Raw genomic sequence first — 56,445 nt, forward strand, 5'->3', positions numbered from 1 at the left:
GATTACTCCTCGTCGACGTTGAACTTGCGGTCCAGCACGTTCATGCGCCAGGCATAAACGAAGATCAGGACGATGAAGGTGTAGATCGAGCCCTGCTGGGCGAACCAGAAGCCCAGCGGATACCCGCCCAGATGGATGTTGTTCAGTGGCGCGGCGAGCAGGATGCCGAGCACGAACGACACGAAGAACCAGATGCCGAGGCAGATCGCCAGAAGGCGAAGGTTCGCCTTCCAGTACGCCTCGCGACTGAGGTCTTGCGACATGGTGTTGCTCCTCTTTTCGTAGGTATGGCGCTGTGGTGGCCTCACAGCTGGTACTGCACCGCGAGCTGCCCCTGCAGCTTGCGGGCCTGGCGGAAGGATTCCTTGAGCACCCGTCCCTCCAGGGCGCCCAGTTCTTCCGGCCGGATGCGGCTGTCGTCCTCGCGGCCCTCGCGCAGGGCCTTCTGCTGCGCGCGCAGGCGCAGCATCTGCAGATAGCGCAGGGCCGCGTGATAGTCGGCGGCATCGCCGGGGCGCATGGCCTCGGCGCTGACCGCCTGATCCATGCGCTCGTGGCTGCCGGTGGCCGGCAGTTCGGCGGCCAGTGCGATCACCCGTGCGCCGTCGACGAACGGGGTCAGGCCCTGTTTCTTCACGTCGATGCCCTCGGCCCCGGCGCGGATCTCGCCGAACAGGCCCAGCGGCGGTCGGAAGGCCTGCTGGTTGGCCGCCATCTGCCGGCGAAAGCGCGAGTTGTAAGCGGTTTTCTGCAGCAGGAAGGTGCGCAGTGCCTCCACCGGCGAGGCGTCGCCGTCCACCGCGCGCAGGTCGAAGAAGATGGTGCTCTTGAGCAGGTGTTCCGGGGTGCCCTGTTCGATCCAGCGGGTGAAACGGGCCTCCCATTCCGGGCCGCTGAGGCAGCACTCCGGGTTGCCGGCCATGATGTTGCCGGGGCACAGGGTGAAACCGCATTCCGCCAGCGCCCGGTTGACGGCCTGCGCCCAGGGCAGCAGGCGTGCGCGGACGGCGTCCTCGTCGCCCGGCTCGGCATCGAACAGGATGCCGTTGTCCTGGTCGGTGATCAGCGCCTGCTCCTCGCGGGCCTGCGAGCCGAACGCCAGCCAGGTGAAATCGATGCCCTCGATGTCGTACTGCGGGCGCAGCAGGGCCAGCACCCGGCGGGTCGCGTGTTCGTTCAGACGCGTGATCAGACGCAGGACCTGGTCGGCCTCGGCGCCCTGGGTGATCACCGCCTCCACCAGCCGCGGGACCTGGCGCAGGCGCCCGGCGATCTCGTCGACCGCGGTCGCCTGGCGGATCTCGCGCACCAGCCCGTCCAGGGTCAGCGGCTGGCGGGTGAGCAGGTCGCGTTCGCCCAGCACCCCGGTCAGGCGGCCGTCGCGGACCACGCACAGGTGGGTCATCCCGTGCTCGGTCATCGCCTCGATGCCCTCGAAGCCCGGGGCGTTCTCCTCCAGCGCGACGGGGTCCGGGGTCATCACCGCGTGCACCGGCGTATCCAGCCCGACCCCTTCCAGCGCCACGCGGTTGAGCAGGTCGTGCAGGGTGAAGATGCCCACCGGTGCATGTTCGGCATTCACCGCGACGATGGAGCCCACGCGCTGGTCGCGCATGGTGCTCAGGGCCTCGCGCAGCGAGGTCTCCGGGCGGCAGGTGACCGGTTCGCGCGCCAGGCGCAGTGCCAGCGGGGTGTTCAGCTGCCCGCCGCCGGCGGCATCCTGCGCGCTCAGGCTGTCCAGCCCCTGGTGCAGGCGGTCCAGCAGGTTGGCGAGACGCCGCGTGCAGAAGTCGTTGAACACCCGCGAGCGGGCCCGCAGGCGGTCGAAATCCTCCAGGCTCAGTTCCAGGCACAGGGTGTCTTCGGCCGCGCGATGAACGGTATGCACCGCGCGGCGGCCGAGCAGGGCCCCGATCGGGAAGCATTCGCCGGGGATCAGCTCCCAGGCGTTGCCGGAGAGCTGTTCGTCCTCGCTGGGGCTCTCCCCGCGGATACGCCCCTGGCGGATGATGTGGAAGCGCTGCGCCGGGCCCGCCTCCGGGTCGGTGATGCGCGCCCCCTGTTCGTAGAAGCGCGTCTGCAGACGCGGCAACAGGAATTCCAGCGCCTCGGCCTCGAGCTGGTCGAAGGGCGCGTGGGCGCTGAGGAACTCGCGGGTGCTGTCGAGGGCGTCGGACATCGTGTCGGCTGCGGGAATCGGCGTCCCGCGCCTGTTGCAAGTCACGGGCCAGTGATTCCGGGCCCGTAAAAACAGTGGCTTGTGAAGCAGAAGGGGCGACGGGTGTTACGTGGCGTAACACCCGTCGTTACGCCGCGTAACGGCCCGTAACGTCCCGGCGTAACACCCCGGTTGACCCCCTCGCGGGGGGTATCGATGATGGGAGCCCGTCCCACAGCCACCGGAAGGTCCCCATGCGCCGCTTCGTGCTGGACACCAGCGTCTTCACCAACCCGCACGTCTCGGCGCAGTTCGGCGAGACCCCCGAGGCGGTCCTGCAGCAATTTCTCCGGCTCGCGCGCGACTGCAGCGCGGAGTTCTACATGCCGCTGTCGGTCTACGAGGAATTCCGCACCATGCGCGACCTCGAGCCGCTGGCCGCCGATTTCGAGACCGTGGTGTGGGTCCGTTCGCCGCGGCGTTTCGCGCTGACCCTGCCCAGCGACATCCTCTACGAATTCATCGACGAGGTGCGCACCCGGATCGACCGGGGCCTGCGCATCGCCGAGGAGCACACCCGCGAGGCCGGCGCGGCCGAGTCCCTGCGCCCCGAGCTGATCACCCAGCTGCGCGAGCGTTTTCGCGAGGCGATGCGCAAGGGCCTGGTGGATTCGCGCGAGGACGTGGACGCGGTGCTTCTGGCGATGGAACTGGATGCCGAACTGGCGACCGCCGATCAGGGGATGCGCAAGCTGGGCAATCGCATGGGGGTCAAGCTGGTGACCGCCGAATACCTCGCCGGCGTGATGCAGAACCTTGCCGAGGGCGCGGGTTTCACGCGGGGCTTGTCCGCGGGGTCGTGACAGCCAATACTGGGCCCTGGTCCCCCTGCTGGATGGTCGCCGCGTCCATGAACCGCCGTACCCCTGCCCTGCTGGCAATCCTGCTGCTCGGGCTGCTCCCGGCCATTCCCGGGGGCGCGTTCGCCTCCGAGTACGAGTATCTGCCCACCCCGCTGAAATCCGCGATCGATGCGCAGGGCCTGCCACCCGGGTCCGTGGGGCTCTGGATCCAGCGCGCCGGGGACAATGCCGTGCTCGCGCAGCTTAATGCCGACCGGCTGTTCAACCCGGCTTCCACGCTCAAGCTGGCGACCTCGCTGGCGGCGCTGGACCAGCTGGGGCCGGACTACACCTGGAAGACCGAGCTGTGGGCCGTCGGCGAGCTGCGCGAGGGGGTTCTGGACGGCGACCTGGTGGTGCGCGGCACCGGCGACCCCGGCATGGTCAATGAGGAGCACTGGCGCATGCTCGGGCAGCTGCGTCAGGCGGGCGTGGAACGCATCGCCGGCGACGTGATCCTGGACGCCTCGCATTTCGACGTGGGGCCGCAGGATCCTTCCGTGTTCAACGGGAAGCCGCTGCGGGCGTATAACCAGGGCGTGTACGCCCTGCACGTGAACTCCAACGCCCACCGCATTCGTGTGCGGCCCGGGCGCAATGGCGAGGCCGTTCGGGTGAGCCTGGATCCCCCGCTTCCGGACGTGGAGATCGACAACCGGCTGCGGCCCGGGCGTGGTCGTTGCGGTGACTTTCAGCGCGGGATCGAGATCGATGCCGACCGCAGCAACGGACGCCTGACGCTCAGGGGCGAGTATCCCGTGCATTGTGGTGAATACGAATTGCTGCGTTCGGTAACCGAGCCCGAACGCAATCACGCCGGGCTGTTCCGTCTGCACTGGTCGCAATGGGGCGGGGAGCTGGACGGCGAGATCCGCCCGGGGCGCATGACGCCCCTGCAGGAGGAGCCCCTGGTGACGCACCGCTCGCGGCCGCTGGCGGACCTGATCCGGGTCTCCAACAAGTGGAGCTCCAACGTGATGACCCGGCATCTGATGCTGAGTCTGGGCGCGGAGCGCCACGGCGCCCCGGTGACCAAGGAGCGTTCGCGTCAGGCACTGCTGCAGGCTCTGCGCGAGCTGGACGTGAACCCCGGTGGCATGCGGGTGGACAATGGTTCGGGGCTGTCGCGTGACGCACGCATGTCGCCGTACCAGCTGGGGCAGATCCTCAAGGCCGGGTGGGAACATCCACTGCGGCCCGAGTTCCAGTCCTCGCTGGCCCTGGCCGGGGTCGACGGCACCCTGCGCAACCGCTTCAACAACGGGGCCGAACGCGGGCACATGCATCTGAAGACCGGACACCTGCGCGAGGTCTCCGCGGTGGCCGGCTACGTGCGTACGCAGAGCGGGGATGACGTGCGCGTGGTTCTGCTGGTGAACGACCCGCGCGCCCATATCGGGCTGGGGCGCAGCCTGCAGGAGGCCGTTCTCGGCTGGGTACGCGCGCTGTAACCGGTACGCCCGGAGCGCCCGGTCAGCAGTCCGGTGCGTCGTTGTCTTCCGTTGTGTTGCCCGGGGGCACCGGACACACCTGCCAGCGGGACAGGATCGGTGGCCGTGATACCCGAACCTCCAGTTCGGCCAGCCACAGCGCGATCATGCGGTTGGAGTTGTGGCGCAGGCTGTACCGGGTGGGGTGCTCGACGAAGGCCATGTCCCAAACCGCCATTTCGCGGCGGTCGTCCTGGCCGCGTCGCCACAGGGCTTCCAGATCCTCGCGCAGGGCGGCGGTCTCGTCGGCATCCACCGTGAGGGTGTGCACCTCGCGTACCGGAACTCGCAGGTCGCGTCGGAGGGCTGCCTGCGGGGCCTCGCCGGTCAGGACCTGGCGTCCCAGCGCGGCCCGGGTCGGCCAGGCCAGCGCGGCCAGCGCGCTGAAGGGCCCGGTACGGCGTTCGGCATAGAACCGCCAGTCCCCGTAGGAATAACGCAGCCAGTGCCGGCCGTCCGCGTCCGGCAGCAGCAGACTGCTGTGTCGTCCATGGTCGATGATCAGCACCTGTGTCGCGGGGTCCGGATCGGGAGGCGGCTGCACCTGTACCGGTGCGCAGCCGGCGAACGCCACGACCAGCAGGACCAGGAGAACGGTCCGGGGGACGCGGAGGTACGGGACAGCGGGCCGGGGCATCGATGGCTCGCGGTTTCCGTCAGTGACGTTCCAGCTTGCCCAGTTCGCTCAGGATGGACTGCACCAGGCTCTCGCCCTGCGGACCCATGCCCTGACACAGCACCTCCGGATCGCGTTCGCCATCCACCAGGCGCTTGGTGATGCCGCCCAGGCGTGCCATGTCGCCGCCCGCGCGGGTCATCTGTTCGGCCATCTGCGACAGCCAGTGCAACGACTGCGGATCGCCGCGGGATGCTCCGTGGATCATCTGGGCAAGGCCCGGCGCGGCCTGCGCGGCATCGGCGGTCTGGTTCGGGTCCGGCAGCGTGGCCGGGTCCTGCAGGCCGGTGAGAATGGACGAAAGAATGGTGTTGTCTTCCTCGTCCAGACCGTTCAAAAGAGACGGGTCGCGCTGGCCGTCCAGCACCTGACGGATGCGGGCGACCAGGTCCGTCCAGCCGCCCTGGATCGCCTGTTCCAGGACGGGCTCCAGCTCCTGTCGGCTCTGCGGGTTCTGGCAGGCCTGCACCACCAGATGGATCAGCGTGGCATGGGCCTGCCGGATCTGCTGCGCGCGCGGCGAATCCTGCATCGTGGGAATCCTTGCTTTCCGGGGGTTTGTGCGAGGGTAGCATGTGCGTTCGCACGGAGCGTGGGGCACAATGGCCCCGGGACGCCTCGGGGAAAGGCCCGGGGCTCCGGAAGCAACGCCGGCGGCGCGCCGGAGCGAAAAAAGGTGACAGCGGTGGAAGAACAGACGGCAGTCGGGCTGTGGGTGGCCCTCGGCATCCTGGCGATCGTGGTGGCGGCGCTGGTCGGCTTCTGGGTCGGTCGGGTGACCAGCGACGAACGCAAGCTGATCCGTCAGCTGGAAGAAGAGCTGGATCAGCGCATGCAGGAGCTTACGCGCTACCGCTCGCAGGTGAACGATCATTTCGACCGTACGGCCACGCTGTTCGCCAGCATGGCGGGCACCTACCGCGATCTCTATCACCATCTGGCGCAGAGCGCCGAGGAGCTGGCCGACAAGCCCACCCGCGAACGCCTGGAGGATCGGGCGGGCAAGATGCTGGCGAACACCCACCAGCGCGATTTCGATCCCGGTCAGGGCGGCGGCGAATCTTCGGAGTCGGGCGACCGGGGCCCGCAGGAGTCCGGACGCCTGTCCGATGCCTCCGATCCGGAAGAGGCCGGGCAGCGCGAGCGCCGGTCCGATCCGGAGCGCCCGCGCCCCGATTGAGCCGCTCCCGGTCCCGCCCCGGAACCGACCCGTGCGGATCCCGGGCTACCGGCGCGAGAGCTCGGCCCGGATCTGGTTGTCCAGGTTCTCGATCCAGCGGTTGTAGTTCGGGTGGATCTCGCCGTTGGTGTGGTTGAGGTTCGTGCTGTCCTTGTAGTCGATGCGGTATTGCCCGGCGGAATACGGGATCTCCACCACGGCGGTGTGATCGCGCACGCGGATTGCCCCTTCCATCACGCCCGGTTCGACCTCCTCCATGCGCCAGCCGAGCCGTGCGCCGGCATCGCGGATTGCCTGCGACATCACCTCGGCACCGGGACGTTCGCCCTGCGCATTGGTGATGGTGGTGTCGCTGACGTTATACACCGGGGCGGTGCCGCGGCAGCCGGCCACCAGGAACAGGCTGGTGACGACGACGATGAGCAGGGTCTTGTAGTGCATGGTGCGGTGTTCCCTCCAGTTCTCCGGTGTGCGACGCAACGACACCCGAGTGTAGAGTTCCGGTCAGCTGTTTTCCACGGTCGGCGCCACCTCCGGCCGGCGCAGCGAGCGCCACAGCCCGAGCGGGCGCATTCCGCGGCGCAGCAGGTGACCGGCGACCATGAAGATGATGCGCAGGGTATCGGCCGCCGGGCGGAAATGGCTGGGGCGGCGATCCTCGGGATAGATGCAGCGTACCGGTACCAGACGCGCCGGAAAGCCGTGCCGTTCGGCCGCGATCAGCGCCTCGCTCTCGAACACGAACGAGCGGCCGCGCCCGTGGGGGATGCGCATCTGCCGCAGCAGATCGGCGGGGTACAGGCGAAAGCCCGACTGCGAATCGCGCAGCGGCTGCGCCGAGGCCCAGCCGATCCAGAAATCCGCGACCCGGTTGCCGAACAGGCGCAGCGGCGGGGTACTTTCGCGCTCCTTCAGCCGGGCACCGAGGATCAGGTGTCGGGGGTGTTCCCGCCAGGCGGCGATCAGCGCCGGGATTTCCGTGGCGTCGTGCTGGCCGTCGCCGTCCAGGGTGACCACCGCGTCGGCGCCTGCGGACACCGCCTGCTGCATCCCGGCCCACAGGGCACCGGCCTTGCCGCGATTGGGTTCCAGGCGCAGGACCTCGGCATGGGTGGCTGCCAGGGTGGCGGTGTCGTCGGCGGAACCGTCGTCCACCACCAGTACCCGGTCGACCTGCGCCCGCGCGGCGGCGGCCACCGCCTCGATGGTCGCGGCCTCGTTGTGGGCCGGGATCACGGCGAAGACGACGGGCTCGGTCATGGTTGCGCGGTCCGGGGCATCAGGCCAGAGCACCGTTGATGCCGATGACCTGCCCGGAGACGTAGCCGGCGGCCTCGGAGGCGAGATAGCCCACCAGCCCGGCGACCTCGGCGGGCTCGCCGGCGCGCTGCATGGGCACCATGCGGCGGATGGTGTCGGCATCGAACGCGGATTCGCTCATCGGGCTCTCGATGATGCCGGGCGCGACCGCATTGGCGGTGATGCCGCGACTGGCGACCTCCTGGGCGAGCGACTTGATCGCCCCGTGCAGCCCGGCCTTGGCGGCGGCATAGTTGGCCTGGCCGCGGTTCCCGGTGACACCGGCCACCGAGGTCACCGCGATGACCCGGCCCCAGCGGGTGGTGATCATCGGCAGCAGCGCCGGCTGGATCACGTTGTAGAAGCCGTGCAGCGAGACCTCCAGCGGTCGGCGCCACTGTTCCGGGGTCATGCCGGCCAGCGGGGCATCGTCGTGCACCCCGGCGTTGTGCACCAGGATCTGGAACGGTCCGCGGGCGATCTCGGCCTCCAGCGCCGCGCGGGTGGCGTCGGCGTCGGTGATGTCGAAGCCCAGCACCTCGGCCCGCCCGCCGTCGGCGCGGATTTCTTCGGCAATGCTCGTGGCGGCCTCGGTATTGCGGTTGGCATGGACGAAGACCTCGCAGCCGGCGGCGGCGAGATCCCGGGCGATGGCCGCGCCGATGGCGCCGCTGCCGCCGGTGACGAGTGCGCGTCGCGTCATGGGGTTTCTCCGGATTCCAGGATGACCGTGGCGCGGGCCGCCAGCAGGCGTTCGCCGCCGGCTTCCACGGCGAGATCGTAGATCGAGCTGCGGGCGTCGGCCATCACCCGCTGCGCGTGGATGTCCAGTGCGGTTTCGACGGTGTCCAGGCGCCGCGCGTGGATCTGCAGGTCACGCACTGCAGCGAGATAGCCCGCGCGGGGTGGTGCGCTGTCCGCCGCGCCCAGGCTGCCGTGCACGGCCATCGCCTGGGCGCCGTATTCCAGTGCCGCCAGGGCGTGCAGGCCGGGTTCGCCGCGCAGCGGGTTGTCCGGATCACGGTGCGAGCGGGCGCGACAGTGGATGCGGTCGGCATCGTGGGCCACGACCTCGTCGAGCAGGCTCATCGCGCCGGCATGCGGCAGGCGCTCGCGGATGGCGGCGGCGTCCAGGATCATGGCGTGGCTTCCTCCACGTGCAGCCCGAGTACCCGCCCGGCGGGGGCTTCCAGGACCACTGCGTCGTGGTGGGCGCCGGCCAGACGTTCCAGCAGGGGCAGGGCCCGGGCCGCGGGATTGGTGGCGCGCAGGGCTTCCAGCGCCGGCGCCCGGCACGGGGTATCGGGACCGTTCCCCCCGGGGTCCAGGCGCAGCTGCCACTGCGCGCCCGCGACCGGTCCCAGGCGCAGGCCAAAGGCAAAATTCTCGGTGACCGGGCGGACCTCGCGGAACAGCTCCATGGACGGGACGTCGTAGCAGACCAGCAGGACCTCGCCGCCTTCGGACAGCTGCAGGGTGACCGCCTCCAGCAGCCCGGCGGCCACCGTACCGGTAAAGCCGGACAGGGCGGTGGCCGGTGCCGGGTTGCGGGTGGCAATGGACCAGTTGCCGGCCGCGGCGTTGTGCACCGAGTTGTGAAACTGCATGGGCGAGACCGCCGGGTCCGGGTGGGTCAGCGCCTCGCAGATGCGGTCGATGATGTCCATGTCGCCGCTGGAGGAGGCGAACACGCTGCGCATCGACGTGCGGTCACCGCCCTCGCTGGCCTCCTCTGCCGCACGCAGGGCCAGACGGATGGTCTGTGTGGTGCGACGGCGTTCGTTGGCCGGAAGCAGGCTGGTGGGCGGGATCTGCACCGGTGCGTACAGGTGCTCCTCGCGCCCGGCGAGGATCTCCCGCGCCGACGGGAAATCCGCCAGCCCGGGCCCGATCAGCCCGACCGCGTGGATGCCGACGGGATTCAGCACGGGGCCTCCAGCAGCAGCGAGCAGTTGTTGCCCCCGAAACCGAAGGCGTTGAGCAGCACCCGGCGCACCGGGCGTTCTTCGCTGGCCGCGCGCGCATCCAGACCCAGTTCGGGGTCCGGGTCGGTCAGTCCGGCAGTGCCGGGCACGAAGCCGCCGGCCAGACTGGCCAGGGCCTGGGCCGCGCCCACCGCCCCGGCCGCGCCCAGGGTGTGGCCGGTGAGGCCCTTGGTGCCGGCGCAGCGTGCCCGCGGGCCCAGGACATCGGCCAGCGCACGCGCCTCCGAGCGGTCGTTGGCGGGGGTGGCGGTGGCATGCATCAGCACGTAGTCCAGTTCGCGTCCTTCGCGCCCGGCGCGCTGCAGGGCCTCGCGCATGGCCCGTGCGGCGCCCGCACCCTCGGGGTGGGGCGCGGACATGTGATGGGCGTCGCTGGACTCGCCGTGACCGGTCAGGCGCGGGGCGTCCGCCGGGGCGTCCTCGGCGCGTTCCAGCAGGAAGAAGCCGGCGGCCTCGCCGATGGAGATGCCGCGACGCTGACGATCCAGCGGGGTGCAGGGCTCCGGCGCCACCAGCTGCAGCGCATTGAAGCCGTACAGGGTCATGCCGCACAGGGAATCGACCCCGCCGACGATGGCCGCGTCGCAGATGCCCGCGTGAATATGGCGCCAGGCATCGGCAAACACCTTGGCGCTGGAGGAGCATGCGGTGGAGACCACCATGGCCGGCCCGCTCAGGCCCAGGCGCGTGGCCACGTAGTCCGCCAGCGAATACATGTTCTGGGTGTGACGGTAGTCGTAGTCGGGGGGCAGGGCGCCGGTCGCCGGATCGCGTCGCCGGTAGGCCTCCTCCGTGGCCGCGATCCCGGAGGTGCTGGTGCCCAGCAGCACCGCGATCCGGTCGGCGCCGTGGCGACGTATCGCGGCATCCACCGCGGCGCGGAAGCCGTCCTGCTGCAGGGCGAGTTCGGCCAGGCGGTTGTTGCGGCAGTCGAACGCCGCCAGCTCGCCTTCCAGCGGGTGATCTTCCAGGCCCTGGACGCGGCCGATGAAGGTCTCCAGATCCACGTCGGGCAGGTCGCAGCGCCGCAGGCCACTGCGGCCCGCGCGCAGCGCGGCCGCGCCCGCGGTGTTGCCGGTGCCGGCGGCGCTGGTCTGGGTGTGGGCGGTAATGGCCAGGGCATTCATGGAGACGGTTTGATCCTCGAGCGCAACAACCCCGGCCCGGGGCCGGGGGCCTCGGACGTCAAGGGCGGGTTCACGGGACGGGCCAGCAACAGGGCCGCCACGTAGGAAAATACCACGCCCAGGGCCACGGTGAGACCCAGGGCGCGCAGCACCGGCAGGCTGGACAGGGCCAGGAGAGCAAAAACCAGACCGGTGGACAGGGCGCACAGGGTCACCGAGCGGCGGGTGCGCCGGGCCTCGTCCGGTTCCATGGTGCCCGGGCGGCCGAGGAATACCGCGTAGTCCAGCCCCAGCCCGATCACCAGCATCAATGCGATCAGGTGGAACAGGGTCAGCTCGATCCCGAGCAGCAGCAGGCTGGCGGTGGTCAGCAGCAGCCCGGCGGCGACCGCGGTCACGATGCGCAGGCTGCGCCCGGGATCGCGCGTCAGCAGCCACAGCAGGGCGGTGACCGCCAGCGCGGCCAGGGCCAGGCGGGTCAGGGCCGCCGTGCGGAAATCCGCGACCATGGCCTCGGTGGTGGCGCGCAGGTCGACCAGCCCGATTTCCGCCCCGCCGGCCGGGGCGTCGGCGTCGAGGCGCTGGCTCACGGCGCCGGCGTCGCTCAGCCCGCGCAGCAGCACCTGTCCGATCCAGGCCCGTTCATGGCCCGCCGCCGAATGTTCGCCCGGGGCCAGCAACAGCGGTTCCAGCGCCTGGCGCAGCGGCCCGTCGGGCAGGCTGTCAGGGGTCACCGGGTCCATCTCGCGACTGCGTTCCACGTCATCGAGAAACGGCGTGAAGGCCTCGGCCTGAAAGCCGTGGTCCCGCACGGCCCGTTCCACGTGTTCGGCCAGGGTGTCGCGCTCGGGCAGGGCCGCCTGGCGTTCGCGCTGGGTCACGATATCCGGGAGGATCCGCGCGGGATGGTCGAAACCGGTGATTGCCCCCGCGTCGCGCAGCGCCTCCAGCGGTTCGTCCAGCGCGTGCGCGGCCTGCAGCACGGCGTCGGCGGATTCCCCCCGGATCAGCACCAGATGGCGCACGTCCGGCAGCCCCAGCGCGTCGCGCAGTTCGCGGTCCAGGGCGATGGCCTCCTCGGGGACCGGATTGAGCGCGGTGAGCTGGTCGTTCCACGGGAAGGGGTCGCGGCTCAGCAGCACGGCCAGCGCCGCGATCACCGCCACCAGCAGCAGCCCGAGGCCCGCTCGCTGTCCGCGCGGCCGCAGCGAGGGCAGGGGCAGCCGCGGTTCCGGCAGGCCCCGTTCGCGTGCGCCGCGTGGCAGCAGGGCCGGCAGGACCCAGCGGGTCACCGCGGCGGCGACCAGGATCCCGGTCAGCACGAAGAGACCCAGCTGGGCCATGCCGGGGAACGAGGTCGCGGCCATCAGCGCGTAGACCAGCGCGGTGGAGCCGGCGCCCAGCACCAGCGCCGGCCACAGTTCCCCGGCGACCCGTGCGGCAGCCCGGCGGCCGGCGTGTGCGAACAGATGCAGGGGGTAGTCCAGTGCGACCCCCAGCACGGTGATGCCGAAGGCCAGCGCGATCCCGTGCAGATGGCCGAAGACCAGCGTGACCACGGCCGCGCCGGCGAGGATCCCGCTGCCCAGCGGGATCGCCGCCAGCCACACCGGATGGGGGTGGCGGAAAACCACCAGCAGCAGCACCGCCAGCGCCAGCGAGGCGGCCAGGCTGAAGGCGGTGACCTCGGCGCGGATGCGCTCGCGCGATTCCACCGCAATCGCGGGTGGCCCGGCCTGCAGCAGATTCAGGTCATCGGCGGCCAGGGCCGTGAACTCGCGGTCGACGCGCTGCAGCAGTTCCGTCTGTTCCTCCAGGCCCGCGGCCTCGGGCGCGATGCGCACGACCAGCAGGGCCCGGTCGCCCGCCGGGTCGGTCCATACGCCGTGCTGCCCGCGGGTCGCGTCGCCGAACGGGTCGCGCAGGCGTTCGCCCAGTTCCAGCAGTTCACCGGTGGGGTCGCGCGGGATCAGCTCGCGCGGCATCGCGGGTACTGCGCTGGAGAGGTCGGCGCGGCGCTCGGCGAACGCGGTGTCCAGGTGGTCCCGGGAGAAGCGCTCGGGCGTGACCGCCGGGCTCAGCAGATAGCGCAGGTCCAGGATGGCTTCCAGCGCCTCGGGGTCGAAATCGCCGCGTCCGTTGTGGACGCCGGCGACCGCCGGGTCCTCGCGCAGGGCGTCGGCGAGTCCGTCGGAGGCCGTGGCCCGCCGTGCGGCATCGCCGCCCTCGATGGCCAGCAGCAGCTGGCGGGCGCCCGGCCCGGCGTCGACGTCCAGCGGCAGCCCGGCCTCGGCTCCGGGGTCGGGCATGAAGCGTCCGAGATCGGTGGCCATCTCGCCGCGCAGGCCGAGGATCAGGGCCGCGATCAGCAGGCCGGCCAGCCACAGCGTGACCGCGGCACGCGAGGGGAGGGACGACATGCGTGGTCAGTCGCGTTCGCTGGACGGGTCGCCGGATGCCGGTGCTTCGAAATGCATGCGGCTGGTGCGGTTGCCGGATTCCCAGGTGTCCATGCGCCGGATCTCGCCTTCGCGGCCGCGAATGGTGATCTCGATGATCGCCCGGCGCAGCGCGCGGTCGCGCGGGCGCAGCTCCAGTTCCCAGGCTTCGAGATCGCCGTCCAGCTCGACCTCGAAGCCGGCTTCCAGTGCCTCGCGGTCGCCCTGCAGCAGGCTGCGGAACAGCCCGGCGAAGGCCTCCAGCCCGGGTTGGTCGTCCAGACGGATCTCGCGCACCGAATCGCCCCGGGTCAGGGTCAGCTCCCGGCCCTCGATGCGCACGTGCTCGCCGCGCCGGCCGTCGGTCTCGCGGATCAGGGTATCCGGGGGCTCGAAGGCGATGCGGCCGCTCTGGCGGTCCTCCGACTGCAGCATGGGGTCCTGGCGGACTTCGCGAAAGGCCATCTCCGCGGGGGCGTCGAGGCTCAGGGCCGCCAGGATCGCATCCAGGGTGTCCGCGGCGGCCGGCAGCGGCAGCCACAGCCAGGGCAGCAGGGCCAGCCATGCGAGCCGGGCGGGCCCGCGGGTGCGGAGGTGGTCAGTCGTCATGCCAGAAATCATAGAAGTTGAACCAGTTCCACGGGGCGTCCCGCACATGGGCCTCCAGGCGTTGGGCATAGTGGCAGGTCCACTCCTGCAGCACCGCGTCGCGGTGTGCCCGCGGCGCCTCGATCGCGTCGGCAAAGTGTTCGAAGACGATATCGTAGCGGTTGCCGCCGCGATAGAGTCCGAAACACAGGATCACCGGCACCTTCAGCACCGTCGCCAGCAGCATCGGCCCCATGGGGAAGACCGCGCGGTCGCCGAGAAATTCGCATTCCACGGTGCGGTCGTTTTCCACCACCCGATCGCCCAGCATGCCCACCATCTCGCCGCGTTCCACCGCCTCGCGGGCGCGGATCAGGGTGTCGGTGCGTCCCAGCGGGATCACGCTGTGCGCGACCTCGGGGTTGAGCGAGTCCAGCAGCCGGGTAATGACCTGGTTGTGGTCGGCGTCCATCAGTACCCGGACAGGGAAGTCGTGATGGCCGACGGCCAGGGCCCGCAGGGCCTCGAAACTGCCCAGATGGGCCCCCAGCAGGATCGCGCCGTCCCCGGAGTCCAGTGCCTGGTGGAAGATCTCGGCGCCGTGCACGCGGATGTCCAGGGCCTGCTCGCGCCCGGCGAGCAGGAACACCCGGTCGAGGATCACCGCGGCGAAGCTGTGCAGGTGGCGGGCGACATCGCGTACGCGCGGCGGATGCCCCAGCACCCGCCGCAGATACTGCCGGCTGTGGCGCCGCGCGCGCGGTGCCAGCAGCAGGAAATAGGCGGTGATGGGGTACAGCAGCAGGCGCCCGGCCGGGCGCCCCAGGCGCAGCGCGACCCACAGGATGATGCGCAGGGCGAGGGGACTGCCGCGTTCCTCCTGAGCGCGCCAGTCCCCGCTCATGACGGGTCGGCCGGCGGTTCGGGGTCCAGCTGTCCCGCGCACAGCAGGGTGGCGGACCCGTCATCGAGGACGCAGCGGAAGGCCCGAGAGCCGCGGCGCCCGGGCTCGTCGATCTCCACGCGGAACGGTGCTTCGGGGTGCAGCGGCGCCACGAACTTCACCTGCGGGAACCGGCCGGGGGCGGCCAGCCCCAGTTCTCCGGCTGCGTCCAGCACCTGTTCCAGGATGATCACGCCGGGCACCACGGGGTTCCCGGGGAAATGACCCGGAAGTGCCGGGTGGTCCTGCGGGACCCGGCGGGGCTGACTGGTCAGGGTGGGCATCTCAGACGGGCTCCCCGTGGCTGGCAAGCAGCTCCAGCAGTGCCTGACGCGGCAGCTTGCCGGTGGTCGAGCGCGGCAGGTTGTCCACCCGTACCAGCGGGCGCGGAAGAAACGCCGGGTCGAGCCGTTCGGCGAGCTGCTCCTGGATCGCGGATTCGCTCAGCTCCGGGGCCACCACCAGCGCCGCCAGCCGGGTGATCCCGTCGGCATCCGAACTGTCTGCGGGCGGAATGAACACCCCGTCCTCGACTCCGGGGAGGGTCTGCAAGTGGCGATTCAGTTCGACCAGCGAGGCCCTCTTGCCGGCGATATTGAGCATGTCGGCCAGGCGTCCGGTCATGCGGAAGCGGCCGTCCTCGGCGACCTCGATGCAGTCCGGCAGGGGAACCGGCTCGCGATGCTGCGGACCATGCGCGAGGGCCAGACCGGAGGCATCGCCGTCGGCGCGGACATGCACACCCGGGTACGGGGTCCAGTGGTGTTCCCGGACCGTGCGGCGGGAAGCGATGGCACCGGCCTCGGTGCAGCCGTAGATCTCGTTGACCGGGGCGCCAAAGTGCGCCTCGAGCTCCTTCGCGGTGCTGGCTTCCAGCGGTGCGGTGGCGGAGAGGATGCGGCGCGGCGCGGACGGGGCCGACTGGCCGGAACGCAGGCAGGTCCCCAGGTGGAAAGGCGTGGAGATCAGCACCGGACGGGTCTCGCGCTCCAGTGCCGCGTGCACGTCGGCAGGGTAGAACGGACGTTCGGCGAGCAGGGTATTGGGGCCCAGCAGGGCCGGGAGCACCGTGGACTCCAGCCCGTACATGTGCTGCGGCGGCACGGTGGCGACCAGGGTATGCCCGGGGGTGCGGTCCAGCTTCAGGCGCTGCAGCGCCTGCTTGGTGACCGCGACCAGATCCCCCCAGCGTCGTGGATGGGCGGTGGGCGTCCCGGTGGAGCCGGATGAAAAACCGAGGATCGCAGTGCGATCCCGGGGGATCATCGGGATGTCCGCGGGACGGTCTTCGTTCCCGCCCCCGGCGTCGCCACGCGCGCTGACCGCCAGGGTGTGCAGGGGGAAGTCCTCCTCGCAGGAGTCCACCAGTGCGACCGCTTCGGGATAGCCACGGGCGATCTCGCCCAGCACCGTGCGCCCGCGCGCCGGCGGCAGCAGGTTCATCTGTCCGCGCAGCAGGATGGCGCCGAACGCGACCGAGAACCGGTAACGGTCCTCGCACAGGTTGAAGGCCGCCGGCGCCTCGGGCAGGCGGGCGGCCAGTTCGCGGACGTCGGCCAGCCAGGCGGCGCGCGACACCGGGCGTCCGCCGACCCGGGCCAGAGGCGTGTCGGCGTCCGTCAGCAGCGGGCAGGCGAGGGCAGCGGCTTCGCTCATGGCTGCCTCAGGAGACGTCGATGATCGGCCCGCGCCAGCTGCATCAGATAGGCGACAAAGCCTTCGCGGGGTTCATCCGGCAGGAAACGGGCACGCAGCGGATATTCCAGCATGAACAGGACTCCCAGCAGAAGATAGTTCAGGCCGTTGGCCACGACCGCCCATACGGTCGTCGGCGCGAACAGCGACAGTCCGGCGGACACTAGCGCCAGCAGGGCGCAGGTACTCGCCCAGATGGCGGTGATGACCCGGGTATAGCGATGGACCGCGGGGCTGTCCGAGGCCCCCATTTCCAGGGCATACCGCGTGATCAGTGGCGTGGAGCCGGACCGCAGCGAGCGCGCGAACAGCGCCGCGATCAGGCCCGGGACCAGCACCGGCACCGCGTGGATCAGCCACTCGCCGGCCGGGGTCAGACCGAACAGCGCCAGCGCCGCCAGCAGCCCCGTGCCCAGCAGCATGCGTGCCCGCGGGCGCAGCGACGTGGCCACGGCGAGAAACACCAGCAGCGTCAGCAGGACCAGCGGCAGCGGCTGCAGCTCGACCCATTGCCCGGCGATCACTGACACCGGGTAGGCCAGCGCGACCGCAGCGGCCGGCCGTGCCGTCACGAGGACGTCCGGTTCGCCTCGATATGTTCGCTCAGCGCACGCAGGGATGCGAAGATCCGCAGGTTGTCCTCGTCGTCCGAACGGATCTGCACGCCATACGCGCGACCGATCGCCAGAGCCAGCTCGAGGGCATCGATGGAATCCAGCCCCAGACCCTCGCGGAACAGCGGGGCCTCCGGCTCGATGTCTTCCGGCGCCGTTTCCTCGAGGTTCAGGCTGTCCACGATCAATCGGGCGACTTCCTGCTCGAATGCCGTCTGCGCCCCCATAATTTCCCCCTGATGTCCCTGGTCGGAGGCGATGATACCGGTAAGACCCCGGGCTTGGTACCCTTCAAACGAAGGTGTTACGCCGGCGGCGGGTTGTGTCAGCCTTCGGCAAGGCCCGGATGCCGATCATTCTCATACTGATCATGGAGGTCACATTGGCGCAGCATCGCCGGGTAACCCTGGAACGCGTGGGTACGGACGGGCTGGCGATGTTCGCGCTGTCGCAGGTCGTGATCCTGGCGACCCTGGGGATCAGCCTGCTGCTAACGTGGCACGGCGTGCGCTGCACCGCGCATGCAGCCTGCCGGCCGCGGGAGGTGGGTACCGTGCTGGTGGCGGGGATGCAGCTGGAAGAGGGGCATCCGACCCCCGGATATCGCCTGCGGCTGCTACGGGCGCTGCGGCTGCTGCGCCGGCATCCGCAAGCCCGGGTGCTGCTGCTGGGCGGGCAGACCGCGGCACAGGGGCCCAGCGAGGCGGCGGCCGGGGCGGCGTTCCTGCGTGAACGGGGCGTCGCGAACGCGCGCATCCGCATCGAGGACCGCTCCACGCATACCCTGGAGAACCTGCGCCATGCGCGCGATTTGATGCGCGAGGAGAGCGCCGGCTCGGACGATCCGCCGGCGGTGCTGGTGACCAGCCGCTATCACCTGGCCCGGGCGCTGGCGATCGCGCGCGGGCTGGGTCTGCACCTGCAGCCGTGCCCCGCCGAGCCCGGCCGTCATGCTGCCCGGGGACCGGTATTGTGGCGCGAGGCCTGGCTGCTGCACTGGTACCACACCGGGCGGGTATTCGCCCGGGTGTTCCGCCGGCGCGGCATGCTCCGGCGGATCACCTGACCACGGACGCGGGTCCGGGTCAGCCGCGGGCGGCGAGGGCCTCCTCGTTGTAGGCGGCGTCGATGGTGGTGATGGTCTTCTCCACCAGGCGGAAACCCTCCACCGGGGCATCGTCGGCCATGTACTTCAGGCGCACCGGGCCGATCGACTTGACCGCCTCGGCACGCTCCAGCGTGGTGTCGGGGCCGTCGGCACCGGCCCCGTCCATCAGCGCGGTGAGGATTTCGGCCACGATCGGGTCCTTGTGTTCGCCGTTGCGGGCCTTTGCCAGGGTGCCGGCGGCATCGCCGTCCAGGAATTCCGTGTCCATGTGCCGATCCAGGTAGTTCAGCAGTTCGCTCAGGGTCATCAAAGCCTCCTCGGGTCGTTTGTTCAGCCGGTGCTGCCGGTGGCATCCATGCGGGCATAGGCCGCACGCGCCGCCGCCATCGCCCGGCCGGGTTCCACCACACCACGATCCGCCAGTACCGCCTCCAGAGCGGACAGGCAGGTCAGCACGTTGCGTTCGTTCGCGCCATAGCCCATCAGGCCGATGCGCCACACCTTGCCGGCGTACGGCCCCAGGCCGGCACCGATCTCCAGGCCGTAGCGTTCCAGCAGCTCGCCGCGCACCGCCGCCTCGTCCACGCCCTCGGGGACATATACGGAATTGAGCTGCGGCAGACGGTGTTCCTCGGCCACCAGGAATTCGAGACCCATGGCCTCGAGGCCGGCGCGCAGAGCGTCGTGGTGACGGCAGTGCCGCGCCCAGCTGTTTTCCAGGCCTTCTTCCTGCAGGATCACCAGTGACTCGTGCAGGGCGTACAGGGCGTTGATCGGGGCGGTGTGGTGATACGCGCGCTTGCTGCCGCCACCCCAGTAGCCCATGACCAGGTTCAGGTCGAGGAACCAGCTCTGCACCTTGTGGCTGCGCGCCTGGATGCGGTCCACCGCGCGCTGGCTGAAGCTGACCGGCGACAGGCCGGGGGTGCAGGACAGGCATTTCTGGGTGCCGGAATAGATCGCGTCCACGCCCCAGTCGTCGACGTACAGCGGGCTCCCGGCGAGGCCGGTCACCGAGTCGACGATGGTCAGGCAGTCGTGCTCACGGGCCAGCCGGCACAGGGTCTCGACGTCCGAGCGCGCGCCGGTGGAGGTTTCGGCGTGGACGAACGCCAGGACCTTTGCATCCGGATTGCCCTTCAGGGCGTCCGCGACCTTGTCCGGGGAGACCGGGTTGCCCCAGTCGTCTTCCACCACCACGGCGGTGCCGCCACAGCGTTCGACGTTCTCCTTCATGCGTGTGCCGAACACGCCGTTGATGCAGACGATGACCTTGTCCCCCGGTTCGACGAGGTTCACGAAGCAGGTCTCCATGCCGGCCGAGCCGGGGGCGGAGACCGGCAGGGTCAGCGCGTTTTCGGTCTGGAAGGCATACTGCAGCAGGCCCTTCATCTCTTCCATCATGCCGACGAACACCGGGTCCAGATGGCCGATGATCGGGCGACTCATCGCGCTCAGCACGCGCGGGTTCACGTCGGAGGGGCCGGGCCCCATCAGGGTGCGTTGCGGCGGAAGAAAGGAAGAAGCGGTCATCGTTTAACCTTCTGCTGTACTCAGGAAATCGGATGGCGCGAATGTAGGCCCCGCCCGGGGTGCGGGCAAGCGCCCCCACGGCGCGGCGGGAGTTCCCCGCGCCGGTTCATGGTCACCCTTCCCGGCGGTGGCGGTCCAGCAGGCTCAGCCAGTGTTCCACCCCGCGTTCGGTGCCCGACTGCAGGTGACTCAGGCAGCCGATGTTGGCCGACACGATGCGCGCCGGGGCCGCGGCCTCCAGGTTTGCCAGCTTGCGGTCGCGCAGCTGCCGCGCCATGGCCGGCTGCGTGATGGAATAGGTCCCGGCCGAGCCGCAGCACAAATGCCCCTCGGCGACCGGCAGCACCTCGCAGCCGGCCGCCCGCAGCAGCGGTTCCACGCGTCCGGCCAGGCCCTGGCCGTGCTGCAGGGTGCAGGGGGCGTGCCAGGCGATCCGGCGGTCCTCGTCGGCGACCTCGATCCCCAGCGCGGTGACGGTATCGGCGTCGAACAGCTCGGCCGGGTCGCGCACCAGGGCGGTGAGCTCGCGCGCCCGCTCCTGGTATTCGTCGTCGCCCTCCAGCAGGTGGGCGTAGTCGCGCAGCATCGCGCCACAGCCGCTGGCGGTAGAGACTACCGCGTCCACTCCCTGCTCCAGTGCCGGTGCCCAGGCGTCGAGATTGGCGTGCAGGCGGGCGCGGGTGCGTTCCGCATCACTCAGGTGATGCTCCACCGCACCGCAGCAGCGCGCCGCGGAGACCTGCACGACCTCGATGCCGCGCGCGGCCATCAGGCGCTGGAAGGCCGCGTTGATGCGCGCGTCGATGGCATCGTGCACGCAGCCGGCCAGCAGCAGCACGCGGCCGTGCTCGAAGGGTACGGCCCCGCCCTGCAGCACCGGGGCGCCGGCGGGTCGCCCGGGACGCGGCGGGGCCGGAAGGGCGGCCGGCACCTTGGCCCGCAGTTCGCCCCGCAGCAACGGGCGGGCCAGGCGCCCGGCACCCAGGGCGAGGCGGAACGGCCACCCGGCCGGGAGCGTGCGCTTGAGCATGGCGCGGAGCAGACGTTCGCGCCAGCCGCGCGGGACGTCGCGTTCCACCGCCTCGCGGCCGAATTCGACCAGATGCGCGTAGTTGACCCCGGAGGGACAGGTGGTCATGCAGTTGAGGCAGGTCAGGCAACGGTCCAGGTGGCGCCCGGTGGCGGCGTCGGCCTCGCCCTGTTCCAGTACCTGCTTGATCAGGTAGATGCGCCCGCGCGGCCCGTCCAGCTCGTCGCCCAGTTCCTGGTAGGTGGGGCAGGTCGCGTTGCAGAAACCGCAATGGACGCAGTTGCGCAGGGCCTGTGCGGCGATGCGGGCGGCCGGGTCGTCGGCGTAGCGTTCGTGGATACGGGTGTCCATGGGAGTGCTCGCTTCAGGTGCCGGTGGCGCGGGGCGGGGAGCCGGGCAGCAGCGGACTGTGGAACACGCCTTCGGGGTCCATGGCCTGCCGCACCCGGGCCTCCAGCCCCTCCAGGGCGGTGCCGCGCGGATGCAGGCGCGGTGCACCGGCCGGGTCCCCGTGCCAGATGCGGGCATGTCCGCCGGCGGCCTCCACCGCCGTGCGCACCCGCGCCGGGTCGGCCTCGCTGCGCAGCCAGCGCTCCCCGCCGCCCCAGTTCAGCAGCCACTCGCCGGGCAGTTCCGGCGGGGGCGTGGCCGGGGGCACGACGATGCGCCACAGGCGCTCGCCGGGCGCGGGTTCGCGCGTGAAGGGTTCCGCGCGATGGTCGCGCAGACCGCTCCAGAAGCCTTCGCCATCCGCGGCCGGGGCATCCCCCAGGCGCTCGGCGGCTTCCGTGACCGCCTGTTCCCCGCCGCTCAGACGCAGGTACATGCGGCCGTCGTTCCACGCCAGCCCGGAAAGGGGCAGGGCCGTACGACCGAGCTCGCGACAGGCGTCGATGAAGCCGGCGGCGTCCAGGTTCCGCTGCAGGGTGAGCTCGTGAGCGGGGCGCGGCAGGAGCTTGAAGCTGACCTCCAGCAGGACCCCGAGGCCGCCCAGGCTGCCGGCCATCAGGCGCGAGACGTCGAAGCCGGCGACGTTCTTCATGACTTCGCCGCCGAAGCGCAGGATCTCGCCGGAGCCGTTGATCACGCGGGTGCCCAGTACGGCATCGCGCAGGCTGGCGGTCCACGGCCGGCGCGGACCCGACAGTCCGGTGGCCACCATGCCCCCCACGGTGGCGCCCGGCCCGGGATCCCCCGGCTCGAACGGCAGCATCATGCCCACCGCCGCCAGCTCGGTTTGCAGTTCGGCCAGCGGGGTGCCGGCCCGCACACTGACCACCAGCTCGCTGGGGGCGAGATGGGTGATGCCGCGGTGCGCGGTCACGTCGAGGGTCTCGACGTCCGCGGGCAGGGGGTCGGGGCGGGCGATCGCCGCCCGGGTCCCGCCCCCGGCGATCCACAGCCGGCGGCCGCCATCAGCGGCCTCGCGTACCGCGCGGGCGAGTTCCTGGCTGTGGTCGGCGGTCTCGGACATCGGTCTCCCGCGGGTTTCGGGTGGCGGCGCGCGGGTGCGTTCGGCATCCGGCCGGTCGGGGGCGGCCCCGCGCGGTTCAGGCCGGGAGCGTCGGCGCCGCCGTTGCCGGGCCGGGCCCCGCAGGCGGATCGCGCCGCCGCTGGTTCCACACCACCACCAGCCCCAGGGCCAGCGCCGGCAGATAGAACCAGTACGGGCTCGGCCGGTCGGTGGGCACCAGCACCGCGGTGATCTCCCAGCCACCTTCCAAGCCTACGCGGGCGGCGGGACTGCCGAAAGCAACCGTGCGGATGCGCGTTCTTTCCTCCGGATCCACGTCCAGACCGGCCTCCGACAGGCGCTCCAGCGGGTCGTCACGGCGCTCGCTCAGGGGGAACATCACCGTGCGGGTGACCTCGCGTCCCTCCAGATCCAGGCCGGTGGCCCGCAGGCGAAGGTTCGCCCCCTCCGGGGCTGCGTCCACTACCTCGGTCAGGGTCGCCGGGTCCTCGCTGACATGGGCCGGCGCGATGCGGTCCATCAGCACGGTGGGTGCGAGCAGGGTGAAGGCCACCACCAGCAGCAGGGCGGACTCCCAGTAGCGGCTGCGGGTCAGGAACCAGCCCTGGGTGGCCGCGGTGAACGCCAGGATCCCCGCCAGCGAGCCGAAGAACACCAGCGCCAGCTGGAACACGTTGTCCACCCCGATCAGCAGCAGCTGGCTGTTGAAGATGAAGAAGAACGGCAGGGCCACGGTACGCAGGCTGTAGGCGAAGGCCTGGAGGCCGGTGCGCACCGGGTCCGCCTTCGCGACGGCCGCGCCGGCGAACGAGGCGAGGCCGACCGGCGGGGTGACATCGGCCATGATGCCGAAGTAAAAGACGAACAGATGGGCGGCGATCAGCGGGATCAGGACGTCGTTCTGGGCCCCCAGCTCGACCACGATCGGGGCCATCAGCGTGGCCACCACGATGTAGTTGGCCGTGGTCGGCAGGCCCAGGCCCAGGATCAGGCTGATCACGGCCGTCAGCAGCAGGACCAGAAGCAGGTTGCCGCCTGACAGAGTGTCGACCACGTCGGTCAGCACCAGCCCGAGCCCGGTCATCGCCACCGTGCCGACGATGATTCCGGCCGCCGCCGTGGCCACCCCGATCCCGATCATGTTGCGCGCGCCGGTGGCGAACCCGTTGAACAGTTCCCAGATTCCGGCCCAGGTGGCCTGCAGCAGGCCGCCGCTGCGGCGGAACAGGGCCACCAGCGGCCGCTGGGTCAGTACGATGAAGATCATGAAGGCCACCGCCCAGAACGCGGCCAGGCCGGGGGACAGGCGCTCCACCACCAGAGCCCAGACCAGCACCACCAGCGGCAGGATGAAATGCATGCCCGCCAGCACTGTGGGGCCGATGCGTGGCAGCGGGCGGTCGGTGTCCAGCGGCTCGGGGTCCGGCTCGCGCGCGGCGATCCACAGCAGCACCAGATAGGCCGCGAACAGCAGTCCGGCGATGATCCAGGCGGCGCGCTCGTCCGCCACGTCCTTGATCCAGCCCAGACCCCAGTACACCGCGGCGGCGAGGATGATCAGGCTGCTCAGGGTCAGGCCGAAGGCGATCAGACGCCCGCGCAGGGTCCCGCCGACCGCGCGCTGCAGGCCTTCCATGCCACCCTTGCAGGCCTCCAGGTGCACGATGTAGAGCAGCGCGATGTAGGCGATCAGGGCCGGCAGGATGGCGTGCTTGAGGACCTCCACGTAGGTGATGCCCACGTACTCCACCATCAGGAACGCGGCTGCGCCCATCACCGGCGGCATCAGCTGGCCGTTGACCGAGCTGGCGACTTCGATGGCCCCCGCCTTGTGCGCGGGGAAGCCGACGCGTTTCATCAGCGGTATGGTGAAGGTGCCGGTGGTCACGGTATTGGCGATCGAGGAACCGGAGACCAGTCCGGTCATGCCCGAGGCGATCACCGCGGCCTTGGCCGGGCCACCGCGCATATGCCCCAGCAGGGCGAAGGCCACGCGGATGAAGTAGTCGCCGGCCCCGGCGCGTTCCAGCAGCGCGCCGAACAGCACGAACAGGAACACGAAGCTGGTGGAGACCCCCAGGGCGATCCCGAACACCCCCTCGTTGGACAGCCACTGCTGGGCCATGGCGCGCGGGTAGCTGGCGCCGCGATGGGCGATGATGTCCGGCATCAGCGGCCCGGCGAAGGTGTAGAACAGAAAGATTGCCGCGATGAGGGTCAGCGCCGGCCCCAGCACCCGCCGCGCGGCCTCCAGCAGCAGGATCAGGCCGACGCCGGCGAGGATCAGATCCACCTCCGTGGGGGCCCCGGCACGCTGGCCCAGGGCCTCGTGGAACAGGTACAGGTAAAGGGCGCTGAATGCCGCCACGCCGGCGTAGATCCAGTCGGTCAGCGGAACCCGGTCCAGCGGATCGCGCCCGCGCAGCAGCGGCCAGGCCACCGCCAGCAGGGCCACGCCCAGCGCGGCATACACCTCGCCCAGGCGCTCCAGCCCGGCGAACTGCCACGCGCCCAGTGCCAGCAGGGCGAGCCCGCCAAGGCCATAGGCGAAGCCGAAGGCGCGGGTCGGCAGGGCGCGCCGCGCGGTGGGCCGGAAGGCCGGGAACAGCAGAAAGGCGAGGAACACCGCGAACGCGAGATGCACCGCCCGGGCATCGGTGTCGGACACCGTGAACCAGTCCAGCGCATCCGGCAGCGGCGAGGCGATCCACAACTGGAACAGCGACCACGCGACCGCGACCACGAAGATCAGGCTGCGCGTCGCTGTTCCGGGATGGCGCGCACCGGTCTCGATCTCCTGCGGGGCGGCGGATTGCGGGGGTGTGCGTTCGGGCTCAGTCATGGATCCATCCTGCCTCGCGGAAATAGCGCCGCGCCCCCGGATGCAGCGGCGCGGACAGGCCTTCGTCGACCATCGCCTCGCGCTCCAGTCCCGCGAACGCCGGGTGCAGACCGCGGAAGGTGTCGAAGTTCTCGAACACCGCGCGGGTTAGGGCGTAGGCGGCCTCGTTGCTGGTGCGCTCCGAGGTGACCAGGGTCGCGCCCACGCCATAGGTACGGATGGTGTCTTCCTGTCCGGGATAGGTCCGGGCCGGGATCTCGGCGGCCATGTAATACGGGGTTTCGTTTACCAGCCGGTCGATGGCTTCGCCCTCCAGCGAGACCAGCCGGGCGTTGCAGGTGGCGATGGGTTCCTGGATCGCGGCCGACGGGTGCCCGACCGAGAACACGAAGGCATCCACGCGGTTGTCGCACAGCGCCTGGGCCTGTTCGCGCGAGGGCAGTTCGGCGACCCGGGCGAAGGTGTCGTGGTCCCAGCCGAGTTCGTCCAGCAGTTCTTCCATCATCGCGCGCTGACCCGAACCGGGGTTGCCGATATTCACCCGCTGGCCGCGCAGGTCATCCAGGCTTTCGATGCCGGAATCCGGGTGCACCACCAGGGTCAGCGGTTCGGGGTGCAGGCTGAACATCGCCCGCAGGTGACGCGCCGGGCCGAAGGCCTCGAAGCGTCCGCTGCCGTGGTAGGCGTGGTGCTGCAGGTCCGACTGGGCCACGCCGAAGTCCATGTCGCCCGAACGGATCATGTTCAGGTTGAACACCGAGCCGCCGGTGCTCTCGGCGGTGCAGCGCATGCCGTGTTCGTCGCGCGCCGCATTGAACAGCCGGCACAGGTGCTGGCCGGCGGGGTAGTAGACCCCGGTGACCCCGCCGGTGCCGATGTTCACGAAGGCCTGGCCGGCCGCAGCCGGCAGGGCCAGCAGTACCCCCAGCAGGCCGAGCAGCAGGGCCGGACCGTTGCATCCGCCGTACCGGTTCATTCGCGTTTCCTCGTGACGCCTGATCGACGGGAGTCTAGGGAAACGCTGATCAATGTGCACGCTCGCGTTGACGCCTGTCACGGCGGGGCGTTCAATGAGCACCCCGCGACCGGCGTGAGGCCGGTGCGCGCCATGCGACCAGGAGTGAAGGATGTCTGAAGGAGAGCCCGCAGGGGCGGTGGCGCAGCAGCTGGTCGACGAGTGGCAGCGGCGCCTCGAACGCTGCCCCGGGCCGGTGCGCGGCCGCGTGCGCGAGCTGGCGGAGCAGCACCGTGCCTCGCTTGCGGAACGGTTCTACGCCGAGATGCTGGCGGACCCGGATGCCTGCGTGTTCCTCGACCACGAGGACGTCAATTCGCGGCTGAACGCGTCGCTGCAGGAATGGATCCGCGGCATCTTCTCGGTGGAGAGCGGCAGCGGCGTGGAAGAACAGGCCGCGCGCCAGGCCCATGTGGGCGGCATCCACGCGCGCATCTCCATCCCCATCCATCTGGTCATGCGCGGCGCGCGCTGCGTGAAGGAGCAGTTCCTGACCCTGCTGGAGCTGGATTCCGCGATGGGGCACGAAATGCGGCTGCAGGCGGCGCGTCACGTCTCCGACAGCATCGACATGGCGATGGAGCTGATGAGCCACGCCTATTCACGCTCGCATGAGCGCAACGCCCGCGCCGAGGAGGCCTACCGTCTGTTCGCGGTGTCGGAGAACCTCGCCAGCGAGAAAGACCGCCAGCGGGCCTGCCTGCTGGACTGGGAGAACGGGCTGATGTTCGATCTGGCCATGGGGGCCTCGGGTGATCAGCTTCCGCGACTGTCGGCCTCCGAGTTCGGCCTGTGGTTCCGGCACAAGGGAGTGGACGCCTTTGGCGGGGCCGCGGAAACCGAGCGGGTGCTGGAGGCCATCGCCCGCATCGACGAGTTCCTGCTGCCGTCGCTGGTCTGCGTCGAGGCCCGACAGCGGCAGGATTACCTGCGTGACGTGCGCGAGCAGGTCCGCAGCATCGACTACCATCTGGGTCAGCTGTTCGAGCGCAGCAACGAACTGGAGTCCGGGCGCGACGTCCTTACCCGGACCCTGAACCGCAAGTTCCTGCCCGTGGTGCTGGGGCGGCACATCGCCAGCGTACAGCAGACCCATGCCCCTTTCGCGGTACTGGCCCTGGATATCGACTATTTCAAGCGGGTCAATGACGAACATGGCCACGAGACCGGCGACCGCATCCTGCAGCAGTTCGCCACGCTGCTGGTCAGCAACTCGCGGGCCGGCGATTACCTCTTTCGCCTGGGCGGCGAGGAATTCCTGATGATGCTGGTGGACGTGGTCCCGCGCGATGCCGAACGCATCGCCGAGAAACTGCGCACCGCGGTCCGTGCCGAGCCGTTCCAGGGTGCCCATGGCCAGCAGCTCGGGCTGACCGTGAGCATCGGACTGGCCAGTCACGACGGCCACCCGGACTACCAGCGCCTGGTGCGCCGGGCCGACGACGCCCTCTACGCCGCCAAGAACAGCGGCCGCGATCAGGTGGCCGTCGCGGACTGAAACCGCTTCCCGACCGGCAGCGGCCGGCCGGCGGTCAGTACATCGCGGCCATCATCTTGCGGCGGTACTGGCTGACCAGCGGATTGTCGTTGCCGAGGGCGTTGAAGGCCGCCAGCAGCCCCTTCTTGCCGGCGTTGTCGCCCTCGTTGTCCTTGTAGTCCGGATGCTGTTTCATCAGTTCCAGGTACAGGCCCAGGGCCTCCTCGTAGCGGCCGTGCAGCATGGAATACGCGGCCAGGGTTTCCAGGGTCTCCGGCGCCGGATCGCCCTGCTGCATCTCCTGTGTCAGCGCCTGCGGGTCGGCGCCGGCGGCTCGGCGGGAGAACCGCAGGTGGGCGCGCAGGGTCTTCACCGCGTCGTCCTCCGCGCGGTTCAGCGGCAACTGGTTGAGCTGCGCCTCGGCGGTATCGGGGTCGCCCGCCTGGGACAGCGCGCGCGCCAGCTCGATGCGCAGATCCGGGTCCTCGGGGAAGGCCTCCAGCGCGGTTTCCAGGGTGGTGCGGGCGGCCGCGGTGTCACCGGCGCGGATCTGCGCGCGGGCCAGTTCGGAGCGCAGGTCCTTGTTGCCCGGATCGACCGCCACGGCCTCTTCCAGCGCGCGCACGGCACCTGCCGCATCCCCGGCCTGCAGGGCGGCCAGGGCCTGCTGGCGGTGGGCGTCGGAGGGGCGCTCGACGTGGCGATCGATCATCTCGCGGATGGTGGACTCCGGCTGTACCCCCATCTGCTGATCCACCACCTCGCCGTGACGAAAGCACATGATGGTGGGCAGGCTGCGCACCCCGTACTGCCCGGCCAGCTCCTGGTTCTCGTCGCTGTTGACCTTGGCCAGCCGGAACGCGCCGCCATAATCTTCGGCGATCTTCTGCAGCAGGGGCATCAGCTGTTTGCAGGGTCCGCACCAGGCGGCCCAGAAGTCGACCAGCACCGGACGCCGGTGCGATTCGTCCAGCACCGCCTGCTGGAAGCTGTCGCGGGTGACGTCGAGAATGGCATCGCCGGTGGCGTTTTCGGCTTCGGTCATCGGAAACCTCCTGGAAGATCGGAATACGGGATATGCGGTGCATTGTTGGGATCGTCCCGGCGATTGCAAGCAGCCCCGCCCCCGCGAGCTCTGGTACGCTGCGCACTGTGCGGCGCGCGGGGCCGCGGGTTTCGTCCGGGGAGTGCTGTTCAGCAGGCCGGGGCCGGCAAAGGGCACGATCAACAAAGGGGTTCCTGAGTGAGCTATTCCGCATCCGACATCGAAGTCCTCGAGGGGCTGGACCCGGTGCGCAAGCGCCCGGGGATGTATACCGACACCGCGCGGCCCAATCATCTCGCCCAGGAGGTCATCGACAACTCGGTGGACGAGGCGGTCAGCGGCTACGCCAGCCGTATCGACGTGGTCCTGCACAAGGACGACTCGGTGTCCGTCACCGATGACGGGCGCGGCATGCCGGTGGACCTGCATCCGCGCGAGAACCGCCCGGGGGTCGAGGTCATCCTGTCCACGCTGCATGCCGGTGGGAAGTTTTCCGACAAGAGCTATCAGTTCTCCGGCGGGCTGCACGGGGTCGGGGTATCGGTGGTCAACGCGCTGTCCGAACGCCTGGACGTGGACATCCGGCGCGACGGCCGGCGCTGGCAGATGGCCTTCGCCGGTGGCCACAAGCTGCAGGACCTCGAAGCGGTCGGCGAGGTCGGCAAGCGCAATACCGGCACCACGCTGCATTTCTGGCCCGATGCGCAGTACTTCGACTCGTCGAAGTTCTCGGTGCCGCGGCTCAAGCACATCCTGCGCGCCAAGGCGGTGCTGTGCCCGGGGCTGACCGTCACCTTCCGCGACGAGACCTCCGGCGAGGCCTGCGAGTGGTGCTACCAGGCCGGTCTGCGCGACTACCTGGTGGAGGCCCTGGAGGGGCTGGAACGCCTGCCGGAAGAACCGTTCATGGGTTCGGTCTCCGGCCACAGCGAGGCGGTGGACTGGGCGGTGACCTGGCTGCCGGACGGCGGCGAGGTGGTGTCCGAGAGCTACGTGAACCTGATCCCCACGACCCAGGGCGGCACCCACGTGAACGGCCTGCGCACCGGGCTGACGGACGCGGTGCGCGAGTTCTGCGAGTTCCGCAATCTCATCCCGCGCGGGATCAAGCTGGCGCCGGAGGACGTGTGGGAGCGGGTCTCCAGCGTGCTGTCGTTCAAGATGCAGGACCCGCAGTTCGCCGGGCAGACCAAGGAACGGCTGTCCTCGCGCCAGGCCGCGCCGTTCATTTCCGGGGTGGTCAAGGATGCCTTCAGCCTGTGGCTGAACCAGCACCCGCAGCAGGGCGAGCGCATCGCCGAGCTGGCGATCCACAACGCGCAGAAGCGCAGCCGCGCGGGGCGCAAGGTGGTGCGCAAGAAGGTGACCCAGGGCCCGACCCTGCCGGGCAAGCTGGCCGACTGCGCCAGCCAGGAGCTGGCGCGCACCGAACTGTTCCTGGTCGAGGGCGACTCCGCCGGTGGCTCCGCCAAGCAGGCGCGCGACCGCGATTTTCAGGCGATCATGCCGCTGCGCGGCAAGATCCTGAACGCCTGGGAAGTGGAGCCCGATCAGGTGCTGGCCTCGCAGGAGATCCACGACATCGCCGTGGCGCTGGGCGTGGATCCGGGGACGCAGAGCCTGGAGGGGCTGCGCTACGGCAAGATCTGCATCCTCGCGGACGCCGATTCCGACGGCGCCCATATCGCCACGCTGCTGTGTGCGCTGTTCCTGAAGCATTTCCGCCCGCTGGTGGAGCAGGGCCACGTGTTCATGGCCATGCCACCGCTGTACCGCATCGATGTCGGCAAGCAGACCTTCTATGCCCTGGACGAGGACGAAAAGGCCGGAGTGCTGGAGCGCATCGAGGCGGAAAAGCTGAAGGGCAAGGTCGCGGTGACCCGCTTCAAGGGGCTGGGCGAGATGAACCCGATGCAGCTGCGCGAGACCACCATGAATCCCGATACCCGCCGGCTGGTGCAACTGACCCTGGATTCGGCCGAGGAGACCGGCAGCCTGATGGACATGCTGCTGGGCAAGAAGCGCGCCGGGGAACGCCGCGCCTGGCTGGAGGGCAAGGGGCACCTGGCCGACGTGGACGTGTGAACGGAGGCCCGTATGTCGCGGCTTTCCATCGACCTGCACGAATGCTTTCGCGATGGCCGGCGCATCGATCAGGCGCTCAACGGCGCGATCGACGAGGCCTGCGAGAAACGCATCAAGACCGTGGAGATTATCCACGGCAAGGGTAGCGGCCAGTTGAAGAAGCGCGTGTTGCGGTTTTTGCAGCAGCCGGAGGTTAAGGCGCGTTACCACCGGGTGGAGAAGGACTCGAAGAACCACGGGCGGCTGTTCGTGCATTTTCGCCACTGAATCCGCGCCTCCGTGTCGGGGCATGCGGCGTCGCGGTTCGTATGCGATAGGATGCGCGCCATGCCGACCGCCCTGCGCCTGTTCGACCGCCTGCCGCTGTGGCTGTTCGCCCTGATCGTGGCGACCGTGGGTCTGTGGCCCTGGCAGCCCGAGCCGGCGATCGCCGGACTGGTGCGTGACCTGCTGGCCGGTGAACTCGCCGGGGTGGCAGGCTGGGGCGGTCTGCTGCTGCACGGGCTGCCGTGGCTGCTGATGGCGCTGCGTCTGGCCCGCCAGAGCCGGAACGGTGCCTGATCGGGTACGCTGCGGACTGCTGCAACAACAACGGGCCCGTCGGGTCCGCCAACCGGCCGCAAGGCCGACACGCGATGACACAGGAGAATCGACCATGCGCTTTATCGTTGCCGTTACCGCCGGAACCGATGACCCCACCCGCGCCACGCTGGGCATGATCGCCGCCAAGGTGGCGAAGGATCAGGGCCACGACGTGACCGTATGGCTGCAGGGCGAGGCGGCGAATATCGCCAACCGCAACGTCTACGACAAGATCGTCGGCCACAACATGCCGGCGATGAAGGACATCGTCGAGGATCTGGTCGACGCCGGCGTGCCGCTGTGGGTCTGCGAGGCCTGCGGCCGCGGTCGGGACGTGAGCCCGGACAACTTCCTGGCCACCGCCGAATACGCCGGCATGGGCCATTACGTGCAGGCGGTGGCCGAGTTTGATCGCTCGATGAGCTTCTGATTCGGGCGGGTTGAACTTCCCGCCCGAACAGTCCGGCCGGCGCCTGCGCGCCGTCCCCGGCGGGGTCCGCGTCCTGCTGACCCTGCTGCTCCTGAACGGGCTGGTCCTGGCCCTGGACATCCCGCGCCACGCGGGCCCGGGGCCGGGGTGGCTGGCCTGGGAGGCCGTGGTCCTGGCCGGACTGTTTGCCGTCCTTCCTCTGGCCACCGCGCGCGTACTGGCGCGGGTCGTGGCCGCCTTCCTCCTTGCACTGATCGTACTGGCGCTGTTCGATGCGCTGGCCCGGGTCAGCCTTGCCCGTCCGCTGAATGTCTACGTGGACATCGGCCTGCTGGATGCCGTCTTCCGGCTGCTGACCGGCAACCTCCCCACTTTCGGCGTGATCCTGGCCGTCGCGGCGCTGCTGGCCGTGATCGGACTGGCGGTGTGGTCGCTGGCGCGTCTGCTGGCGCGCCCGGTCGTGCCCCGGGGCGCGGGTTTCGTGCTGCTGGGCGCGGGCCTCGCCGGGCTCGCGGGCCACGCGACGGGTGTGGAGCCGCCGCGCACGGCGGCGCCGGCGGTGGCGCTGGTAACGGAGCAGGTCGACGGCATGCGCGAGGCGCGGCGCGAGGGCCGCGCGCTGGCGCACCGGCTGGAAGAGGATCCGCAGCTGGCCGAACCCCGGCCGCTGGAGGGCCTGGCCGGCGTCGACGTGGTGGTGGGCCTGATCGAGTCCTACGGGGTCTCGGCGCTGGAGATCCCGCGCTATGCCGAGGTCATCGAGCCGACGCTGGAGGATCTGCAGCAGGATCTCGCCGCGCGGGATCTGCACGCGGTGACCGGGGTGATGAAGGCCCCCGTCGCCGGCGGACAGTCGTGGCTGGCGCACGCCACCCTGCTGTCGGGCGTGGCCGTGCGGCACGCCGGCCAGTATCGCCGGCTGCAGGAGCGGGAGCGGGCGACCCTGGTGCAGGACTTCGCGGCCACCGGCCATCACACGGCCATGCTGGCCCCGGCCATCACCCTCGACTGGCCACAGGGGCGCTGGTTCGGCTGGGACCGTATCCTGGACCGCGACGGCATGGACTACCGCGGGCCCCCGTTCTTCTGGGTCACCATGCCCGACGAATTCAGCTGGTGGCGCTTCGAACAGGATGTGCGACCGGACCCGCAGGGCGGGGAGGCGCCGGTGTTCGCGATGCTCGCGCTGGTCAGCAGCCACGCCCCGTGGACCCCGGTGCTGGACGTGCTGGACGACCCGGATGCGATGGACGACGGGCGGGTGTTCCACGAACAGGCCGGCGCCGGGCCCGCCCCCGAGGTGCTGTGGCGGGACTTCGACCGCGTGCGCGACCATTACGCCGAGGCGGTGCGCTACTCGCTGGAGGTCAGCGGCCACTGGGCGCGCGACCACGTGGACGAGGATACCCTGTTCCTGATGCCGGGCGACCACCAGCCCGCGGCCCTGGTCACCGGCCCGGACCCCTCGTGGGCGGTGCCGGTGCACGTGATCTCCGGGGACCCGGACCTGCTGGAGCCGTTCCGGGCTCGCGGCTTCCACGACGGCTTCGAGCTGCCACCGGCCACCGGGGACAAGGACATCCCCGGGTTCGAGGACCTGCGCGACTGGCTGCACGAGGATTACACCGAGCGCCCCTGATCAACCGGTGGCTGCGTAATCGTTTTGTCGCGCTTTCTCTTTTTTGTAACAAAAATGTTTCGCCTGAATCGATTTTGTTGCAATCTGGGGCCATTGAATATCCAGGATTCGGCGTATGAGCCCATTGGGTTATCGGTGGCTGATTCGTGCGTTCGGACTGCCGTCCGCGTCCCTGCCCGTGTCTTCGAGTCTGGGCACGCGCCTGCGTGAGACATGGCAGGAGGACGGGACGGTCCAGTATGAGTACCCGCCGCAGTACGCAGCCGGTGACGCGCTCGCGAACCAGCTTGAATTCGCGCTGAAGCACGAGGGCGTGAATCTGGCGGTTCTGGCGGACCTGTTCCGTGCCTGTGGCCCCGCACCGATCGAGGCGGCGGTAAGCGAAAAACCCACCGGGCGTTATCGGCGGCTGATGGGGTTCTTCTACGAACGCCTGACCGGGGAGCGCCTCGCGGTCTCGCGGACAGCGGGCGGCAACTACGTGGACGCACTGAACCCCGACCATTATCTGACTGCGCCGGAACCGGAATTCGATCGGCGCTGGCGGGTCCGGGACAACCTTCTGGGGGATGGCGGTTTCTGTCCGGTCATTCGTCGGACGCAGCGCTTGAGAGAGGCCCTGGCCCAGCCGCTGACCGAGGAGCTGTCCGGGCTGGTCGGGGCATTTCCACCGGAACTGTTTGCCCGGGCCAACGACTATCTCTACCTCAAGGAAACGCGCTCGACCTACGGGATCGAACATGAGCCGGAACCGGTCTCCGGGCGTCTCGAGCGCTTCGTGGCATTGCTGCGTGAAGCAGGGCGGGTCCCGCTCGCGGAGCTGCTGGACGAGGCCGGCCTGACACGGCGCCAGAATCTGGTGGTGGACCCGCGCTATGCGGAAAGCGGTTTTCGCTCTGTCCAGAATTACGTGGGCGAGCAGCGGCCGGATTTCACGCAGCGTGTGCACTACGTATGCCCCCCGCCCGGATGGCTGGCCTCGATGATGGAAGGCCTGGCGACGGTGGCTACGCGGAGTCGCGGACTTTCGCCGCTGGTTCGTGCCGCCGCCGTGGGGTTCGGCTTTGTCTTCATTCACCCGTTCGAAGACGGTAACGGGCGGCTCCATCGTTTCCTGATCCACGATCTGCTGCATCGCGACGGATTCGTGGAAGGCGACCTCATGCTTCCGGTATCGGCCACCATGCTGCGTCGAATTACCGAATACGACGCGGTGCTGGAACGTTACTCGCGGCCGCTGATGGAGGAGCGGGTCGATTACCGTCTGGATCCCGAAGGACGGCTGGAGCTGCGGAATCCGGAAGAAGTGGCCAGTTACTATCGGTATCCCGATCTGACGGCCCAGACCGAATACCTCGCGGAAACGGTGGCCCGCACCGTCCGGGAAGATCTGGTGGAAGAACTGCGTTTCCTTCGTGGTCATGATGCCGCACGCCGCGCCGTCCGCGAGATCGTGGATCTGCCGGATCGGCGTCTGGATCTGCTGCTGCGTCTTCTCCACCAGAACGAGGGCCGGCTGTCACGGAACAAGCGCGGTCAGTTCGGCGAGATCGAGGATCATGAACTCGAACGGATCGAGCAGGTCTGGCAGCAGGCATTCATGCTCACGGACGGCTGACGGGAGGTAGAGGCATGCGCATCGTTGTCGCTCTGGGAGGCAACGCCCTGCTGCAGCGGGGGGAGACGCCCTCGGCCGCGAATCAGCGGCACAACGCGCGGCGCGCAGCTGCGGCCATCGCCGGCCTGGCGGCGGAGCACGAGGTGATCGTGACCCACGGCAACGGCCCGCAGGTGGGGCTGCTGGCGAACCAGGCGGAATGCGACCGCATCGCCTGGCCGCTGGACGTGGTGGGTGCGGAGAGCCACGGGATGATCGGCTACATCCTCGCGCAGGAGCTGCACAACGCACTGGGACATGATCGCGTGGCAAGCCTGCTGACGCAGACCGAGGTCGACCCGCGGGACCCGGCCTTCGACGAGCCGAGCAAGTTCATCGGACCGACCTACGCCGAGGAGGCCGCGCGGCGCCTGGCACAGGAGCGTGACTGGCGCATCGCCCGCGACGGCAAGGCCTGGCGGCGGGTGGTGGGCTCGCCCGAGCCGCGCGCGTTGCTGGGGGTGCCCGCGATCCGGACCCTGGCGGCCAGCGGGACGCTGGTGGTGTGTGCCGGCGGCGGCGGGGTGCCGGTGGCGCGCGATGCCGACGGCCGGCTCTCGGGTGTGGAGGCGGTGGTGGACAAGGATCTTGCGGCGGCCCTGCTGACCGCCGAGGTGGAGGCCGATGCCCTGCTGATGCTCACCGATGTCGATGCGGTCTATGCCGACTGGGGCACGGACCGGGCCCGGCGGCTGGACCGCCTGAAGGCCAGCGACATTGATCCGGCCGAATGGCCGCCGGGGTCCATGGGGCCCAAGCTGGATGCGGCGCGGCGGGTGGCCGCGGGCGGCCGCATGGCGGGCATCGGGGCGCTGGGGTCGGCCGCGGCCATCCTCGCCGGTACCGCCGGGACCCGGGTGACCCCGTAACGGACGTGCCCCCGGTTGCGACCCGAGTTCTTGGCGCCGCGCCCTTGCGCCGGCACGCTGATGGCGAAGCCTTCGGAGGAGATTGGAAAGACATGAACATCCGGAAGATAAGTCCGGCCCTGCTGCTGGCCGCCGGCCTGTGGCTGGCCGGTTGCGACGGCGAACCGCAGGCGGAGGACGGTCCGCCTCAGGCCCTCGGCGATCGCCAGATGGAGCCGCAGCCAACGGATAACGAGGGCGTGCGGCGCCCGCAGCAGCGGGGCATGCCGGCCGCCGACGTCAAGCGCACCGACGACGACTGACGCCGCCGGGCGTCACCACATCAGGTCGTCGGGCACCACGTAATCCGCATACGGGTCGTCGGCGGCCGGTTCGCTGTCCGCGGCCTCCTCGGCGGGGATGACCAGCGGCCACTGCGGGTCGCGCTCGCGGATGCGATCCGCGGACTCGCGGGGCACCAGGCGAAAACCGGCCTCCGGTCGGTGGTCCAGGCCGGCGATCGCGGCGCGTCCGTCGGCCAGCTGGCGCCGCAGGGCCGGCGTGACCGGCAGGCTGCGGATCCGCCCGCCCTGCTGGAAGTGATAGTCCTCGGCGTCCTCGCCGGCGGGCACCGGATACAGGTTGGAACTGACCAGCTCGCGCAGCTGGGCGGTTAGGGCCTTGCGCGCGGCGCGGGCCTGGCGTTCCTCGTTCTTGCGCCGCGAGCGTTCGGCCTGTTCCGCCTGACGCTGTTCGGCGGCCGTGGGCTCGGCCGCGGGTGGCGCCGCCTTCTTCGGCTTTTTGGCCTTTTTCTTGCCCTTGTGCTGTTCGCTGCGGGCCTTCTTGACCTGCTTTTCGTCGACCAGGCCGGTCTTGAGGAGCTGGTCGCGCATTGCGTCGGACATGTTCGGTTGCCGTCTGGCTGAGTGGAACCTGTCAGGATAGCCGGAACCGGGGGCTGCGTGCAGGGGCGGTCCGGGTGTGGTCGGTGTTTTGCCGGCGCGGCGGCTCAGGGGAGGCCCGGGACCGAGGCCGAGGCGAGTTCGGCGGCCCCTGCGGAGCGCTCGGCCGGCGGGAGCCCGGGCTCGAGGCGGGCGAGGCGCTCCTCGATGGTGGCCGCGCACGGGCGCAGGTACGGGTCCGCAGTGGCGGCCGGAGGCGGGCATTCCCGCAGCAGGTGCAGCGCCCCCAGGTGCTCCGCGCGCAATTCCAGCTCCAGCAGGGCGCGGTACAGGGCATGCCGTTCGGGGGTGTGCAGGCGTCGGCGCAGGGCCCGGATCCGGAGGGTGGTGCGGGTACTCCAGTCGCGTGCCCGGGCGTGCAGCCGATCGAGATCGTCGGCGGCCAGTGGACCGGGGTGCCAGGCGGCGAACAGCACCCGAATCACGTCAGCCCCATGGTGATCCTGCCAGGCCATCAGCCGCTCGTGCAGCGCCGGATCGTTCCAGGCGGTCTCGGCGAACGACCAGAAATCCCCGGTCGCCCGGGTGTCAGGCACTGCTGGCGGCGGATGTGCTGACGCCGGCCGTGGTCCGCAGGGCATCCAGGTCGGGGATGTGCAGGTCGCGGGTGTGCAGCTCGATCAGACCCTGGCGCCGCATCTGCGTGAACAGCCGGCTGATGGTTTCCTGGGTCAGGCCCAGGTGGTTGGCGATGTCCGCGCGCGACATCGGCAGGATGAAGCGGTCGGCCGCAAGCCCGCGTGCCTGGTGGCGCTGGGACAGCGAGAGCAGAAAGGTGGCCAGGCGCTGTTCCGCGCTGCGCTGGCCGAGCAGGGCGTGCAGGTTTTCCTCGCTGGCCAGGCCGCGGCTCATCACCCCCATCAGGTGCTGCCGGAACGTGGGCAGGCGGCCGGACAGCTCATCCACCAGCGACCACGGGACCGCACAGACACTGGTGGACTCCAGCGCGATGGCGGTGACCGGGTGGGACCCCTGGTGAATGGCGTCCAGCCCCAGGAGCTCGCCGGCCAGTGCAAAGCCGGTGATCTGTTCGGTCCCGTCGTCTCCCATCAGTACCGTCTTCATCGTGCCGGTGCGCACGGCGTACAGATATTCAAACGGCGACCCCATGGAGAACAGCGTGCTGCCTTTCTCGATCGGCCGGCGCTGCTGCACGATCTCGTCGAGCTGCCATAGCTCGGTGTCGGGCAACCCCATGGGCAGGCACAACTGGCGCAGGGTGCACTGATCGCAGGCTTGAGTCGGGCGCAAGGTCATGGCCGGAGGGTAGCCCGTTTGCCGCAATGTGGGAAGACGCTGCGGGTTTTTACGCCGGCGTTCGCGGTGGCGGTGTTCCCCGGATGCACTACGCTTGATGCGTTGGTACAACGGATGATGTGCGGACCGGCTCCACTGGACGGGCTCGGAGGTGAGAGTTAGACTCAGTATAAAAATAGCCGGACACGGAATCGTGCCGGATTTCAGGGAATCGAGGGCACTCAGTAATGATTGAACGGATGCTGGAACAGCATGTTCGCCACGGGACGCTGACCCTGCGTCGCCCGGATGGCACCGAGCAGCGTTTTGGCAGCGGCGAGCCGGAAGTGGTCATGCGGCTGCATGATGCCAGCGCCCTGAAGCGCATCGCGCGGGATCCCGGCTTCGAGCTGGGCGAGACCTACATGGACGGGCTGTGGTCGCCTGGGCCGGAGGGGCTGCGGGCCTTTCTTGATATGACCATGCGCAATTTTGCGCCGATGTTCCAGAAACGGGTCGGCTTTCTCACACGCACGCTGCGCGGGCTGATGGAGCAGGGCAATCGTGTGGCGCGCAGCTACAAGAATATCTCTCACCATTACGACGTGGACGAATGGTTGTTCCGGCGCTTCCTCGACGAGGGGATGTTCTACAGCTGCGCCTATTTCGCCGAGCCGGGGATGACCCTGGAGGAGGCGCAGCAGGCGAAGTGCGAGGTCCTGCGCCGGAAACTGTGCCTGGAGCCCGGCATGCGCGTGCTGGACATTGGCTGCGGCTGGGGCGGGCTGGCGATGTATCTGGCCGAGCACGCGGATGTTCGGGTCGACGGCATCACCCTGTCGCGCGAGCAGCTGCGGGTAGCGCAGGACGAGGCGAAGCGCCGGGGTCTGGAGCATAAAGTGCGGTTTCTCTATCAGGATTACCGCGAGCACGAGGATCAGTACGACCGGATCGTCAGTGTCGGCATGTTCGAACACGTGGGGCAGCCGAACTACGGCACCTTTTTCCACCGGGTCAACGAGCTGCTCAAGCCAGAGGGGATCGCGGTGCTCCACACCATCGGTCGCCAGGAGCCGCCGGCCACGGCCAACCCCTGGCTGAAGAAATACATCTTCCCCGGCGGTTACACCCCCGCCCTGTCCGAGGTGATGGAAGCGCTGGAGCCCACGCCGCTGTACACCACCGACATCGAATTCTGGCGGCTGCACTATGCCGAAACCCTGGCCGAATGGTACCGGCGCTTTCAGGCAGTCCGTGAAGACGCGGCGGCCAGTTTCGACGAGCGCTTCTGCCGCATGTGGGAGTTCTATCTGGCGAGCTGCGAGGGCACCTTCCGCTGGTGGAAGCAGGTGGTGTTCCATATCCAGATGGCGCGCCGGCAGGATGCCGTTCCGCTCACCCGCGACTATCTCTGCGGGCGGGAAGACCCCGGGATGCGTTCGGTGCCGCCGGCGGACGAGCTGATTTCTTCCGCGCGGTGAACCCCGGGCTCCGGCACGGGTCCAGTGTGGATTCCCGTCGTCGCTGACGGCGACGCGCAGGGCTTGCGCGCTTTACACTGACCGGGGTTTCCGGTGTTCGGGGAGTAGGGGTGTTCCGCCTTTTTCGTCAACGCAAATCCGAGGCCCCGGGCGCCCCGGAACCGCAGGAGTCGACTCAGGACCAGGTCCTGATCGAGGCTGCGGGACGCAGCCGCATCACCGAGGTGGCGACCAGTGCCCGCAAGGTCCCGTGGTCGCTGAACCTGCTGCAGCTTTTGTGGGCGGCCGGCCCCGTGACCTTCCTCGCGATGCAGGGCGGCTACTTCCTCGGGTTCGGCCATGCGGCTCCCACCCAGAATTTCGTCTTCTTCGCGGTCTATACCCTGCTGTTCGGGGTGATCGGCCTGATCGCCCGCTTCGTCGCCGATGCCACGCGGGGAAGGCGGCAGGAGCGCTCGCAGGTCCAGCTGCGCAACACGATCGATTTGCTGCCGGATCTGCTGTTCGCGACCCGCGACCTGGCCATGGGCGAGATGACGCCGGACATGCGGCGGCGGCAGTCGGCGGCGGTGCTGCTGCACGAGGTCGAGGTATCGCCGGAAGCGGTGGCGGTCGCGGTGCGCGAGATGACTGGCGACCCGACGCTGGCCTCCACCGCCGAGCAGATCGAGATCTACCGGCGCCTGGGGCTGCATGCGCGGGTAGCGGACCTGGTGGAGGCCACCGCCGATGCCCGCATGGCCGCGCTGGAGCGCCTGCATGCGGAGGATTCGGAGCTGGCGGAATTGCTGCGCGACCGGCTGCAGGGGGTTGCGCCCACCCGCGAGGAGGGAGTGCGTCGCATCGACCAGTTCCTCGAGCGCCTGTTCTCGGCGGCGGATGCCGACGATCTGTCCCGCTGCAGCCTGGACGACGTGCAGGCGATCTTTGTGCTGGCCTTCGAGTTGATGAACGGGCGTCAGATCAAGCGCCTGACCTTCGAATGGTCCGGGTCGTGGCAGTTGGGGCGGGCCCTGGATCGACTGGAATACCAGGGCAATCGCTTCCGCGTGGCTCAGGCCGGGGTCATCAGTCGTCTGCGTTCGCTGGCCATGTTGCTGGCACACAGCGAGACCAGCGGCATCACCCAGCAGCATCTGCGCGAACCGCTGCCGGTGCTGGGCCAGCAGGTGCTGGCAGGCCTGCATGCCATGCTGGCGGCCGAACCGGACGTCCGCACCGCGGACGGCCGTATCCTGGGGGTCGCGATGGCGCAGGTGGACGAGCTGCGCGAGGCGCGCAACCGGTTGATGCAGGCGCAGAGCCGCTATGGCGACGCGGCGGAGCGCTGGGGAGCCCTGCGCCGCCGCGAACGCGACCGCAAGGGGGGGCGGCGCTGGGAAATGCGTTCGGCGCGGCGCATCCGCGTGTCCGAGGAGCTGATCGAGCTGGATGACAACCAGAAGATCCGGCTGGCCGACGGGCTGTGCGAATACCTCGAGGAGCTGCAGATCCGGCGCGAGGGTGATTTCATCTATTTCGGCAAGAAACCGCTCGACAACGAGACCGCCAAGCGCATCGGGATCCAGCTGGCGCTGTTGCTGGACCCGCTGGTGGATCTGACCAACCCGAGTATCCAGCGTGCGATCTATTCCAGTCCGGCGGCCTATCTTGGCGGCCTGTATGTGGGCATGAGTGCCGACGCCAAGGCCGGGCTGGGATCGGCCATGGTGCGCATGGTGCGCCAGGACCTCGGCCGGACGGCCGAGTGGCTGGCCCTGCGCCTGACCCGGGTCTATCACCTCCCGCTGACCGAGGGCCTGCGCGAATTCCTCCAGCGTCAGTACGGGGCCAACCCGGAGCGACTGGCGATGCTGGCGCAGAACACCGGAGATGAATCCCACCATCCCGTGGCCCTGCGGGCCGAGCGCTCGCCCGAGTTCGACGCCATGCTCCAGGACAAGGAATGGGGCCGCCTGCTGCGTCGTGGCGCCCGCTATCGCCAGGCCGAGGAGGCGCGGCAGAACTGAATGCCGCGCGGTCGGCCGGAGAGCGCGGGTGGAAAATCAGGGGGCCCTCATGTACCCTGCGTCCCGTTCCTCGGTGCCCTGGCGGTTTCGCCGCCGGGTTAAACGGGAAGTCCGGTGAGCGCTCACGCGCGAGTCCGGCGCTGCCCCCGCAACGGTGATCGAGCGCGGATCCATTCCGGAGTCCTTCGGCAGTGGATCCTCGAGGCTGGCGGCCGAATGCCACTGTGTCATGGACACGGGAAGGCGCCGCCCGCCGGGAATGTCCCGCTCGTCAGCCCGGAGACCGGCCGGGGAATGGTCGTGCGGCACGCGGAGGGCGTGCGAGACGGATGACCGTTCCCGCCACGGGTCCCCGTACCCGTTTCCCGCCGGGAATGCGTTCCTCGTCTTCATCCCTCGCGCCGGCGCGATCCCCGTGAACCAGCGGCGTGCGGGCGGCTCGCCGGGAGATCCGAAGACATGAAACGCAGCATCCTTTCCGCAGCCATCGTTGCAGCCGTGTCCCCGGCCGTGGCCGACGAGGCGCCGGGCACCGACTCCGACTCCGCGACCCTGGAACCCGTTCAGGTCACTGCGACCCGTCTCAGCCATACCGTGGACGAGGCCCTGGCCTCGGTGACGGTCATCGACCGCGAAGAGATCGAACGCCTGCAGCCGCGCCAGTTCACCGATCTGGTGGAGGGACGCGCTGGGGTCTCGGTGGCGGGTAATGGCCCGTTCGGCAAGACGTCCAGTGTCTTCCTTCGGGGAACGAACTCCGATCACCACCTGATGCTGATCGACGGCGTGCGCATGGGCTCGGCCACCAGCGGCGGTGCCAGCTGGCAGTTCCTGCCGCCCGAGGAGATCGATCGCGTGGAGATCGTGCGCGGGCCGCGCACCTCCATCTACGGCTCCGATGCCATCGGCGGCGTGACCCAGGTCTTCAGCCGCGCGGGCCGCGAAGGGCCGCCGCGGGTCAATGCCTTCCTTGGCGCCGGCAGCTTCAGCACCTGGGAGGCCGGGCTCGGCGTGGCCGGCGGCACCGGGCGCACCGATTACAGCCTGTCCGTCAGCATGTTCGATACCGAGGGCATCGACGTGCAGGACGACGTGGGTGACGACGATCCGGATGGCTATGACAACACCTCGCTGGCCGGCAAGGTTGCCCACCGCCTCGACAACGGGATCGAACTTTTCGGCAATGTCCTCTATTCCGAAGGCAATACCGAGTTCGATGGTTTCGAGGATGAAACCGATTTCGTCCATGCGGCGATGCAGGCCGGTCTCCGGTTGCCCGTTCTTGATCGCTGGGATACCGAGCTTGCAGTGGCCCATAGTCGGGACGAAAACGACAATTTCGCGGGCGGATTTTTCTCTTCGAGATTCGATACGAAGCGGGATCAGCTGACCTGGCGCAACGATGTCCGCCTGGGTGAACGCACCGACCTGATCGCCGGCGTGGATGCCTACGAGGACCGTGTCGACAGTACCGCCGACTACGACGAAGACTCACGTTATAACGTGGGTGTCTATTCGGTCGTGCGCACCGAACTCGGTAACCACGATCTGGAAGGCTCGCTGCGCTACGACGACAACGAGCAGTTCGGTGACAAGACCACCGGCCAGGTCGCCTGGGGCATGCAGGCAACCGACGCCCTGCGGCTGCGCGCCAGCTACGGCACCGCGTTCAAGGCACCCACCTTCAATGAGCTCTACTTCCCCGGATTCGGCAACCCCGATCTTGAGCCCGAGGAATCCCGTACCGCGGAGCTGGGTGCCCGGTATTCGGCCAGCCTCGCCTACGTGGATGTGGCGGTGTTCGAAACACGCGTGGATGAATTGATCGACAACCGGCTGGTCGGCGGCCAGTTCCTGCCGGTGAATGTGGACGAAGCGCGGATCCGGGGTCTCGAACTGGAAGGCGGGCATGACCTTGGGCCGTGGAATGCCCGGGTCTCCCTGACCCTGCTGGATACGGAAAATCGTGACACCGGCAATGAACTGCGTCGCCGTCCGCCGGCGTCAGCCCGTTTCGACCTGGACCGCCGGATCGGTGATTTCTCCGTGGGCGGTACGCTCCTTGCCCGCAGCCGCAGCTACAACGATGCTGACAATGACGAGCGGCTCTCGGGCTACGGCACCATGAATCTGCGTGCGGCCTATCGATTTGATCCGGAATGGAGTATCGAGGCTTCGCTGTCGAATCTTTTCGATCGCGACTACGTGGTCGCGCGTGACTCGTTCAACGATGCCGATTACAACAACCCCGGCCGCGCCGCGTTCGTGAAACTGCGTTATCAGCAGCAGAGGTAAGGTCATGGGCAATCGACTGTCGAAGATCGCGACCCGCACGGGTGATGAGGGGCGTACCGGCCTGGGTGACGGTTCGCGCGTGGACAAGGACTCGCATCGCGTCGAGGCCTTTGGTGACGTGGACGAGCTGAACAGCGTCATCGGGCGGGTGCTGGTGCACGAGCTGCCCGAGGACGTACGGCGTTCGCTGTCGCTGATCCAGCATGAGCTGTTCGACCTGGGCGCGGAGCTGGCGGTGCCGGGGCATCAGGCGCTGCCGGAGGCGTCGGTGGAGCGCCTCGATGTCGAGCTCGAGGGCTTCAATGACGAGCTGCCGCCGCTGGAGGAGTTCATCCTCCCGGGGGGCGGCCCGGCCACCGCGGATTGTCACATTGCCCGCACTGTCTGCCGCCGCGCCGAGCGGCGGCTGGTCGCGGTCAATCACCACGAGGCGCTGCGGCCCAGCTCGCTGGCCTACCTCAACCGCCTGTCGGATCTGCTGTTCGTGCTGTGCCGGGTGCTGGCGCGCCACGAAAACGGTTCCGAGGTCCTGTGGCAGCCCGCCGCTCGGCGCGAGGCCTCCGGCGGCTGAATCTGCCCGCCGCGCCGTGACGGCGGATCCGCGAAGGCCCCGATCGACAACAGTGCCGCGACGCTGACGCGACCCGCGGCCGATCTCCTTTTCTTCACGCTCCGTCGGGACGCCTCGAGTGTCCCGGCGGCTGTGTGTGCACGTATCCGGGTGTTGAATGATGAGTACATGGAAAAAACGCTACCCCCTGTTGCTGGCGCTGCTGCTGCCGGGGGTTCCGGCGGCGGACACGGAACCGGCCCCGCATATCCTCGGTATCGTCTCGGATCGCTCCGCCGCCGAGGTCACGGCCGGGGCGCATCGTTTCCTCGAGGCCTTCCCCGAATCCGACGTGCGCCTGCGCACTCCGGAGCAGCTGGCCGACAAGGATGACTCCGAGGTCACCGCGTTGTGGGAGGACGCGGACGCCGTGCTGGTGGCGGCGGTGCTGGGCGACGAGGTCGGCCGCCTGACGCGGCTGCTGCGCGAGCGCGGTCCGGATGCCGAAGTCCCGCTGCTGGCGATCAACAGCGACCGGCAGCTGACGGCTCTGTCGCGCCTGGATGGCGAGCAGCCGCTGGCCGGTCTGGAAGACGACGAACGGACCGAGCTGGCGGAGAACCCGGATGCCGACGAGGATCCGCGCGAACACCTGCGGGAGCAGCGGCAGGCGTTCCCCGAGCAGGCCGGCTGGCTCACCGGCCGGGCGTATTATCAGGGGCGTACGCCGGAGAGCATGGAGGGTCTGATGCGCTGGCTGGCCGCCGAGGCCGGCCACGACATCGACGTGCCGCAGCCGGATCCGCGCGAGACCATCCGTTTCTACCACGACGGCCGCGCGGTGGATGACGCCGCCGCAATGGATCTGGATGAACGCCCGGCGGTCGCCCTGCTGGACCTGGACACCGGCGACCGGCCGGGCGACCGTGCACTGCTGGATGCCGCCTGCGACGCGCTGGAATCGCGCGATCTGCAGTGCTTCGGCGTGCTGGCGCGCTGGGGCGGCGCCAGCCGGCAGGCGGTGGAGGACCTGGCGCAGTCGGCGGCACCCGCCGATCTCGCCGGCATCGTCTCCCTGCAGGACTTCGTGATCGGGGGCGGCGGTAACCGCGAGGCGGTTGCCCGGGCGCTGGGCGAGCTGGACGTGCCGGTGGTCAAGGGCCTGCGCCTGGCCTCGCGGAGCGAGGATGAATGGCGGGTCGCGCATGACGGCATCCCCTGGGACAGCATTCACTACCAGGTGGCCATGCCCGAACTGCAGGGCGTGAGCCAGCCCACGGTGCTGGCCGCCGCCGGCGAGCCCGAGATCGACGACCGCACCGGCGTGCGCCTGATGCTCTCCGAGCCGATCCGCGAACGGGTCGACGCGGTGGCCGAACGCATGGCCCGCTGGCAGCGCCTGCGCGAGCGCTCCAATGCCGACAAGCGCGTGGCCATCGTCTACTACAACCATCCGCCGGGGCGCCACAACATCGGCGCCGACAAGCTGGATGTCCCCGAGTCGCTGCTGGAGACCCTGGATCTGCTGCGCGACGCGGGCTACGACACCGGGGATCACCCGGAAGATGCCGAGGCCCTGCTGGACGATATCCAGGACCGCGGCGTCAACCTGCCCGAGCATGCCGACGCGGCCGCCGACATCGCCGACCGCGTGGCCAGCCTGGATGCGGAGACTTATCGTTCCTACTTCGAGACCCTGCCGGAGACCGTACAGGCCGAACTGGTGCACGGTCCGGTGGGCTATCTGCACGAGCGGCTGCTCAAGGCCCGCGAACTGGGCGCGACCGACGCCGCCGAGCGCGCGCTGGAGAACGGCATCGGCGATCTGCGCCACATGGTGCAGAACTACTCGCATGACGCGCAGCAGCGTGCGCAGTCACTGATCGACCAGCTGGAGCGCGAGTGGGAGGCGCTGCTGGACGGCGGCGGCGACCTGGCGCAGGCGGAATCCCTGCGCGACGCCCTCACGCGCACCGGCATCCCGGGCCTGAGCGGCTGGGGCGAACCCCCGGGCGAGGCCATGACCCACGACGGGGCGATGCATTTCCCCGGGATCGAATACGGCAACGTGTTCATCGGCCCACAGCCGCCGCGGGGCTGGGAAGTCAGCGAGCGCCTGCTGCACGCCAACACCACGTTCCCGCCCACCCATCAGTACGTGGGCTTCTACCACTGGCTGCGCGACCATTTCGAGGCGGATGCGCTGGTCTACATGGGGCGCCACTCCACCCGCGAATTCCTGCCGCGGCGCCGCGCCGGGCTGGCCCCGGACGACTATCCGGAACTCCTCGGCGGCCCGTTGCCGGTGCTGTATCCCTACATCGTCGATGGCGTGGGCGAGGGCATCCAGGCCAAGCGTCGCGCCCAGGGCGTGATCATCAGCCATCTGACGCCGGCGCTGGCGACCACCGAGCTCTACGACGACCTGCTGGAACTGCGCCAGCTGGTCGAAAGCTATGAGGCGAGCACCGATCCGAATTCGCCGACTCAGGCCCGGGCCGCGGAGACGCTGCTGGCCCGCATCGAGGAGCTTGGTCTGAGCGAGACCATCGAGGAGGCGATGGATGCCCACGACCACAGCCATGATCACGATCATGCGCATGATGGTGGTGACGACCACGGCCATGACCATGACCATGGCCATGACCATGATCACGGGCATGACCACGACCACGGGCATGACCACGACCACGGGCATGACCACGACCACGGGCATGACCACGACCACGGGCATGACCACGACCACGGCCATGACCATGACCACGGCCATGACCATGATCACGGGCATGACCACGACCACGGCCATGACCACGATCACGGGCATGACCACGATCACGGGCATGACCACGATCACGGGCATGACCACGATCACGGGCATAACCACGACCACGGGCACGATCATGACCACGGACATGACCATGATCCGGCTCACGAGGGTGGTCTGGCGGACCTCGACGAGGAGTTGATGGTCCACGACATCGGTCACTGGGTGACCGACATGCAGGAGGAGCACATGCCCCTCGGGCTGCATGTGCTGGCCCGCGACTGGGATGGCGAGGCCGTGGACACCATGCTCGACTCCATGGCCGGCGACGCGGAGCCGGACGCGGCGATGCGCGAGGCCCTGGAGGGTTCGCCCGCCAATGAGGGAGCGAACCTGCTGGCGGGGCTCGAGGGCCGTTTCGTGCCGCCGAGCCGCGGCAACGATCCGGTGCGCACCCCGGATGTCCTGCCCACCGGGCGCAATTTCCACGCCCTGTCCTCCGATCTGGTGCCCACCCGCATCGCCTGGAGCCTGGGCCAGGACCTGGCGGCCGATGCCCGCGAGCAGGGCGACCCCGAGGCCGAAGGCAGCGAGGCCGTGGTGCTGTGGGCCTCCGACACCGTGCGCGACGAAGGCGTGATGGTGGCCTTCGGACTCGACATGCTGGGGGTCGAGCCCGAGTGGAACAGCCGCGGGATCGTCGAGGGCCTGAAGCTGATGGATCTCGACGAGGCCGATCGTGAACGTCGACGGGACGCCCTGTTCACCACCTCGGGCCTGTTCCGCGACCTCTACGAGGATCAGCTGGTCTGGCTGGACCAGGCCGCGCGCCTGGCCCTGGACGGCTCGTCGAAGACCATCCGCGCCGAATACCCCCATCTGGACGAGGCGCTGGACGAGGCCCTGGAACCCCTGGGCGAGGACCTGAGGGATCCGGGCCGCGAGCCGCTGGAGCGCAACGACGTGGCGAGCCAGTGGGTGGTCGATACCCGGGCGCTGAAATCCGATGGCGTGGAGGCGGTCGAGGCCGGCCGCCAGGCGGCGCTGCGGGTGTTCGGCACCGCGCCGGGGGCCTATGGCGCCGGGGTGAACCGTCTGGCCGACCGCTCCGGGGCCTGGGAGGATCGCGCCGAGCTGGCCGACGCCTATGCCCGGCGCATGGGGCATGCCTATGGCGCGGGGACCCGCGGCGAGCCCGCCCACGAGGCCTTCGATGCGCGTCTGGAAGGCGTGGGCCGAACCTATCTGGGCCGGGCCAGTCATCTCTACGGCCTGCTGGACAACGACGACGGTTTCGACTTCCAGGGCGGTCTGTCGGCCGCGGTGGAACACGCCCGCGGAACCCCGCCGGACAATCGCATCCTGCAGCATGCCGACCCCGACAACCCGCGCGTGGAGAGCCTGCAGCGTGCGCTGATGACCGAGCTGCACGGGCAGAATCTGAACCCGCAGTGGATCGAGCCGCTGATGGATCACGGCTATGCCGGGGCGCGGACCTTCACCGCCGATTTCGTCAACAACCTGTGGGGCTGGCAGGTGACCAGTCCCCACGTGATCGGTTCCGAAGCCTGGGACCACGTGCACGACGTCTACCTGCAGGACCGGCACGACCTGGGGCTCGACGAGTTCCTGGAAGACGGCCACAAGGTGCACGTGAAGACGCACATGCAGGCCACGCTGCTGGTGGCCGCGAGCCGCGAGTTCTGGGATGCCGACCCCGAGGTCCTGCAGGCGCTGTCCGAGGACTTCGCCGAACTGGTGGTCGAGCACGGCCTGCCCGGCAGCGGTCATACGCGGCCGGATCATCCCGTGCTCGACGAAGTCGCCGAACGCCTGGACGACGCGGAACTGGCCGAGGCCTTCGAGGCCGTGCGCGAGGCCGCGCAGATCGAACGCGAGCCCACCGAGACCGACCCGGCGCGCATGGCCGAGATCCAGCCGCTGGAACAGCCGGATGCCCGCGAGATGCAGGAGGCCCCGGAGCCGGCCGAGGTCGAGGCGGCGGAGGTCGAGGACGGCCGCGAATCGGGTGAGGCGCGCGCCATGCCGTGGATCCCCTGGCTGGTCTCCGGGGCCCTGTTCGTGCTGCTGCTCGGGGGCATCGTCGCCGGCCGGCGCCGTTAAGAAAGCGCTGAACAAAAATTGATGAGGTAACGCGAATGTCGTTCTCGATCACGATGCAAATGATGGACACGGTGGTGAGCTGGCTGCTGGAGCCGGTGATCATCGGCCTGCTGGTGCTGGTCGCGGTGGCCGTCTGGGAGCTGGGACAGGCCGTGGGCGAGCGCACCGGCGGGGTGCGGCGCCTGGAGGTCAGCGGCAATGCCGAGCGGCTGGCGTTCCTGGCGCGGCGGCGCATCGACCGTGCCGACCTGCTGGCACGCATCGGCCCGATGCTGGGGCTGATGGGGACGCTGATCCCGCTGGGACCGGGGCTGGCGGCCATGGGCCGGGGCGAACTCGACGTACTGGCGCAGGCGGTGACCGTGGCCTTCAACACTACGGTCCTGGGGCTGCTGATCGGCATCCTCGGCTTCCTGCTCGGCCGCCTGCGCCGGCGCTGGTATGACGGCGCGATGGAACGCATGGAGGCGGCATGAGGGTCCCGCACTACCGTGCCAGCCGGTTCGACGCGCCGGACGAGGAACCCATGGGGCCGCTGGCCAACCTCGCGGACATCATGCTGGTGTTCGCGGTCGGCCTGATCGTGGCCCTGGTGGCCGCCGACGACGGGCTGGAACAGCAGGAAGCCGGTGGCGTGGAGGTCGAGGCCGGCGAGGAGGTTCCCGAACTGCCCGACGGCGCCGGCGAGGCCGGCTCCGGCTTCGAATCCATGGGGCAGGTCTACCGCGACCCGGAGACCGGTCGCATGCTGCTGATCGAGGGTGGCGACTGAGCACACCCGAGCCGGCCGCCCGATGGCCGCAAACCGAATCGAGGAACAGGACCATGAGTGAACAGGACGAACGCGCGCGCCGCCACGCCGAGCGCATGGCGCGCAAGAAGGAAGTGGTGGACCGCAAGATCGCCGAGGCGCAGGAGGAACGCGGTGTGTTCCTGGTGCTGACCGGCAACGGCAAGGGCAAGAGCTCCTCCGGCTTCGGCATGGCGGCGCGCGCGCTGGGCCACGACATGCAGGTGGGCATCGTGCAGTTCATCAAGGGCCGTTTTGCCACCGGCGAGGAGGCCTTCTTCAAGCGCCAGGACAACGTGCAGTATCACGTGATGGGCGAGGGCTACACCTGGGAGACCCAGGACCGCGACAAGGATGGCGAGGCCGCGCGCGAGGCCTGGGCCCACGCCCGCGACATGCTGACCGATCCGGGCATCGACCTGGTGCTGCTGGACGAGCTGCACATCGCGCTGAAGTACGGCTATCTGGATGTCGACGAGGTGGTGCGGGACCTTACCGCGCGCCCCGAGATGCAGCACGTGATCACCACCGGCCGCGCAGCCCCGCAGGGCCTGATCGACGCCGCCGACACGGTGACCGAACTGCAGGTCGTCAAGCACGCCTTCCAGGCCGGCATCAAGGCGCAGAAGGGGATCGAGCTGTGACACGGCGGACGCTGCGGGCAGCCATGGCGCTGCGCTACTATCAGGGGGATGACGGCCCGAACCGGAGACTCCAGCATGGGCAACCCGCAACCCGCACAGATGGATGCCGACGCCTTTCTGGCGTGGGAGGCCGAACAGCCGGAGAAGCACGAGTTCGTGGCCGGCGAGGTCTTTGCGATGGGCGGGGCCTCGGATCGGCACGTGACGATCTCGCTCAATGTGGCTTCAGCCCTGCGCGAACACCTGCGCGGCGGACCCTGCCGGACCTTCATCGCGGACATGAAGCTGCGGGTGGAAGCGGCCGATGCCTTCTTCTATCCGGACGTGATGGTGACCTGCGATCCGCAGGACCGGGGGCGCGAGCAGTACAAGCAGGCCCCGCTGCTGGTGGTGGAGGTCCTGTCGCCGTCGACCGAGGCCTTCGACCGCGGGGCGAAGTTCGCCGCCTACCGTTCCCTGGCCTCGCTGCAGGAATACCTGATGATCGACCCGGCCAGCGGCGCGGTGGAGCTCTACCGGCGGGACCCGGAGGATCACTGGGTGCTGTACACGCACGAAGCGTGCGATGCCACGGGGCGCGATGCCACGGGGGATGCCGTGGAGCTGCGCAGCGTCGGCCTGACACTGGAAGGCGGGCGCATCTTCGAGGACGCACCGCCGGATACCGAGCCCCCTATGAGCGAGGCCTGACCGCGCGCGGTCTTTGGCCGGACGGGCGCCGGGCCCGGCAGGCGGCCGGCCTGCAGGTGGAGGTGTCGGCATGAGTGCCCCGGTGAGCTGTCCGGCCGCGTTCGTGGCGGCGCCGGCCTCGGGGCAGGGCAAGACCACGGTGACCGCCGCGATCGCGCGTTACCATCGCAACCAGGGGCGCCGGGTGCGGGTGTTCAAGACCGGCCCGGATTTCCTCGATCCGATGATCCTGGAGCAGGCCTCCGGGCATCCGGTGGATCCGCTGCATCTGTGGATGGTGGGCGAGGCGGCCTGCCGGGCGAAGCTGCATGCCGCCGCACAGGATGCGGACCTGATCCTGGTCGAGGGCTCCATGGGCCTGTTCGACGGCGACCCTTCGGGTGCCGATCTGGCGGTGGCCTTCGGCTTGCCGGTGCTGGCGCTGGTGGATGCCGGCGGCATGGCCCAGACCTTCGGCGCCATCGTGCACGGGCTGGCGACCTACCGCCCGGAGATGCCACTGGCCGGGGTGATCGCCAACCGCACCGGCAGCCCGGGACACGGGCGCATGCTGCGCGATGCGACCCCGGACGGCGTGCATTTCTTTGGCGCGATCCAGCGCAACGAGGCCCTGAGCGTGCCCGACCGCCACCTCGGGCTGGTGCAGGCCGGCGAGGTCGCCGACCTGGACGCCCGTCTGGAGGCCGCCGCGCAGGCGATCGCCGAGGCCGGGGTGACCGAGCTGCCGGCCCCGGTGGAGTTCGCCCCCGGTCCGGACGCGGGGGCGGAGCCCGACTCGCAACCCGGGGCCGAACGGGCCACGCGGCTGGACGGGCTGCGCATCGGCATCGCCCGCGACGCGGCGTTCGCCTTCACCTATCCGGGCAACCTCGAGTTCCTGCGCGCACAGGGCGCGCGGCTGGAGTTCTTCTCCCCGGTGGCCGGCGATCGCCTGCCCGAGGTGGATGCGGTGTGGCTGCCCGGCGGCTATCCCGAGCTGCACCTGGAGGCACTGGCGGCCCACACCGGCCTGAAGGCGGACCTGGCCGCGCATCACGCGGCCGGCCGGCCGATCCTGGCCGAGTGCGGCGGCTTCCTCTATCTGCTGGAAGAGCTGGCGGACCGCGACGGCCATGCCGCGCCCATGGCCGGTCTGCTGCCGGGGCATGCGCGTCTGGAGGACAAGCTGCAGGGCCTCGGGCTGCAGGCCGCGCCGCTGCCGGAGGGCGAGCTGCGCGGCCACACCTTCCACCACACCCGGGCCGAGGTCGGGGTGGAACCTCTCGCGCACTGCACCCGTGCCCGCGGCGCCGGTTCCACCGGCGAGGCGGTCTACCGCGACGGCCGGCTGACCGCCACCTATCTGCACGCCTGGTTCCCCTCCAATCCGGAGGCGGCCGCGGCCCTGTTTGCGTCATGAGCCGGGCATTCGCGGACAGCACGCCGGCCGCCGGCCGCGTAGATCTGGTCGGCGCCGGGCCGGGTGATCCCGGGCTGCTGACGCTGGACGCGGCCGCGGCGCTGCGCGATGCCGAGGTGCTGCTGCACGACCGCCTGATCCCCGAGGCGATCCTCGCGATGGCCAACCCCGGCGCCGAACGCTGCTATGTGGGCAAGGCGCGCTCCAACCACAGCCTGCGCCAGGAGGAGCTGAACGCGCTGATGATCGAGCGCGCCCGCGAGGGGCGTTACGTGGTGCGACTGAAGGGCGGGGACCCGTATGTCTTCGGCCGTGGTGGCGAGGAGGCGGCGGCGCTGGCGGCGGCCGGCATCCCGGTGCGGGTCATCCCCGGCATCAGCGCGGCTGGTGGCTGCGCGGCGTTCGCCGGCATCCCGCTGACCCACCGCGATCATGCCCATCGCTGCCAGTTCGTGACCGCGCACCGGCGCAATGGCAGTACCGAGCTGGACTGGGAGGCGCTGGCCGCCCCGCGGCAGACGGTGGTGATCTACATGGGGCTGAACCCGCTGGCGGAGATCTGTGCCGGGCTGGTCGCCGCCGGCGCCCCGGCCACGCGGCCCGCCGCCATCGTCGAGCACGGGACCCGGCCGGGACAGCGCGTGGTCGCCGGCACCCTGGGGGACCTGCCCGGGCGCACCGCGGCGCTCGCGCTGGAGTCGCCCAGCCTGCTGATCGTGGGCGACGTGGTGGGCGAACGTGCCCGGCTGACCGGCGATGGTTCCGGGGCGCCCGCGATGGACCTCGGCGCGGTTGACGGGATCCATGGTTGAACCCGTACCCGAGCCGGGCGCGCAACCCGGAGCGATGCGCGCGGAGAGCCGTGACGGCACCGCACCGCTGCGCACCGGCCTGACCACCGGCACCAGCGCGACCGCGGCGGCCCTGGGGGCGGCGCGGCTGGCGCTGGGTGGCGGCGCGACCACGAGCGAGGAGGTGGTGCTGCCGCGTGGCCGGGTGGTCAGCCTGGCGCTGGCGGCGCTGGAGCGGGTTCCGGGCGGTGCCGAGGCGGCGGTCATCAAGGACGCCGGCGACGATCCCGATGCCACCCACGGCGCCCGGATCCGGGCGCGGGTGGAGCCGCGGCCGGACGCGGGGGTGACCTTCGTCGCCGGACCCGGGGTGGGCACGGTGACCCGCAGCGGTCTGGTGCTGGCGCCGGGGGAACCGGCGATCAACCCGGTGCCGCGGCGGATGATCACCGACCACCTCGAACGCCTGGCCCGCGAGCTGGGCCATGCGGGCGGGTTCCGGGTCACGCTCGGCGTGGATGGCGGCGAACGCATCGCCCGGCGCACCATGAATCCGCGCCTCGGCATCCTTGGCGGCATCTCCATCCTCGGCACCACCGGCATCGTGCGGCCCTTCTCCTGTTCCGCCTACATCGCCTCCATCCACCAGGCCATCGATGTGGCGCGGGCCAACGGCCTGCCGCAGGTCGCCTGCTGCACCGGCGGCACCAGCGAACGCACCGCGAGCGAGCGCTACGGGCTGGACGAGATGGGGCTGGTGGAGATGGGCGATTTCTTCGGCGCGGCGCTCAAGTACCTGCGGCGCCAGCCGCTGCCGCGCGTCGCGCTGGTGGCGGGCTTCGCCAAGCTGGGCAAGTTCGCCGCCGGGCACCCGGATACCCACAGCCGCAGCAGCGCGATCGACCTGGATTTCATCGCCGCCACCGCCGCGGCCGCCGGGGCGGATGCCGCACTGGCGCGGCGGATCCGCGGCTGCAACACCAGCATCGAGGCCCTCGCCGCCTGTCAGGAGGCCGGCGTGGCACTGGGGGACCGCATCGCGGCGCTGGCCCTGGAACAGGCGCGCAGCTATCAGCTGCCCGACACCACGCTGGAGGTGGTCGCGGTGGATCGCCAGGGCCGGGTGGTGGGGACGGCCGGCGACCACGACCATGCCACGGAGGTGACGCGATGAGCGCCCCGGCCATCGCCATCGACGACCTCGCCAAGCGCTATCGCGGTGGCCGGGTCGGCCTGGACGGGGTCAGCCTGCACGTCGAGCCGGGGGCGTTCTTTGGCCTGCTGGGGCCCAATGGCGCGGGCAAGACCACCCTGATCGGGCTGCTGACCTCGCTGCTGCGCCTGGAGCGCGGCACGGTGCGGATCTTCGGCCACGATGTCGCGCGCGAGCCGGTGGCGGCGCGGCGTCTGGTCGGTCTGGTGCCGCAGGAGGTCAATTTCAACAGCTTCGAGCCGGTAGGCGAGATCATCGAGACCCAGGGCGCCTACTACGGACTGTCGCCGCGCCGGGCGCGCCGTCGAACCGACGAACTGTGCGAGCGTCTGGGGCTGGCCGACCGCCGCCGGCAGACCGCCTGGGGGCTGTCCGGGGGCTTCAAGCGGCGCCTGCTGCTGGCGCGCGCGCTGGTGCACCAGCCGCGCCTGCTGGTGCTGGACGAACCCACCGCCGGCGTCGATCTGGAGGCCCGCCACGACCTCTGGACCCTGCTGCAGGAACTGAATGCGGATGGCGTGACCATCCTGCTGACCACGCATTACCTGGAGGAGGCCGAGCGCCTGTGCCGCGAGCTGGCCATCATCGATGGCGGGCGCATCATCGCCCGCGGCGGCACCGGCGAGCTGCTGCGCGGGCTGCGCTTCCAGACCCTGGTGGTGGAACTGGCCGAGCCGCTGGCGCGGCCCGGGGAACTCGCGCTGTCCGCCGGCACCCTGCGCCCGGTGGATGCGCACACCCTGGAGGTGGACGTGCCGCGCGGCACCGAGCTGAACCCGGTGTTCGCGGAACTGACCGCCGCCGGGGTGCGTATCGCCGGGCTGCGCGAGAAGGGCAATCGGCTGGAGACCCGCTTTCTCGAACTGCTGCGCGAGCGCGGCGGGGAGGGCGCGGCATGAGCCCGCTGCACAACGCCGCCTTGTACTGGTACGCCTGGCGCGGGCTGGTGGTGAAGCAGGTGCGTCGCTTCCTGCGCGGCTGGGTGCAGAACCTGCTGCCGTCGCTGGTGACCGCGGTGCTGTTTCTCGCGGTGCTGGGGCATCTGGTGGGGCGCGAGATCGGCACCCTGGGCGGCGTGCCCTATGCCGACTTCATCCTGCCGGGCCTGGTGATGCTGGCGGTGGTCACCAACGCCTACGGCAACAGCAGCCTCGCGCTGTTCGGCGCGCGCCTGCAGCGCCACATCGAGGAGATCCTGGTGGCGCCGATGCCGGCGTGGCTGGTGGTGGCCGGGTTTGCCACCGCCGGGGTACTGCGCGGGCTGCTGGCCGGGGCGCTGGTGCTGGCGGTGGCGCTGCCGTTCAGCGATCTGCAGCTGCATCACGCCGGGGCGGTGCTGGGGATCGCGCTGCTGACCGCGGTGCTGTTCTCGCTGGCGGGCCTGATCAACGGCCTGTACGCGCGCAGCTTCGACCACACCTCGGTGATCAGCACCTTCGTGCTGACCCCGCTGATCTATCTCGGCGGGCTGTTCTATCCGGTGGAGCGCCTGGCCGCTCCCTGGCAGGGGATCGCGCAGCTGAACCCGCTCTATTACGTGATCGAGGGCTTCCGCCACGGCCTGCTGGGGGTCAGCGCGGTCGCCTGGACCACGACCTTCGCGGTGCTGGCCGCCGCCTGTGTACTGGTCGCCGGCG

54 protein-coding genes and 1 riboswitch (1 of these 55 only partly in view) are annotated in these 56,445 nt (G+C 69.8%); of the genes, 27 read left to right on the forward strand and 27 right to left on the reverse strand.

Features of this window, described 5'->3' with window-relative positions:
• Nucleotides 1-2 precede the first annotated feature (2 nt).
• Both D577_RS0107625 and D577_RS0107630 read right to left on the reverse strand, forming a co-directional pair.
• Nucleotides 3-263 (reverse strand): DUF4212 domain-containing protein, encoded by a 261-nt coding sequence (locus D577_RS0107625; protein WP_018870270.1) that lies wholly within the window; start codon nt 261-263, stop codon nt 3-5.
• 41 nt (nt 264-304) lie between these two features.
• Nucleotides 305-2,179 (reverse strand): DUF294 nucleotidyltransferase-like domain-containing protein, encoded by a 1,875-nt coding sequence (locus D577_RS0107630; RefSeq protein WP_018946920.1) that lies wholly within the window; start codon nt 2,177-2,179, stop codon nt 305-307.
• Between the two features lie 233 nt (nt 2,180-2,412).
• Here D577_RS0107630 and D577_RS13640 point away from each other — a divergent pair, with 233 nt between their 5' ends.
• Nucleotides 2,413-3,021 (forward strand): RNA ligase partner protein, encoded by a 609-nt coding sequence (locus D577_RS13640; RefSeq protein WP_018946921.1) that lies wholly within the window; start codon nt 2,413-2,415, stop codon nt 3,019-3,021.
• A 47-nt stretch (nt 3,022-3,068) separates the two neighbouring features.
• Nucleotides 3,069-4,511, forward strand: coding sequence for a D-alanyl-D-alanine carboxypeptidase/D-alanyl-D-alanine-endopeptidase (gene dacB, locus D577_RS0107640; protein WP_018946922.1), 1,443 nt, complete (start codon nt 3,069-3,071; stop codon nt 4,509-4,511).
• A 22-nt stretch (nt 4,512-4,533) separates the two neighbouring features.
• Here the strand turns inward: dacB and D577_RS0107645 are convergent, their stop codons facing one another.
• Together D577_RS0107645 and D577_RS0107650 are read right to left on the reverse strand one after the other, a co-directional pair.
• Nucleotides 4,534-5,187 (reverse strand): DUF2459 domain-containing protein, encoded by a 654-nt coding sequence (locus tag D577_RS0107645; RefSeq protein ID WP_018946923.1) that lies wholly within the window; start codon nt 5,185-5,187, stop codon nt 4,534-4,536.
• 19 nt (nt 5,188-5,206) lie between these two features.
• Nucleotides 5,207-5,758 carry a hypothetical protein gene (locus D577_RS0107650; RefSeq protein ID WP_018946924.1) on the reverse strand — a complete coding sequence of 184 codons (552 nt, stop codon included), beginning with the start codon at nt 5,756-5,758 and terminating at the stop codon, nt 5,207-5,209.
• Between the two features lie 153 nt (nt 5,759-5,911).
• On the opposite strand from D577_RS0107650, the gene D577_RS0107655 reads away from it, so the two are divergent.
• A complete protein-coding gene (locus D577_RS0107655) occupies nt 5,912-6,406 on the forward strand; it encodes a YhcB family protein (RefSeq protein WP_018870263.1) in 495 nt (164 codons plus the stop codon).
• 45 nt (nt 6,407-6,451) lie between these two features.
• On the opposite strand, the gene D577_RS0107660 is transcribed toward D577_RS0107655, so the two are convergent.
• From D577_RS0107660 to D577_RS0107720, 13 genes are all read right to left on the reverse strand, one after another.
• A complete protein-coding gene (locus tag D577_RS0107660) occupies nt 6,452-6,847 on the reverse strand; it encodes a hypothetical protein (protein WP_018946925.1) in 396 nt (131 codons plus the stop codon).
• Nucleotides 6,848-6,910: 63 nt separating this feature from the next.
• Complete coding sequence (locus D577_RS0107665) at nt 6,911-7,666, reverse strand: glycosyltransferase family 2 protein (protein ID WP_018946926.1); 756 nt, start codon at nt 7,664-7,666, stop codon at nt 6,911-6,913.
• Nucleotides 7,667-7,685: 19 nt separating this feature from the next.
• Entirely contained in the window at nt 7,686-8,408 is a 723-nt protein-coding gene (fabG, locus tag D577_RS0107670; RefSeq protein WP_018946927.1) for a 3-oxoacyl-ACP reductase FabG, read from the reverse strand.
• On the reverse strand, nt 8,405-8,845 hold the full coding sequence (locus tag D577_RS0107675) for a hypothetical protein (RefSeq protein ID WP_018946928.1): 441 nt from the start codon (nt 8,843-8,845) through the stop codon (nt 8,405-8,407). Before D577_RS0107675 ends, fabG begins: the two co-directional genes overlap by 4 nt.
• Complete coding sequence (locus D577_RS0107680) at nt 8,842-9,630, reverse strand: beta-ketoacyl synthase chain length factor (protein WP_038036161.1); 789 nt, start codon at nt 9,628-9,630, stop codon at nt 8,842-8,844. The genes D577_RS0107675 and D577_RS0107680 overlap by 4 nt, the downstream gene beginning before the upstream one ends.
• Nucleotides 9,627-10,817: a beta-ketoacyl-[acyl-carrier-protein] synthase family protein gene (locus D577_RS0107685; RefSeq protein ID WP_018946930.1), complete on the reverse strand. Its 1,191-nt coding sequence runs from the start codon at nt 10,815-10,817 to the stop codon at nt 9,627-9,629. Before D577_RS0107685 ends, D577_RS0107680 begins: the two co-directional genes overlap by 4 nt.
• Nucleotides 10,814-13,237, reverse strand: a complete 2,424-nt coding sequence (locus tag D577_RS0107690) for an MMPL family transporter (protein WP_018946931.1) — start codon at nt 13,235-13,237, stop codon at nt 10,814-10,816. The genes D577_RS0107685 and D577_RS0107690 overlap by 4 nt, the downstream gene beginning before the upstream one ends.
• A gap of 6 nt (nt 13,238-13,243) precedes the next feature.
• Nucleotides 13,244-13,864, reverse strand: a complete 621-nt coding sequence (locus tag D577_RS0107695) for a LolA-related protein (protein ID WP_018946932.1) — start codon at nt 13,862-13,864, stop codon at nt 13,244-13,246.
• Nucleotides 13,854-14,747, reverse strand: coding sequence for a hypothetical protein (locus tag D577_RS0107700; RefSeq protein ID WP_018946933.1), 894 nt, complete (start codon nt 14,745-14,747; stop codon nt 13,854-13,856). Before D577_RS0107700 ends, D577_RS0107695 begins: the two co-directional genes overlap by 11 nt.
• Complete coding sequence (locus D577_RS0107705) at nt 14,744-15,070, reverse strand: hypothetical protein (RefSeq protein WP_018946934.1); 327 nt, start codon at nt 15,068-15,070, stop codon at nt 14,744-14,746. The genes D577_RS0107700 and D577_RS0107705 overlap by 4 nt, the downstream gene beginning before the upstream one ends.
• A 1-nt stretch (nt 15,071) precedes the next feature.
• Entirely contained in the window at nt 15,072-16,442 is a 1,371-nt protein-coding gene (locus D577_RS0107710; protein WP_018946935.1) for an AMP-binding protein, read from the reverse strand.
• Complete coding sequence (locus D577_RS0107715; RefSeq protein WP_018946936.1) at nt 16,439-17,053, reverse strand: hypothetical protein; 615 nt, start codon at nt 17,051-17,053, stop codon at nt 16,439-16,441. The genes D577_RS0107710 and D577_RS0107715 overlap by 4 nt, the downstream gene beginning before the upstream one ends.
• Nucleotides 17,050-17,322, reverse strand: a complete 273-nt coding sequence (locus D577_RS0107720; protein WP_018870250.1) for a phosphopantetheine-binding protein — start codon at nt 17,320-17,322, stop codon at nt 17,050-17,052. Before D577_RS0107720 ends, D577_RS0107715 begins: the two co-directional genes overlap by 4 nt.
• Before the next feature lie 119 nt (nt 17,323-17,441).
• Between D577_RS0107720 and D577_RS0107725 the strand changes: the two genes are divergently transcribed.
• Nucleotides 17,442-18,161, forward strand: a complete 720-nt coding sequence (locus D577_RS0107725; RefSeq protein ID WP_018946937.1) for a YdcF family protein — start codon at nt 17,442-17,444, stop codon at nt 18,159-18,161.
• A 19-nt stretch (nt 18,162-18,180) separates the two neighbouring features.
• Here the strand turns inward: D577_RS0107725 and D577_RS0107730 are convergent, their stop codons facing one another.
• From D577_RS0107730 to D577_RS0107755, 6 genes are all read right to left on the reverse strand, one after another.
• Entirely contained in the window at nt 18,181-18,510 is a 330-nt protein-coding gene (locus D577_RS0107730; RefSeq protein WP_018946938.1) for a hypothetical protein, read from the reverse strand.
• A gap of 23 nt (nt 18,511-18,533) precedes the next feature.
• Nucleotides 18,534-19,736, reverse strand: a complete 1,203-nt coding sequence (locus tag D577_RS0107735) for an alanine--glyoxylate aminotransferase family protein (protein ID WP_018946939.1) — start codon at nt 19,734-19,736, stop codon at nt 18,534-18,536.
• 112 nt (nt 19,737-19,848) lie between these two features.
• Complete coding sequence (glcF, locus tag D577_RS0107740; RefSeq protein WP_018946940.1) at nt 19,849-21,117, reverse strand: glycolate oxidase subunit GlcF; 1,269 nt, start codon at nt 21,115-21,117, stop codon at nt 19,849-19,851.
• 13 nt (nt 21,118-21,130) lie between these two features.
• Nucleotides 21,131-22,240 (reverse strand): glycolate oxidase subunit GlcE, encoded by a 1,110-nt coding sequence (glcE, locus tag D577_RS0107745; RefSeq protein ID WP_018946941.1) that lies wholly within the window; start codon nt 22,238-22,240, stop codon nt 21,131-21,133.
• A 76-nt stretch (nt 22,241-22,316) separates the two neighbouring features.
• Complete coding sequence (locus D577_RS0107750; protein WP_018946942.1) at nt 22,317-25,082, reverse strand: TRAP transporter permease; 2,766 nt, start codon at nt 25,080-25,082, stop codon at nt 22,317-22,319.
• Nucleotides 25,075-26,058 (reverse strand): TAXI family TRAP transporter solute-binding subunit, encoded by a 984-nt coding sequence (locus D577_RS0107755; RefSeq protein WP_018946943.1) that lies wholly within the window; start codon nt 26,056-26,058, stop codon nt 25,075-25,077. The genes D577_RS0107750 and D577_RS0107755 overlap by 8 nt, the downstream gene beginning before the upstream one ends.
• Nucleotides 26,059-26,236: 178 nt before the next feature.
• Between D577_RS0107755 and D577_RS0107760 the strand changes: the two genes are divergently transcribed.
• Nucleotides 26,237-27,595, forward strand: coding sequence for a diguanylate cyclase (locus D577_RS0107760; RefSeq protein WP_018946944.1), 1,359 nt, complete (start codon nt 26,237-26,239; stop codon nt 27,593-27,595).
• Between the two features lie 34 nt (nt 27,596-27,629).
• Here D577_RS0107760 and trxA read toward each other — a convergent pair whose 3' ends face one another.
• Nucleotides 27,630-28,619: a thioredoxin gene (trxA, locus tag D577_RS0107765; protein ID WP_018946945.1), complete on the reverse strand. Its 990-nt coding sequence runs from the start codon at nt 28,617-28,619 to the stop codon at nt 27,630-27,632.
• A 198-nt stretch (nt 28,620-28,817) separates the two neighbouring features.
• Between trxA and parE the strand changes: the two genes are divergently transcribed.
• From parE to D577_RS0107805, 8 genes are all read left to right on the forward strand, one after another.
• Nucleotides 28,818-30,704, forward strand: coding sequence for a DNA topoisomerase IV subunit B (gene parE, locus D577_RS0107770; RefSeq protein WP_018946946.1), 1,887 nt, complete (start codon nt 28,818-28,820; stop codon nt 30,702-30,704).
• Between the two features lie 12 nt (nt 30,705-30,716).
• The gene (locus tag D577_RS0107775) at nt 30,717-30,971 is read left to right on the forward strand and encodes a Smr/MutS family protein (protein WP_018870239.1); all 255 of its coding nucleotides are present in this window, start codon (nt 30,717-30,719) and stop codon (nt 30,969-30,971) included.
• Nucleotides 30,972-31,031: 60 nt separating this feature from the next.
• Complete coding sequence (locus D577_RS0107780) at nt 31,032-31,265, forward strand: hypothetical protein (protein WP_018946947.1); 234 nt, start codon at nt 31,032-31,034, stop codon at nt 31,263-31,265.
• A 94-nt stretch (nt 31,266-31,359) separates the two neighbouring features.
• Nucleotides 31,360-31,716 (forward strand): DsrE family protein, encoded by a 357-nt coding sequence (locus tag D577_RS0107785; protein ID WP_018946948.1) that lies wholly within the window; start codon nt 31,360-31,362, stop codon nt 31,714-31,716.
• A 10-nt stretch (nt 31,717-31,726) separates the two neighbouring features.
• Nucleotides 31,727-33,355, forward strand: a complete 1,629-nt coding sequence (locus tag D577_RS0107790) for a hypothetical protein (protein ID WP_018946949.1) — start codon at nt 31,727-31,729, stop codon at nt 33,353-33,355.
• 115 nt (nt 33,356-33,470) lie between these two features.
• Entirely contained in the window at nt 33,471-34,973 is a 1,503-nt protein-coding gene (locus D577_RS0107795; protein WP_244263439.1) for a Fic family protein, read from the forward strand.
• 14 nt (nt 34,974-34,987) lie between these two features.
• Entirely contained in the window at nt 34,988-35,881 is an 894-nt protein-coding gene (locus tag D577_RS0107800; protein WP_018946951.1) for a carbamate kinase, read from the forward strand.
• 92 nt (nt 35,882-35,973) lie between these two features.
• Nucleotides 35,974-36,183, forward strand: a complete 210-nt coding sequence (locus D577_RS0107805) for a hypothetical protein (RefSeq protein WP_018946952.1) — start codon at nt 35,974-35,976, stop codon at nt 36,181-36,183.
• Between the two features lie 12 nt (nt 36,184-36,195).
• On the opposite strand, the gene D577_RS0107810 is transcribed toward D577_RS0107805, so the two are convergent.
• The 3 genes from D577_RS0107810 to fnr form a co-directional block, all read right to left on the reverse strand.
• Nucleotides 36,196-36,765: a DUF2058 domain-containing protein gene (locus D577_RS0107810; RefSeq protein WP_018946953.1), complete on the reverse strand. Its 570-nt coding sequence runs from the start codon at nt 36,763-36,765 to the stop codon at nt 36,196-36,198.
• A gap of 104 nt (nt 36,766-36,869) precedes the next feature.
• A complete protein-coding gene (locus tag D577_RS0107815) occupies nt 36,870-37,358 on the reverse strand; it encodes a DUF2390 domain-containing protein (RefSeq protein WP_018946954.1) in 489 nt (162 codons plus the stop codon).
• Nucleotides 37,351-38,079: a fumarate/nitrate reduction transcriptional regulator Fnr gene (gene fnr / locus D577_RS0107820; protein ID WP_026288973.1), complete on the reverse strand. Its 729-nt coding sequence runs from the start codon at nt 38,077-38,079 to the stop codon at nt 37,351-37,353. Before fnr ends, D577_RS0107815 begins: the two co-directional genes overlap by 8 nt.
• Nucleotides 38,080-38,306: 227 nt before the next feature.
• Between fnr and D577_RS0107825 the strand changes: the two genes are divergently transcribed.
• The 14 genes from D577_RS0107825 to D577_RS0107890 all read left to right on the forward strand — a co-directional run.
• On the forward strand, nt 38,307-39,539 hold the full coding sequence (locus tag D577_RS0107825; RefSeq protein WP_018946956.1) for a cyclopropane-fatty-acyl-phospholipid synthase family protein: 1,233 nt from the start codon (nt 38,307-38,309) through the stop codon (nt 39,537-39,539).
• 110 nt (nt 39,540-39,649) lie between these two features.
• A complete protein-coding gene (locus D577_RS0107830) occupies nt 39,650-41,548 on the forward strand; it encodes a hypothetical protein (protein WP_018946957.1) in 1,899 nt (632 codons plus the stop codon).
• 54 nt (nt 41,549-41,602) lie between these two features.
• A riboswitch (cobalamin riboswitch) is annotated at nt 41,603-41,855 on the forward strand.
• Nucleotides 41,856-42,007: 152 nt separating this feature from the next.
• Nucleotides 42,008-43,843, forward strand: coding sequence for a TonB-dependent receptor domain-containing protein (locus tag D577_RS0107835; protein WP_018946958.1), 1,836 nt, complete (start codon nt 42,008-42,010; stop codon nt 43,841-43,843).
• 4 nt (nt 43,844-43,847) lie between these two features.
• Nucleotides 43,848-44,414: a cob(I)yrinic acid a,c-diamide adenosyltransferase gene (locus D577_RS0107840; protein WP_018870226.1), complete on the forward strand. Its 567-nt coding sequence runs from the start codon at nt 43,848-43,850 to the stop codon at nt 44,412-44,414.
• A gap of 190 nt (nt 44,415-44,604) precedes the next feature.
• Nucleotides 44,605-49,281, forward strand: a complete 4,677-nt coding sequence (locus D577_RS0107845; protein ID WP_018946959.1) for a cobaltochelatase subunit CobN — start codon at nt 44,605-44,607, stop codon at nt 49,279-49,281.
• Between the two features lie 35 nt (nt 49,282-49,316).
• The gene (locus tag D577_RS0107850) at nt 49,317-49,757 is read left to right on the forward strand and encodes a MotA/TolQ/ExbB proton channel family protein (protein WP_018946960.1); all 441 of its coding nucleotides are present in this window, start codon (nt 49,317-49,319) and stop codon (nt 49,755-49,757) included.
• Nucleotides 49,754-50,053, forward strand: coding sequence for a DUF2149 domain-containing protein (locus tag D577_RS0107855; protein ID WP_018946961.1), 300 nt, complete (start codon nt 49,754-49,756; stop codon nt 50,051-50,053). The genes D577_RS0107850 and D577_RS0107855 overlap by 4 nt, the downstream gene beginning before the upstream one ends.
• Before the next feature lie 53 nt (nt 50,054-50,106).
• Nucleotides 50,107-50,715: a cob(I)yrinic acid a,c-diamide adenosyltransferase gene (cobO, locus tag D577_RS0107860; protein ID WP_018946962.1), complete on the forward strand. Its 609-nt coding sequence runs from the start codon at nt 50,107-50,109 to the stop codon at nt 50,713-50,715.
• 75 nt (nt 50,716-50,790) lie between these two features.
• The gene (locus tag D577_RS0107865) at nt 50,791-51,405 is read left to right on the forward strand and encodes a Uma2 family endonuclease (RefSeq protein WP_018946963.1); all 615 of its coding nucleotides are present in this window, start codon (nt 50,791-50,793) and stop codon (nt 51,403-51,405) included.
• Between the two features lie 70 nt (nt 51,406-51,475).
• Entirely contained in the window at nt 51,476-52,804 is a 1,329-nt protein-coding gene (locus tag D577_RS0107870) for a cobyrinate a,c-diamide synthase (protein WP_018946964.1), read from the forward strand.
• Entirely contained in the window at nt 52,801-53,616 is an 816-nt protein-coding gene (gene cobA, locus D577_RS0107875) for a uroporphyrinogen-III C-methyltransferase (RefSeq protein WP_018946965.1), read from the forward strand. Before D577_RS0107870 ends, cobA begins: the two co-directional genes overlap by 4 nt.
• Before the next feature lie 34 nt (nt 53,617-53,650).
• The gene (locus D577_RS0107880) at nt 53,651-54,769 is read left to right on the forward strand and encodes a cobalt-precorrin-5B (C(1))-methyltransferase (protein WP_018946966.1); all 1,119 of its coding nucleotides are present in this window, start codon (nt 53,651-53,653) and stop codon (nt 54,767-54,769) included.
• Nucleotides 54,766-55,707 carry an ABC transporter ATP-binding protein gene (locus D577_RS0107885; protein WP_018946967.1) on the forward strand — a complete coding sequence of 314 codons (942 nt, stop codon included), beginning with the start codon at nt 54,766-54,768 and terminating at the stop codon, nt 55,705-55,707. Before D577_RS0107880 ends, D577_RS0107885 begins: the two co-directional genes overlap by 4 nt.
• Nucleotides 55,704-56,445: the 5' portion of an ABC transporter permease gene (locus D577_RS0107890; protein ID WP_018946968.1), read on the forward strand. The gene runs 44 nt beyond the window's last position; 742 of the gene's 786 nt are visible here — the first part of the coding sequence; the start codon lies at nt 55,704-55,706; the stop codon falls past the right edge of the window. Before D577_RS0107885 ends, D577_RS0107890 begins: the two co-directional genes overlap by 4 nt.

This window comes from Thioalkalivibrio sp. AKL17 (assembly GCF_000377885.1).
Taxonomy (GTDB): domain Bacteria; phylum Pseudomonadota; class Gammaproteobacteria; order Ectothiorhodospirales; family Ectothiorhodospiraceae; genus Thioalkalivibrio; species Thioalkalivibrio halophilus.

Bases quoted from the DNA above. Each gene is read 5' to 3' on its own strand.
- D577_RS0107625 (WP_018870270.1), bottom strand. From the start codon at position 263: ATGTCGCAAGACCTCAGTCGCGAGGCGTACTGGAAGGCGAACCTTCGC.
- D577_RS0107630 (WP_018946920.1), bottom strand. From the start codon at position 2,179: ATGTCCGACGCCCTCGACAGCACCCGCGAGTTCCTCAGCGCCCACGCG.
- D577_RS13640 (WP_018946921.1), top strand. From the start codon at position 2,413: ATGCGCCGCTTCGTGCTGGACACCAGCGTCTTCACCAACCCGCACGTC.
- dacB (WP_018946922.1), top strand. From the start codon at position 3,069: ATGAACCGCCGTACCCCTGCCCTGCTGGCAATCCTGCTGCTCGGGCTG.
- D577_RS0107645 (WP_018946923.1), bottom strand. From the start codon at position 5,187: ATGCCCCGGCCCGCTGTCCCGTACCTCCGCGTCCCCCGGACCGTTCTC.
- D577_RS0107650 (WP_018946924.1), bottom strand. From the start codon at position 5,758: ATGCAGGATTCGCCGCGCGCGCAGCAGATCCGGCAGGCCCATGCCACG.
- D577_RS0107660 (WP_018946925.1), bottom strand. From the start codon at position 6,847: ATGCACTACAAGACCCTGCTCATCGTCGTCGTCACCAGCCTGTTCCTG.
- D577_RS0107665 (WP_018946926.1), bottom strand. From the start codon at position 7,666: ATGACCGAGCCCGTCGTCTTCGCCGTGATCCCGGCCCACAACGAGGCC.
- fabG (WP_018946927.1), bottom strand. From the start codon at position 8,408: ATGACGCGACGCGCACTCGTCACCGGCGGCAGCGGCGCCATCGGCGCG.
- D577_RS0107675 (WP_018946928.1), bottom strand. From the start codon at position 8,845: ATGATCCTGGACGCCGCCGCCATCCGCGAGCGCCTGCCGCATGCCGGC.
- D577_RS0107685 (WP_018946930.1), bottom strand. From the start codon at position 10,817: ATGAATGCCCTGGCCATTACCGCCCACACCCAGACCAGCGCCGCCGGC.
- D577_RS0107690 (WP_018946931.1), bottom strand. From the start codon at position 13,237: ATGTCGTCCCTCCCCTCGCGTGCCGCGGTCACGCTGTGGCTGGCCGGC.
- D577_RS0107695 (WP_018946932.1), bottom strand. From the start codon at position 13,864: ATGACGACTGACCACCTCCGCACCCGCGGGCCCGCCCGGCTCGCATGG.
- D577_RS0107700 (WP_018946933.1), bottom strand. From the start codon at position 14,747: ATGAGCGGGGACTGGCGCGCTCAGGAGGAACGCGGCAGTCCCCTCGCC.
- D577_RS0107705 (WP_018946934.1), bottom strand. From the start codon at position 15,070: ATGCCCACCCTGACCAGTCAGCCCCGCCGGGTCCCGCAGGACCACCCG.
- D577_RS0107710 (WP_018946935.1), bottom strand. From the start codon at position 16,442: ATGAGCGAAGCCGCTGCCCTCGCCTGCCCGCTGCTGACGGACGCCGAC.
- D577_RS0107720 (WP_018870250.1), bottom strand. From the start codon at position 17,322: ATGGGGGCGCAGACGGCATTCGAGCAGGAAGTCGCCCGATTGATCGTG.
- D577_RS0107725 (WP_018946937.1), top strand. From the start codon at position 17,442: ATGCCGATCATTCTCATACTGATCATGGAGGTCACATTGGCGCAGCAT.
- D577_RS0107730 (WP_018946938.1), bottom strand. From the start codon at position 18,510: ATGACCCTGAGCGAACTGCTGAACTACCTGGATCGGCACATGGACACG.
- D577_RS0107735 (WP_018946939.1), bottom strand. From the start codon at position 19,736: ATGACCGCTTCTTCCTTTCTTCCGCCGCAACGCACCCTGATGGGGCCC.
- glcF (WP_018946940.1), bottom strand. From the start codon at position 21,117: ATGGACACCCGTATCCACGAACGCTACGCCGACGACCCGGCCGCCCGC.
- glcE (WP_018946941.1), bottom strand. From the start codon at position 22,240: ATGTCCGAGACCGCCGACCACAGCCAGGAACTCGCCCGCGCGGTACGC.
- D577_RS0107750 (WP_018946942.1), bottom strand. From the start codon at position 25,082: ATGACTGAGCCCGAACGCACACCCCCGCAATCCGCCGCCCCGCAGGAG.
- D577_RS0107755 (WP_018946943.1), bottom strand. From the start codon at position 26,058: ATGAACCGGTACGGCGGATGCAACGGTCCGGCCCTGCTGCTCGGCCTG.
- trxA (WP_018946945.1), bottom strand. From the start codon at position 28,619: ATGACCGAAGCCGAAAACGCCACCGGCGATGCCATTCTCGACGTCACC.
- D577_RS0107775 (WP_018870239.1), top strand. From the start codon at position 30,717: ATGTCGCGGCTTTCCATCGACCTGCACGAATGCTTTCGCGATGGCCGG.
- D577_RS0107780 (WP_018946947.1), top strand. From the start codon at position 31,032: ATGCCGACCGCCCTGCGCCTGTTCGACCGCCTGCCGCTGTGGCTGTTC.
- D577_RS0107785 (WP_018946948.1), top strand. From the start codon at position 31,360: ATGCGCTTTATCGTTGCCGTTACCGCCGGAACCGATGACCCCACCCGC.
- D577_RS0107795 (WP_244263439.1), top strand. From the start codon at position 33,471: ATGAGCCCATTGGGTTATCGGTGGCTGATTCGTGCGTTCGGACTGCCG.
- D577_RS0107800 (WP_018946951.1), top strand. From the start codon at position 34,988: ATGCGCATCGTTGTCGCTCTGGGAGGCAACGCCCTGCTGCAGCGGGGG.
- D577_RS0107805 (WP_018946952.1), top strand. From the start codon at position 35,974: ATGAACATCCGGAAGATAAGTCCGGCCCTGCTGCTGGCCGCCGGCCTG.
- D577_RS0107810 (WP_018946953.1), bottom strand. From the start codon at position 36,765: ATGTCCGACGCAATGCGCGACCAGCTCCTCAAGACCGGCCTGGTCGAC.
- fnr (WP_026288973.1), bottom strand. From the start codon at position 38,079: ATGACCTTGCGCCCGACTCAAGCCTGCGATCAGTGCACCCTGCGCCAG.
- D577_RS0107825 (WP_018946956.1), top strand. From the start codon at position 38,307: ATGATTGAACGGATGCTGGAACAGCATGTTCGCCACGGGACGCTGACC.
- D577_RS0107835 (WP_018946958.1), top strand. From the start codon at position 42,008: ATGAAACGCAGCATCCTTTCCGCAGCCATCGTTGCAGCCGTGTCCCCG.
- D577_RS0107840 (WP_018870226.1), top strand. From the start codon at position 43,848: ATGGGCAATCGACTGTCGAAGATCGCGACCCGCACGGGTGATGAGGGG.
- D577_RS0107850 (WP_018946960.1), top strand. From the start codon at position 49,317: ATGTCGTTCTCGATCACGATGCAAATGATGGACACGGTGGTGAGCTGG.
- D577_RS0107855 (WP_018946961.1), top strand. From the start codon at position 49,754: ATGAGGGTCCCGCACTACCGTGCCAGCCGGTTCGACGCGCCGGACGAG.
- cobO (WP_018946962.1), top strand. From the start codon at position 50,107: ATGAGTGAACAGGACGAACGCGCGCGCCGCCACGCCGAGCGCATGGCG.
- D577_RS0107865 (WP_018946963.1), top strand. From the start codon at position 50,791: ATGGGCAACCCGCAACCCGCACAGATGGATGCCGACGCCTTTCTGGCG.
- D577_RS0107870 (WP_018946964.1), top strand. From the start codon at position 51,476: ATGAGTGCCCCGGTGAGCTGTCCGGCCGCGTTCGTGGCGGCGCCGGCC.
- cobA (WP_018946965.1), top strand. From the start codon at position 52,801: ATGAGCCGGGCATTCGCGGACAGCACGCCGGCCGCCGGCCGCGTAGAT.
- D577_RS0107880 (WP_018946966.1), top strand. From the start codon at position 53,651: ATGCGCGCGGAGAGCCGTGACGGCACCGCACCGCTGCGCACCGGCCTG.
- D577_RS0107885 (WP_018946967.1), top strand. From the start codon at position 54,766: ATGAGCGCCCCGGCCATCGCCATCGACGACCTCGCCAAGCGCTATCGC.